The organism is Salinicoccus jeotgali, from assembly GCF_039538805.1.
Classification (GTDB): Bacteria; Bacillota; Bacilli; order Staphylococcales; family Salinicoccaceae; genus Salinicoccus; species Salinicoccus jeotgali.
Genome location: NZ_BAABCK010000023.1, coordinates 1 through 56,885 on the forward strand (window position 1 = coordinate 1; position 56,885 = coordinate 56,885).

Annotated in this window: 66 protein-coding genes and 1 riboswitch; of the genes, 51 read left to right on the forward strand and 15 right to left on the reverse strand. The window is 44.1% G+C overall.

Going from position 1 to position 56,885, the window contains the following annotated elements:
• Positions 1-144: 144 nt before the first annotated feature.
• On the reverse strand, positions 145-873 hold the full coding sequence (locus tag ABD734_RS06945; RefSeq protein ID WP_344702819.1) for an SDR family NAD(P)-dependent oxidoreductase: 729 nt from the start codon (positions 871-873) through the stop codon (positions 145-147).
• 155 nt (positions 874-1,028) lie between these two features.
• On the opposite strand from ABD734_RS06945, the gene ABD734_RS06950 reads away from it, so the two are divergent.
• Both ABD734_RS06950 and argH read left to right on the forward strand, forming a co-directional pair.
• Positions 1,029-2,234, forward strand: a complete 1,206-nt coding sequence (locus tag ABD734_RS06950; RefSeq protein WP_344703086.1) for an argininosuccinate synthase — start codon at positions 1,029-1,031, stop codon at positions 2,232-2,234.
• Positions 2,227-3,603, forward strand: coding sequence for an argininosuccinate lyase (argH, locus tag ABD734_RS06955; RefSeq protein ID WP_344702820.1), 1,377 nt, complete (start codon positions 2,227-2,229; stop codon positions 3,601-3,603). The genes ABD734_RS06950 and argH overlap by 8 nt, the downstream gene beginning before the upstream one ends.
• A gap of 53 nt (positions 3,604-3,656) precedes the next feature.
• Here the strand turns inward: argH and ABD734_RS06960 are convergent, their stop codons facing one another.
• A complete protein-coding gene (locus ABD734_RS06960; protein WP_344702821.1) occupies positions 3,657-3,896 on the reverse strand; it encodes a DUF2759 domain-containing protein in 240 nt (79 codons plus the stop codon).
• A 90-nt stretch (positions 3,897-3,986) separates the two neighbouring features.
• On the opposite strand from ABD734_RS06960, the gene ABD734_RS06965 reads away from it, so the two are divergent.
• Positions 3,987-4,610, forward strand: coding sequence for an MBL fold metallo-hydrolase (locus ABD734_RS06965; RefSeq protein WP_344702822.1), 624 nt, complete (start codon positions 3,987-3,989; stop codon positions 4,608-4,610).
• Between the two features lie 47 nt (positions 4,611-4,657).
• Here the strand turns inward: ABD734_RS06965 and ABD734_RS06970 are convergent, their stop codons facing one another.
• On the reverse strand, positions 4,658-4,897 hold the full coding sequence (locus ABD734_RS06970) for a DUF2626 family protein (RefSeq protein WP_344702823.1): 240 nt from the start codon (positions 4,895-4,897) through the stop codon (positions 4,658-4,660).
• Positions 4,898-5,112: 215 nt separating this feature from the next.
• Between ABD734_RS06970 and comGA the strand changes: the two genes are divergently transcribed.
• From comGA to gcvPB, 11 genes are all read left to right on the forward strand, one after another.
• Positions 5,113-6,105, forward strand: coding sequence for a competence type IV pilus ATPase ComGA (gene comGA / locus ABD734_RS06975; protein ID WP_344702825.1), 993 nt, complete (start codon positions 5,113-5,115; stop codon positions 6,103-6,105).
• Positions 6,071-7,123 (forward strand): competence type IV pilus assembly protein ComGB, encoded by a 1,053-nt coding sequence (gene comGB, locus ABD734_RS06980; RefSeq protein ID WP_344702826.1) that lies wholly within the window; start codon positions 6,071-6,073, stop codon positions 7,121-7,123. The genes comGA and comGB overlap by 35 nt, the downstream gene beginning before the upstream one ends.
• Positions 7,124-7,133: 10 nt before the next feature.
• Positions 7,134-7,463, forward strand: coding sequence for a competence type IV pilus major pilin ComGC (gene comGC, locus ABD734_RS06985; protein ID WP_344702828.1), 330 nt, complete (start codon positions 7,134-7,136; stop codon positions 7,461-7,463).
• Positions 7,426-7,869, forward strand: a complete 444-nt coding sequence (locus ABD734_RS06990; RefSeq protein WP_344702830.1) for a prepilin-type N-terminal cleavage/methylation domain-containing protein — start codon at positions 7,426-7,428, stop codon at positions 7,867-7,869. The genes comGC and ABD734_RS06990 overlap by 38 nt, the downstream gene beginning before the upstream one ends.
• Positions 7,859-8,131, forward strand: coding sequence for a type II secretion system protein (locus tag ABD734_RS06995; RefSeq protein ID WP_344702832.1), 273 nt, complete (start codon positions 7,859-7,861; stop codon positions 8,129-8,131). The genes ABD734_RS06990 and ABD734_RS06995 overlap by 11 nt, the downstream gene beginning before the upstream one ends.
• Positions 8,091-8,528: a competence type IV pilus minor pilin ComGF gene (locus tag ABD734_RS07000; RefSeq protein ID WP_344702834.1), complete on the forward strand. Its 438-nt coding sequence runs from the start codon at positions 8,091-8,093 to the stop codon at positions 8,526-8,528. Before ABD734_RS06995 ends, ABD734_RS07000 begins: the two co-directional genes overlap by 41 nt.
• A complete protein-coding gene (locus ABD734_RS07005) occupies positions 8,500-8,676 on the forward strand; it encodes a hypothetical protein (RefSeq protein ID WP_344702836.1) in 177 nt (58 codons plus the stop codon). Before ABD734_RS07000 ends, ABD734_RS07005 begins: the two co-directional genes overlap by 29 nt.
• A 4-nt stretch (positions 8,677-8,680) precedes the next feature.
• Positions 8,681-9,157 carry a shikimate kinase gene (locus ABD734_RS07010; RefSeq protein WP_344702838.1) on the forward strand — a complete coding sequence of 159 codons (477 nt, stop codon included), beginning with the start codon at positions 8,681-8,683 and terminating at the stop codon, positions 9,155-9,157.
• 90 nt (positions 9,158-9,247) lie between these two features.
• Positions 9,248-9,336: riboswitch (glycine riboswitch) on the forward strand.
• A gap of 74 nt (positions 9,337-9,410) precedes the next feature.
• Positions 9,411-10,496: a glycine cleavage system aminomethyltransferase GcvT gene (gene gcvT / locus ABD734_RS07015; protein WP_344703088.1), complete on the forward strand. Its 1,086-nt coding sequence runs from the start codon at positions 9,411-9,413 to the stop codon at positions 10,494-10,496.
• Positions 10,497-10,516: 20 nt separating this feature from the next.
• Positions 10,517-11,860 carry an aminomethyl-transferring glycine dehydrogenase subunit GcvPA gene (gcvPA, locus tag ABD734_RS07020; protein WP_344702840.1) on the forward strand — a complete coding sequence of 448 codons (1,344 nt, stop codon included), beginning with the start codon at positions 10,517-10,519 and terminating at the stop codon, positions 11,858-11,860.
• Positions 11,853-13,334 carry an aminomethyl-transferring glycine dehydrogenase subunit GcvPB gene (gene gcvPB, locus ABD734_RS07025; protein WP_344703090.1) on the forward strand — a complete coding sequence of 494 codons (1,482 nt, stop codon included), beginning with the start codon at positions 11,853-11,855 and terminating at the stop codon, positions 13,332-13,334. Before gcvPA ends, gcvPB begins: the two co-directional genes overlap by 8 nt.
• 40 nt (positions 13,335-13,374) lie before the next feature.
• Here the strand turns inward: gcvPB and ABD734_RS07030 are convergent, their stop codons facing one another.
• The 4 genes from ABD734_RS07030 to ABD734_RS07045 all read right to left on the reverse strand — a co-directional run bounded on the left by ABD734_RS07030 (position 13,375) and on the right by ABD734_RS07045 (position 15,671).
• The gene (locus ABD734_RS07030; protein WP_344702842.1) at positions 13,375-13,761 is read right to left on the reverse strand and encodes a rhodanese-like domain-containing protein; all 387 of its coding nucleotides are present in this window, start codon (positions 13,759-13,761) and stop codon (positions 13,375-13,377) included.
• Between the two features lie 203 nt (positions 13,762-13,964).
• Complete coding sequence (locus ABD734_RS07035) at positions 13,965-14,186, reverse strand: SA1362 family protein (protein WP_344702844.1); 222 nt, start codon at positions 14,184-14,186, stop codon at positions 13,965-13,967.
• Entirely contained in the window at positions 14,187-15,092 is a 906-nt protein-coding gene (locus ABD734_RS07040; protein WP_344702846.1) for a DUF1385 domain-containing protein, read from the reverse strand.
• An 18-nt stretch (positions 15,093-15,110) separates the two neighbouring features.
• Positions 15,111-15,671, reverse strand: coding sequence for a hypothetical protein (locus ABD734_RS07045; protein WP_344702848.1), 561 nt, complete (start codon positions 15,669-15,671; stop codon positions 15,111-15,113).
• 170 nt (positions 15,672-15,841) lie between these two features.
• On the opposite strand from ABD734_RS07045, the gene ABD734_RS07050 reads away from it, so the two are divergent.
• The 13 genes from ABD734_RS07050 (at position 15,842) to recN (ending at position 27,522) form a co-directional block, all read left to right on the forward strand.
• The gene (locus ABD734_RS07050; RefSeq protein ID WP_344702850.1) at positions 15,842-16,897 is read left to right on the forward strand and encodes a M24 family metallopeptidase; all 1,056 of its coding nucleotides are present in this window, start codon (positions 15,842-15,844) and stop codon (positions 16,895-16,897) included.
• 26 nt (positions 16,898-16,923) lie between these two features.
• Complete coding sequence (efp, locus tag ABD734_RS07055) at positions 16,924-17,481, forward strand: elongation factor P (RefSeq protein ID WP_344702852.1); 558 nt, start codon at positions 16,924-16,926, stop codon at positions 17,479-17,481.
• A 103-nt stretch (positions 17,482-17,584) separates the two neighbouring features.
• Positions 17,585-18,016, forward strand: coding sequence for an acetyl-CoA carboxylase biotin carboxyl carrier protein (gene accB, locus ABD734_RS07060; protein ID WP_344702854.1), 432 nt, complete (start codon positions 17,585-17,587; stop codon positions 18,014-18,016).
• The gene (gene accC, locus ABD734_RS07065) at positions 18,016-19,362 is read left to right on the forward strand and encodes an acetyl-CoA carboxylase biotin carboxylase subunit (protein ID WP_344703092.1); all 1,347 of its coding nucleotides are present in this window, start codon (positions 18,016-18,018) and stop codon (positions 19,360-19,362) included. Before accB ends, accC begins: the two co-directional genes overlap by 1 nt.
• 13 nt (positions 19,363-19,375) lie before the next feature.
• A complete protein-coding gene (locus tag ABD734_RS07070; protein WP_344702857.1) occupies positions 19,376-19,723 on the forward strand; it encodes an Asp23/Gls24 family envelope stress response protein in 348 nt (115 codons plus the stop codon).
• 20 nt (positions 19,724-19,743) lie between these two features.
• A complete protein-coding gene (gene nusB / locus ABD734_RS07075) occupies positions 19,744-20,145 on the forward strand; it encodes a transcription antitermination factor NusB (RefSeq protein ID WP_344702859.1) in 402 nt (133 codons plus the stop codon).
• On the forward strand, positions 20,132-21,484 hold the full coding sequence (xseA, locus tag ABD734_RS07080) for an exodeoxyribonuclease VII large subunit (protein ID WP_344702861.1): 1,353 nt from the start codon (positions 20,132-20,134) through the stop codon (positions 21,482-21,484). Before nusB ends, xseA begins: the two co-directional genes overlap by 14 nt.
• Positions 21,465-21,677: an exodeoxyribonuclease VII small subunit gene (xseB, locus tag ABD734_RS07085; protein ID WP_344703094.1), complete on the forward strand. Its 213-nt coding sequence runs from the start codon at positions 21,465-21,467 to the stop codon at positions 21,675-21,677. The genes xseA and xseB overlap by 20 nt, the downstream gene beginning before the upstream one ends.
• Positions 21,667-22,545 carry a polyprenyl synthetase family protein gene (locus ABD734_RS07090; RefSeq protein ID WP_344702863.1) on the forward strand — a complete coding sequence of 293 codons (879 nt, stop codon included), beginning with the start codon at positions 21,667-21,669 and terminating at the stop codon, positions 22,543-22,545. The genes xseB and ABD734_RS07090 overlap by 11 nt, the downstream gene beginning before the upstream one ends.
• A gap of 89 nt (positions 22,546-22,634) precedes the next feature.
• Complete coding sequence (gene dxs / locus ABD734_RS07095) at positions 22,635-24,527, forward strand: 1-deoxy-D-xylulose-5-phosphate synthase (protein WP_344702865.1); 1,893 nt, start codon at positions 22,635-22,637, stop codon at positions 24,525-24,527.
• A complete protein-coding gene (locus ABD734_RS07100; protein ID WP_344702867.1) occupies positions 24,505-25,299 on the forward strand; it encodes a TlyA family RNA methyltransferase in 795 nt (264 codons plus the stop codon). The genes dxs and ABD734_RS07100 overlap by 23 nt, the downstream gene beginning before the upstream one ends.
• Before the next feature lie 81 nt (positions 25,300-25,380).
• On the forward strand, positions 25,381-25,833 hold the full coding sequence (gene ahrC, locus ABD734_RS07105) for a transcriptional regulator AhrC/ArgR (RefSeq protein ID WP_344702868.1): 453 nt from the start codon (positions 25,381-25,383) through the stop codon (positions 25,831-25,833).
• Between the two features lie 6 nt (positions 25,834-25,839).
• Positions 25,840-27,522, forward strand: a complete 1,683-nt coding sequence (recN, locus tag ABD734_RS07110) for a DNA repair protein RecN (RefSeq protein ID WP_344702870.1) — start codon at positions 25,840-25,842, stop codon at positions 27,520-27,522.
• Positions 27,523-27,531: 9 nt separating this feature from the next.
• On the opposite strand, the gene ABD734_RS07115 is transcribed toward recN, so the two are convergent.
• Entirely contained in the window at positions 27,532-27,810 is a 279-nt protein-coding gene (locus ABD734_RS07115) for a DUF2627 domain-containing protein (RefSeq protein ID WP_344702872.1), read from the reverse strand.
• Positions 27,811-27,970: 160 nt separating this feature from the next.
• On the opposite strand from ABD734_RS07115, the gene ABD734_RS07120 reads away from it, so the two are divergent.
• The 8 genes from ABD734_RS07120 (at position 27,971) to ABD734_RS07155 (ending at position 36,268) form a co-directional block, all read left to right on the forward strand.
• Complete coding sequence (locus ABD734_RS07120) at positions 27,971-28,870, forward strand: phosphate acyltransferase (RefSeq protein WP_344702874.1); 900 nt, start codon at positions 27,971-27,973, stop codon at positions 28,868-28,870.
• Between the two features lie 18 nt (positions 28,871-28,888).
• A complete protein-coding gene (locus tag ABD734_RS07125) occupies positions 28,889-29,983 on the forward strand; it encodes a Leu/Phe/Val dehydrogenase (protein WP_344702876.1) in 1,095 nt (364 codons plus the stop codon).
• A 5-nt stretch (positions 29,984-29,988) separates the two neighbouring features.
• Positions 29,989-31,053: a butyrate kinase gene (buk, locus tag ABD734_RS07130; protein ID WP_344702878.1), complete on the forward strand. Its 1,065-nt coding sequence runs from the start codon at positions 29,989-29,991 to the stop codon at positions 31,051-31,053.
• Positions 31,054-31,064: 11 nt separating this feature from the next.
• On the forward strand, positions 31,065-32,486 hold the full coding sequence (lpdA, locus tag ABD734_RS07135; RefSeq protein ID WP_344702880.1) for a dihydrolipoyl dehydrogenase: 1,422 nt from the start codon (positions 31,065-31,067) through the stop codon (positions 32,484-32,486).
• A gap of 14 nt (positions 32,487-32,500) precedes the next feature.
• Positions 32,501-33,487: a thiamine pyrophosphate-dependent dehydrogenase E1 component subunit alpha gene (locus tag ABD734_RS07140; protein ID WP_344702882.1), complete on the forward strand. Its 987-nt coding sequence runs from the start codon at positions 32,501-32,503 to the stop codon at positions 33,485-33,487.
• Positions 33,480-34,463: an alpha-ketoacid dehydrogenase subunit beta gene (locus ABD734_RS07145; RefSeq protein WP_344702885.1), complete on the forward strand. Its 984-nt coding sequence runs from the start codon at positions 33,480-33,482 to the stop codon at positions 34,461-34,463. The genes ABD734_RS07140 and ABD734_RS07145 overlap by 8 nt, the downstream gene beginning before the upstream one ends.
• A 14-nt stretch (positions 34,464-34,477) precedes the next feature.
• A complete protein-coding gene (locus tag ABD734_RS07150) occupies positions 34,478-35,737 on the forward strand; it encodes a dihydrolipoamide acetyltransferase family protein (RefSeq protein WP_344702887.1) in 1,260 nt (419 codons plus the stop codon).
• A gap of 93 nt (positions 35,738-35,830) precedes the next feature.
• Positions 35,831-36,268, forward strand: a complete 438-nt coding sequence (locus ABD734_RS07155) for a BrxA/BrxB family bacilliredoxin (protein WP_344702889.1) — start codon at positions 35,831-35,833, stop codon at positions 36,266-36,268.
• Positions 36,269-36,307: 39 nt separating this feature from the next.
• On the opposite strand, the gene prli42 is transcribed toward ABD734_RS07155, so the two are convergent.
• Positions 36,308-36,409: a stressosome-associated protein Prli42 gene (gene prli42, locus ABD734_RS07160; protein WP_344702891.1), complete on the reverse strand. Its 102-nt coding sequence runs from the start codon at positions 36,407-36,409 to the stop codon at positions 36,308-36,310.
• Positions 36,410-36,490: 81 nt separating this feature from the next.
• On the opposite strand from prli42, the gene ABD734_RS07165 reads away from it, so the two are divergent.
• Entirely contained in the window at positions 36,491-37,609 is a 1,119-nt protein-coding gene (locus ABD734_RS07165; RefSeq protein WP_344702893.1) for a M20/M25/M40 family metallo-hydrolase, read from the forward strand.
• A 5-nt stretch (positions 37,610-37,614) separates the two neighbouring features.
• Positions 37,615-39,018 carry an NADP-dependent phosphogluconate dehydrogenase gene (gndA, locus tag ABD734_RS07170; protein ID WP_344702895.1) on the forward strand — a complete coding sequence of 468 codons (1,404 nt, stop codon included), beginning with the start codon at positions 37,615-37,617 and terminating at the stop codon, positions 39,016-39,018.
• A gap of 52 nt (positions 39,019-39,070) precedes the next feature.
• On the opposite strand, the gene ABD734_RS07175 is transcribed toward gndA, so the two are convergent.
• Both ABD734_RS07175 and zwf read right to left on the reverse strand, forming a co-directional pair.
• Positions 39,071-39,916, reverse strand: a complete 846-nt coding sequence (locus tag ABD734_RS07175; RefSeq protein WP_344702896.1) for a helix-turn-helix domain-containing protein — start codon at positions 39,914-39,916, stop codon at positions 39,071-39,073.
• An 18-nt stretch (positions 39,917-39,934) separates the two neighbouring features.
• Entirely contained in the window at positions 39,935-41,416 is a 1,482-nt protein-coding gene (zwf, locus tag ABD734_RS07180; RefSeq protein ID WP_344702898.1) for a glucose-6-phosphate dehydrogenase, read from the reverse strand.
• Positions 41,417-41,531: 115 nt separating this feature from the next.
• On the opposite strand from zwf, the gene ABD734_RS07185 reads away from it, so the two are divergent.
• Positions 41,532-42,458, forward strand: coding sequence for an MBL fold metallo-hydrolase (locus ABD734_RS07185; protein WP_344702900.1), 927 nt, complete (start codon positions 41,532-41,534; stop codon positions 42,456-42,458).
• Here the strand turns inward: ABD734_RS07185 and ABD734_RS07190 are convergent.
• Both ABD734_RS07190 and ABD734_RS07195 read right to left on the reverse strand, forming a co-directional pair.
• Positions 42,433-43,353 carry an alpha/beta hydrolase gene (locus ABD734_RS07190; protein ID WP_344702902.1) on the reverse strand — a complete coding sequence of 307 codons (921 nt, stop codon included), beginning with the start codon at positions 43,351-43,353 and terminating at the stop codon, positions 42,433-42,435. The genes ABD734_RS07185 and ABD734_RS07190 overlap by 26 nt on opposite strands.
• On the reverse strand, positions 43,350-44,264 hold the full coding sequence (locus ABD734_RS07195; protein ID WP_344702904.1) for an aldo/keto reductase: 915 nt from the start codon (positions 44,262-44,264) through the stop codon (positions 43,350-43,352). Before ABD734_RS07195 ends, ABD734_RS07190 begins: the two co-directional genes overlap by 4 nt.
• Before the next feature lie 163 nt (positions 44,265-44,427).
• On the opposite strand from ABD734_RS07195, the gene ABD734_RS07200 reads away from it, so the two are divergent.
• The 4 genes from ABD734_RS07200 to deoB all read left to right on the forward strand — a co-directional run bounded on the left by ABD734_RS07200 (position 44,428) and on the right by deoB (position 47,590).
• Positions 44,428-44,982: an NUDIX hydrolase gene (locus tag ABD734_RS07200; RefSeq protein ID WP_344702906.1), complete on the forward strand. Its 555-nt coding sequence runs from the start codon at positions 44,428-44,430 to the stop codon at positions 44,980-44,982.
• A 75-nt stretch (positions 44,983-45,057) separates the two neighbouring features.
• Positions 45,058-45,510: a ferric iron uptake transcriptional regulator gene (gene fur, locus ABD734_RS07205; protein ID WP_344702908.1), complete on the forward strand. Its 453-nt coding sequence runs from the start codon at positions 45,058-45,060 to the stop codon at positions 45,508-45,510.
• Positions 45,507-46,397, forward strand: a complete 891-nt coding sequence (gene xerD / locus ABD734_RS07210) for a site-specific tyrosine recombinase XerD (RefSeq protein WP_344702910.1) — start codon at positions 45,507-45,509, stop codon at positions 46,395-46,397. The genes fur and xerD overlap by 4 nt, the downstream gene beginning before the upstream one ends.
• Before the next feature lie 8 nt (positions 46,398-46,405).
• Positions 46,406-47,590, forward strand: a complete 1,185-nt coding sequence (gene deoB, locus ABD734_RS07215; protein ID WP_344702912.1) for a phosphopentomutase — start codon at positions 46,406-46,408, stop codon at positions 47,588-47,590.
• A 79-nt stretch (positions 47,591-47,669) separates the two neighbouring features.
• Here the strand turns inward: deoB and ABD734_RS07220 are convergent, their stop codons facing one another.
• A complete protein-coding gene (locus tag ABD734_RS07220; RefSeq protein ID WP_344702914.1) occupies positions 47,670-48,197 on the reverse strand; it encodes a DUF309 domain-containing protein in 528 nt (175 codons plus the stop codon).
• Positions 48,198-48,228: 31 nt separating this feature from the next.
• Here ABD734_RS07220 and ABD734_RS07225 point away from each other — a divergent pair, with 31 nt between their 5' ends.
• The 9 genes from ABD734_RS07225 to ABD734_RS07265 all read left to right on the forward strand — a co-directional run bounded on the left by ABD734_RS07225 (position 48,229) and on the right by ABD734_RS07265 (position 56,566).
• Positions 48,229-48,942 (forward strand): segregation and condensation protein A, encoded by a 714-nt coding sequence (locus ABD734_RS07225; protein WP_344702916.1) that lies wholly within the window; start codon positions 48,229-48,231, stop codon positions 48,940-48,942.
• A complete protein-coding gene (scpB, locus tag ABD734_RS07230) occupies positions 48,942-49,475 on the forward strand; it encodes an SMC-Scp complex subunit ScpB (RefSeq protein ID WP_344702918.1) in 534 nt (177 codons plus the stop codon). Before ABD734_RS07225 ends, scpB begins: the two co-directional genes overlap by 1 nt.
• On the forward strand, positions 49,475-50,200 hold the full coding sequence (locus ABD734_RS07235) for a pseudouridine synthase (protein WP_344702920.1): 726 nt from the start codon (positions 49,475-49,477) through the stop codon (positions 50,198-50,200). The genes scpB and ABD734_RS07235 overlap by 1 nt, the downstream gene beginning before the upstream one ends.
• An 87-nt stretch (positions 50,201-50,287) precedes the next feature.
• Positions 50,288-50,818: a redoxin domain-containing protein gene (locus ABD734_RS07240; protein WP_344702922.1), complete on the forward strand. Its 531-nt coding sequence runs from the start codon at positions 50,288-50,290 to the stop codon at positions 50,816-50,818.
• Between the two features lie 12 nt (positions 50,819-50,830).
• A complete protein-coding gene (locus tag ABD734_RS07245) occupies positions 50,831-52,462 on the forward strand; it encodes a cytochrome c biogenesis ResB family protein (protein WP_344702924.1) in 1,632 nt (543 codons plus the stop codon).
• A gap of 5 nt (positions 52,463-52,467) precedes the next feature.
• Complete coding sequence (ccsB, locus tag ABD734_RS07250; RefSeq protein WP_344702926.1) at positions 52,468-53,667, forward strand: c-type cytochrome biogenesis protein CcsB; 1,200 nt, start codon at positions 52,468-52,470, stop codon at positions 53,665-53,667.
• 18 nt (positions 53,668-53,685) lie between these two features.
• Positions 53,686-54,354, forward strand: coding sequence for a response regulator transcription factor (locus tag ABD734_RS07255; RefSeq protein ID WP_344702928.1), 669 nt, complete (start codon positions 53,686-53,688; stop codon positions 54,352-54,354).
• Positions 54,355-54,461: 107 nt separating this feature from the next.
• A complete protein-coding gene (locus tag ABD734_RS07260; RefSeq protein WP_344702930.1) occupies positions 54,462-56,012 on the forward strand; it encodes a HAMP domain-containing sensor histidine kinase in 1,551 nt (516 codons plus the stop codon).
• 5 nt (positions 56,013-56,017) lie between these two features.
• The gene (locus tag ABD734_RS07265) at positions 56,018-56,566 is read left to right on the forward strand and encodes an ECF transporter S component (protein ID WP_344702932.1); all 549 of its coding nucleotides are present in this window, start codon (positions 56,018-56,020) and stop codon (positions 56,564-56,566) included.
• A gap of 51 nt (positions 56,567-56,617) precedes the next feature.
• Here the strand turns inward: ABD734_RS07265 and ABD734_RS07270 are convergent, their stop codons facing one another.
• The gene (locus ABD734_RS07270) at positions 56,618-56,842 is read right to left on the reverse strand and encodes a 4Fe-4S domain-containing protein (protein WP_344703096.1); all 225 of its coding nucleotides are present in this window, start codon (positions 56,840-56,842) and stop codon (positions 56,618-56,620) included.
• Between the last annotated feature and the right edge of the window lie 43 nt (positions 56,843-56,885).

The following is a 56,885-nucleotide window of genomic DNA, read 5'->3' on the forward strand; positions in this document are numbered from 1 at the left end:
AATACTTAAAGTACTATAACGAAGAAAGAATACAAGAAAAATTAGGCTACCTTCCTCCAATTCATTTTGGAGGAAGGTAGCCTAATGAAGGTGTTTTATATGTGTCTCATACTGCTAGGTCAGTCTACAAGGCTGCTTTTTTTATTAGAGGAAATCGCTGATGCTGTAGCTTTCGGAAAAACCGAAATTGTCTGATGTGATGATGCGTTTTGCGACGTAGGCAGCGACTTTCGGTGGATATAGACGATTGGAAGATTTATGCTTTCTGAAGGTTTCAAGGTCCGGGAACTCTTCAGGGTCCGCAGAACGGATTTCCCCCTGCATATCCGTATCGACAACTCCGGGCCTGTAGGTGGCGGTGAATATCGGGTAGTCCAACCGATCCATCTCTTGGCGTAGAACATCACTCACCATATTTACTGCCGCTTTAGAACTGCAATATGCTGACCAACCTTCCATCGGATTTAAAGCAGCGCCACTGGAAACCGTAAGGATGCGTTTCGCAGCTTGAATGTCACTAAAGGCATTGACATAGCCTTTCATCAACAGTGCTGGGGCCAGTACATTGATTTTATAGTTTTTCATGAATCCTTGAGCATCCATGTTCGCAATGGAATGAACCGGCCCTACGATGCCTGCATTGTTGATCAAGTATATCTCGTCCCCTTTTTCCGGCGAGATGGAATTGAATATTTCAGGCAACATCTCTTCCAATTTCTGTTCATCCAGGAAATCCACATGAAATTCTTTATAAAGCTCAACATCCGTTTCGACTTTGGAACGGGAGATGCTGATAATCCGATCTTCCCTGAAGATGTCAAGCATAGCATGGCCAAGGCCACGGCTTGTTCCGGTTATAAATACATATCTCATACTAAACGCTCCTTTTATTCAGTTACTGATGATTATAGAGTCAACTGAAATATTTGTAAAATGCTGAAATGCAGATAAATGAATAAATATACTTGATTACGAATGTTTATAATGATATTATTTAAATTATTCTAAAGACGAGGGGATGTATGAAGATGAATGAAAAAGTAGTATTGGCCTATTCAGGCGGTTTGGATACAAGTGTGACAATTCAGTGGTTTATAGATAAAGGATACGATGTTGTGGCGTTGTGCCTAGATGTCGGAGAAGGAAAAGACTTAGATAAGGTCCAACAAAAAGCTCTGGATATGGGGGCGATTGAATCATATGTGATTGATACTACAAAAGAGTTTGCAGACGACTTCGTTTCTTATGCAATTTATGCAAATTCTATGTATGAAGGAAAATATCCACTAGTATCTGCATTGAGTCGCCCTTTAATCTCCAAGAAACTCGTGGAAGTTGCACACCAATCCAATGCAGACTATGTCGCCCATGGTTGCACAGGTAAGGGCAACGACCAAGTCCGCTTTGAAGTGGCCATCAAAAGCCTTGATCCTGCACTTAAGGTTCTTGCACCAGTACGTGAATGGACATGGAGTAGGGAAGAGGAGATCGATTATGCCAAAGAAAAGCAGATTCCCATCCCGGTAAACCTCGACTCGCCTTATTCGATAGACCAGAATCTGTGGGGCAGGAGCAATGAATGCGGTGTGCTTGAGGATCCTTGGGCCAAGCCACCGGAAGATGCATATGATCTGACCAGAAACATCAAGGAAACCCCTGACGAAACGGAAGAACTTGTACTGCATTTTGAAAATGGACTGCCAAAAGCCCTCAATGGTGTGTTCTACGAGTTGGATGAACTGATCATCAAATTGAATGAGATTGCCGGAGTCCACGGTATCGGGAGGATAGACCATGTCGAAAACAGGCTCGTTGGTATCAAATCACGCGAAGTGTATGAGACACCAGGTGCGAAGGTGATCCTTACAGCGAAGCACGACCTTGAAACGATCACATTGACAAAAGACATTGCGCACTTCAAACCATCCATCGAGCAGAAATTCACAGAGCAGATCTATAACGGGCTGTGGTTCTCCCCATTGTCGGAGTCCCTCAGGAAAATGCTTAAAGACATGCAGCAGCCAGTTAACGGCGAAGTACGCCTTGAACTGTACAAAGGCAATGTGACGGTCACCGGCAGGCGTTCCGACAACAGCTTGTATGATGAAAAACTTGCAACCTATACCAATGAAGATGCTTTCAATCAAGATGCTTCTGTAGGGTTCATTGAAATTTTCGGATTGCCGACCAAAGTAAAGGCGATGCTTGATAACGGTGTGAAACTTTATGACTAAAAAGGCATGGGGCGGAAGATTCCAAGGCGAGTCACTGGGTTGGGTGGAAGCATTCAATGCTTCCATCCATTTTGACAAGATACTCATCGAGAAAGATATAGAAGGTAGTATTGCACATGCAACCATGCTGGAGAAGAAGGGGATTTTAAGCGAAGACGAAGCAGAACAGATCATCTCCGGGTTAAAGGCGGTGATGGAGGATTTCAATGCGGGGCGGATGGAACTGTCCGTACAACATGAAGACATCCATATGAATGTCGAACGCGCACTGATCAATAAAATCGGGGAGGTGGGCGGCAAACTGCACACAGGGAGAAGCCGTAATGATCAGGTGGCGACAGATATGCATCTATACATCAAAGAACAAGTAGAACATATTATAGAAAGCATCAATAGTCTAAAAAAGACCATACTCGCACTTGCCGAGGAAAATATCCATGTCATCATGCCTGGCTACACTCACCTTCAAAGGGCACAGCCAGTCCTCTTTTCGCATCATATCATGGCATATTTCTGGATGCTGCAAAGGGATGGGGAGCGCTTCAGGGAGTCATTGAAGCGCATCGATCTATCACCGCTTGGAGCGGGGGCAATCAGCGGCACGACATTCGATATTGATCGCGAGATGACCGCCGACCTCCTTGGCTTTTCCGATATATACCAAAATAGTATGGATGCCGTCAGTGACCGTGACTATATCATTGAAACCCTTTCAAATATCAGCCTCGTGATGATACATCTGTCGAGGTTATCGGAAGAAATCATCTTCTGGATGAGCGAAGAAGCGAATTTCATTCAGCTGTCCGACCAATTCACTACCGGGAGCTCCATGATGCCACAGAAGAAGAATCCTGACATGGCAGAACTGATCCGCGGAAAAAGCGGACGGACGACCGGTGCCCTGATGGGCATGTTGATGTTGGTCAAAGGCCTCCCCTTGACCTATAATAAAGACCTTCAGGAAGATAAAGAAGGAATATTTGATGCAGTGACGACTGTTTTGGGGTCCCTAGAGATAATGAACGGCATGTTGGAGACTCTGTCCATAAATGAGGAAGTGCTAGAGGAGACGGTATCAGAAGATTTTTCAAATGCTACAGAACTGGCTGATTATCTGGTGCAGAAGGGAGTGCCTTTCAGAAAGGCTCATGAAGTGGTGGGGAAACTTGTTTTAAAGTGCATCCATTCCGGCAAGTACCTCAAAGATCTTAACCTAGAGGAATTCAAGCAACATCACTCTTCAATAGAGGACGACATCTATGATCAACTCTACCCCCGCACATCAGTTGACAGAAGGAACAGCCGGGGCGGCACCGGCACAGAGGCAGTAATCGCACAGATGAAACGTGCCGAAGCACTACTGAAATGACAAAAAAGGCAAATCCTCTAGAGGATTTGCCTTTTTTATATAAACGGTCCAGCCTAGTGCCCGAGGTCTGGATAACCGTATGTAAATATAGTCGCGATTGCGAAGAAACCAAAAGTGGCAACTGTTGCTAGACTGAAAAGTACCGCCAACAGATTTTTATTTTTGACTGCCGCCACCAATCCCCATATACCGACGATTGAAATCATCAGCATCAGCAGGGAAAAAGTGTTGATCCCGATATGGATCGACACGCCGCCAATTTCAAAAAGCTCACCCGTATCAATGAATGGCATGATGCTCAACCTCCCATAATCTCTTTATTCTCATATATATTGTATAATTAAAAATGTACTTTGTCGAGGAGATTTTAAGGAGGATCATTTATGGAAATAAGAACTTTACCCCTTGGGCCATTGGAAACGAATTGTTATCTGCTGCGTGAAGGAGAAGAGGTACTGATCGTCGATCCATCTGGAGAGCCTGAAAAGATCAAGGAGGCTATCGGGTTGGATCAGACCGTCAAAGGGATTTTGCTGACCCACGCCCATTTCGATCATATCGGAGCACTCGAAGATATCGCCAATCATTATGATGCTAAAACCTGGATGGGGCGCCCAGAGCTTGAGTGGCTTGCCGACCCGGCAAAGAATGGGTCGGCCAAGTATACGGACATGGGCTTGCCTATTATAACAGCCGATATACAGCCAATACCTCTAGAAGAAGGTCGTCATTCGATTGGTAAGTTTGAGTTCGAGGTCCTTTATACACCGGGCCATTCACCTGGAAGCTTAAGCTATCTTTTTAACGACTTCATCGTTTCAGGTGATGTCCTGTTCAACGGTGGGATAGGAAGGACAGATTTATATCAAGCAGACCATAGCACTTTGATCGACAGCATCCGCAGCAAGATGTATATGCTCGATGATGAGATCGTTGTATACCCAGGGCACGGCCCGGAGACCACCATCGGGTATGAAAAGAAGACAAATCCTTTTGTGAGGAAATAGAAAAAGGACCGTACAGATTTGAATCTGTACGGTCCTTTTAAACATGATCAACCAAATCTCGGCTCGAGTAAAAATGTAGTGAAGTACGTAAAACCTACAAAGAAAAGGACGAGGTATGCAGCAAAAACGTACATGTACATCCTTTCTGTCAATTTCATGTAACCGAGGAGAATGAAGAATCCGGTTTGCGCGAGAAACAGCAATGTCATCGCCATCATGTCACCGACATAGAAGAGGATTGCAAATACACCAGTCCAAAAGCCGAGTGTCTTGAATACTTTATCCATAAGAACAGTCCTTTCATCCTTACTTTACATATCATAGTCAATTATAAATAAAGAAGATATTAAAGTAAATACTAAATAAATCAAATGGTTTGGAATCCATTTCCATTATTCACTATTATACAACAAAAACTATGCCAATAAGGGGAAATTCATCAATTTATTTCAGAAAAGATCAATTCCTTCACTTTTACCCATATATAAGGTGGAGGTGAAGAATGAAAAAGCTTATAGAAACGATTTTAAAAGATGCAATGCTTGAGGAGGCCACGGATGTCCACTTGACATCTGAAGGTGAAATGGCGCATGTGAGGATCCGTTGCCTCGGAAAGATGCAGCTGCTCGAAGTGATCGACATTGAAGTCTATAGGCGAGCCATCAACTATCTGAAATTCATTGCAGATCTCGACATCAACGAACATCGTGTCCCGCAGAGTGGCCGCACCGCAATCCTGATTGATGAAGAAGTCGTCAACCTAAGGGTCAGTACACTACCAGTCTCGCTTATGGACGAAGTGGTCGTCATACGAATCCTCAACCTGATGGAAGATAAGGCATCGAATGAACTATTCAGCACCACTTCTGAATACGACTTCTTCCAGGACTACATCAACCGGCAGCAAGGTCTGATTCTGTTCACAGGTCCCACCGGTTCCGGGAAATCGACACTGATGCATCGGTTGATCAGGGAGATCGCAGCAAGAGGGGAACGGCAAATAATCAGCATTGAAGACCCGATTGAATATGAGCAGGAAGGGATTGTACAGGTTGAGATCAATGAAAAAGCACAAATCGACTACGAGCCTCTGCTAAAAGGTGTGTTGAGGTGTGACCCGGATGTCATAATGTTCGGGGAGATAAGGGATGCTAATATCGCGTCCAACCTACTTAGGGCAAGTTTATCGGGACACCTTGTATTCAGTACATTCCACAGCAAATCTGCTGTGGCCGCACTCAGTCGCCTTAAAGATTTTGGGCTCTATGATGAAGAGATGATACAAAGTATCTCATTGATCATAAACCAGCGTCTCATCCATACTCAAAAAGGATCTTATATCATTTATGAAACGCTTGGAAATACAGAGATACAAGAGTTTTTGAAGACCGGTTCCGTTGTTTATGGGACACTGCACGACCGCCTGATCCTTATGCTTGATGAAGGGGGGCTGAATGCGGATGAGTTTAGGTTTTACGAGGATAAATTCAAATAAACTCGGCAAATATGATGCCCACTTTCTGATCAAGCTCGCTGATTTGCTTGAAACTGGCTTCACTATGCAGCAGTCACTGCTTTTCCTGTTGGAACAATATGATGTGCTGAAACCAAAAGATCGACTGCAGATGATAGAGGCCGTCCGAGAAGGAAAAAGCCTTGGAAAATTACTTAAGGATATGGGATATGGCAATTCAGTCATTATCCAAATTGCATTTTCTGAAATACATGGGAAAGTATTGGAGACGTTGCGAGAATCTGCAAGGTATATCGAATACGTGAGGAATACGCGTTCGAAACTGCTTAAGGCGTTGCAGTATCCTTTGTTGCTGATAACAATTTTTGTAGGGCTTCTATTGACCCTCAATTTTACAGTCATCCCCCAATTCAAAAGCCTTTACAGTGCCATGGGCACACAATCTCAAGGGATTGTGGCACTGCTCATCAAAGCGCTTGATGCGTTGCCTATAGCACTCCTGGTGTGCTTTATAACCGGAGTTGTGGCTTGTATTGCTATATCAGCTATCTTTTCCATCAAGGACGTGGCATTGAAATCTCGTATATTTACCAAGATACCTTTAGTGAATTATTTTTTTACCGGCTATCAGACATATAGGTTTTCACGGGAGTTCGGCTATTTTCTGAATAATGGACTTGAAGTGAAGGAGATTCTTGACCTTTTCATTCATCAGGAAATAAATGGCTATCTAAGATATATGTCGGAGTCCATAAAGGATGGCTTGATGAATGGTGAAAGCCTGTCACTTGTCCTGGGCGAGGTAGAATTGCTTGATGCCAAATTGGCTGTGTTCGTCAGTCACGGCGAACAGAACAGCAGCGTCGGCAAGGAGCTTATCATGTTCAGCGAATACACGTTGGAGCGTCTTATCATGTATGTGGAAAATATAACGAAGAAGATACAACCCGTAATCTTCGCAATACTCGGAGTCCTCATCATCTGCTTATATCTGATTATAATACTACCGATATTCCAGATGATGTCTGCGATAAACTAGGAGGAAACAGATGAAAAAATATTTTAAAGGAAAAATGAAGGCAAACGGTGAAGAAGGATTTACTCTGATTGAAATGCTGTTGGTGCTACTGGTCATATCAGTGCTGATCATACTGATCATTCCGAACATAGCGGCCCAAAGTGCAAACGTCCAGGACACAGGATGTGAAGCGCAAGTAAGGATGGTCCAGAGCCAAGTGGAATCCTATACATTGAACGAGGGCGCGCCGCCTGCTTCAATCAATGCACTCGTACCTGAGTATTTGACCGACGACCAAGTTACATGTGCGAACGGAGACACCATTGCCGTCACCAATGGCAAAGCAGCACGCACGCCATGATGGTTTTATGCTTCTTGAAATGATGCTGACATTATTCATCGTCAGCATCATATTGCTTATTGGCGTAGTCAGTATACCTGACTACGAAGCAGGCGGGACAGAAGGGGACATAGAACGGATAAGCCATTTCTTCTATAACGCCCAGACGGAGGCGATGGCTTCAAAATCTTATAATATTGTCGATATCGACCGTGCCGGCAACACTTTTCATCTACGTAGCCGGGATGGCAATATACTTAATTCCTATACACCTGAGTGGTGCCAGCTCAATTCAGGCGGGCTCGAGCGCATCATCTTTAAGCCAGATGGTGATGCGAACAAGTTCGGCACCATAAGTTTAGACTGTCCAGGTTCTTCTGTAAGATTCATTTTCCAGATTGAGAGGGGGCGGTTCCGTGTCGAATGAAAAAGGGTTCATGCTGATTGATGGACTGCTTGCGATGCTGTGCCTCAGTATCATTGCCGTCACTCTGGTGCCGGCAGTCATTACAATTCAAACTACAGCCGAAGAAGCGCAGATCCAACTGGAATTACATCGGACGCTATACATTGAGTTACTCTCCTACGATGATCGGGAGACATTCATCAGTCAGACCGAGAACTGGGTTGTCGAAGGAGGCAGAATATGTGGCAAAGCGAGCGGAGAATGCATCAAAATCAAAAAATGATTCAGGATTCACTTACCTAGAAGTACTTGTCAGCTTGGGCATCGCTACTTTTATAATGGCTCTATTGCCTTCATTACTCGCGCTATTCAATTATGAAGAAGAGGAAATGGAGTTCGAACATGATTTTTTCATAATCGATATCAGCCAGTCATATAAGGATAGTACAGCCACTGATTATGAGCCGAGCCAGGAATCCATTGTTTTCATGGATAAGACAACTAAAGTACGCTATAGAAGACATGGCTCGAGAATCATTAAGACAGTGGGGGACAAAGGTTACGTTACGGTAATGTTCAATGTCACCGAATTTAAGGTTGAAGAGACGGATGAGTCCATCATCCTCTCGTTTCTCGGGAAGGGAATGGAAAATGAAGAACAGATTACATTTATCAAATGAAGGTTTCTTCAGCTTCTCGATGTATATTGTATTGATATATATGGCAGGCGTGTACTATCATTATCATAACCGCTTCATGATGATCATTGAAATACAATCCAATTTCATCGAAATCTATAATACGCGGATACAAGATATACTGGGGTGAGGATATGATCCTTATAGGCTTTATGGGGAGCGGGAAGACTACGGTCGCAAAATTGCTTGGGGCACATATGGAAAGGGAAGTCCGTGACCTTGATGAAGAAATCGTAAAATCCTCAGGGATGACCATCCCCGAAATATTTGCAGCTGAAGGTGAGACAGGTTTCAGGGTACGTGAATATGATGTCCTAAAAGCACTGCCTAAGCAGGACATTCTTGCGACAGGCGGAGGCGTGGTGACGTATGCAGCCTCAAGAAGGCTTCTTATGGAGATGGATCAGCCGATCATCTATCTTCATGCAGATTTTCCAACGCTTTATAATAGGATCCGTGAGGATATGAACAGACCTTTAGTAAAAGATAAGGCATCGGTGAAGAAACTATACGAAGAACGTCTTGATCTATACCGCAGCACTTCAGCAATTGAGATCGATGCCACTTCAACCCCAAAAACCGTCGTCGATCAGATAATGCAGACCCTTTAATGCACTTTCCTAGACAATGAATTAAAGCGCTTGCTATTTTCTAAAAATTGGGGTTATAATGTAGTCGTAAAGACAATTAAAAATTTGCGAATGAACAATGCTCGAGAGAACGAGTTATCGTCGCCGAAGGAGCAAACCGTAATGGTGAATCTCTCAGGCAAAAGAACAGCATTGGGACGCATTCCTGAAGGCATATCAACAGGGCAGCTATTGGCTGTCCTGTTTTTTTATTATCCAAAGGAGGAATAGAAATATCATGTCTGAACTTAAAAAGACGCCGCTGTATAACTATTATAAGGAAGCCGGGGCAAAAGTCATCGACTTTTCCGGTTGGGCTCTGCCGGTCCAATTCAGCAGTATAAAAGAAGAACATAAGGCAGTAAGGGAGAGTGCAGGCCTTTTCGAGGTGAGCCACATGGGCGAGATCCTTGTAGAAGGGAAGGAGTCTGAAGCATTCCTCAATTATGCACTGACGAACAATGTCGAAAAACTTACCGACACAAAAGCCCAGTACACCATGTTATGCAACGAGTCAGGTGGCGTCATAGACGACCTCGTCATCTATAAATTGGAAGATGAGAAATATCTTCTGGTAGTCAATGCCGGAAATACTGATAAAGACTATGAATGGCTGACCTCCATAAAAGGATATGATGCGACTGTCAAAAATGTCACTTCCGACTATGGACAGATCGCCATCCAGGGACCTAATGCACGTGAAATTGTGCAGAAGCATACCGATGAAGATATCAGCGAAATGAAGATGTTCCGTTTTAAAAAGGATGTTGAGATCGGTGGCTGTAATGTAATCCTTTCACAAAGTGGCTACACAGGAGAGGATGGCTTCGAGATATACTGCGACAGCTCAGATACGGAGAAACTCTGGAAACTTTTCGTCGATGAAGGCGTAACCGAATGTGGACTTGGGTCTAGGGATACCCTCAGACTGGAGGCAGGTTTGCCACTTCATGGTCAAGATCTCACTGAGGATATTTCACCGATTGAAGCTAAAGCAGGCTTTGCCGTGAAAACCGACAAAGAGGACTTCATTGGAAAAAAAGTGCTCAAGCAACAAAAAGATGAAGGGGCTCCAAGAAGACTCGCCGGTTTTGAACTGCTTGAGAGAGGAATTGCGAGAACCGACTATGAAGTGACGGATGAAGAAGGAAACAAGGTAGGATATGTAACAAGTGGCACCCAATCTCCAGTCACCAAAAAATCCATCGGCTTTGCTCTTGTGGATACTGACTTCTTTGAACTCGACAAAACGTTCAACGTCAAAGTCCGCAACAAAGATGTGCCGGCTAAATTCGTGAAACCCCCGTTCCATAAAAATTAAAAATAGAAGGAGTGTATCAATTGAGTCACCGCTATTTGCCGTTAACTGAAAAAGATAAGAATGCAATGCTTGAAACGATTGGCATAAAAGATGTTTCCGAATTGTTTGAAGACATCCCTGAGAGTGTCCGGTTCAAGGGTGAATTGGACATTAAAGAAAAGAAGAGTGAAACATCCCTTTTGAGGGAACTCACCAACATCTCCAAAAAGAACATCACTACAGAAACACATACCTCGTTTCTGGGTGCGGGCGTCTATGACCATTACATCCCGACAGTTGTGGATCATGTCATCTCGCGTTCGGAATTCTATACTGCCTATACACCTTATCAGCCAGAGATCTCCCAAGGGGAACTGCAGGCGATCTTCGAATTCCAGACCTTGATTGCAGAGCTCACAGGTATGGACGTGGCAAACTCTTCTATGTACGATGGACCGACTGCCTTTGCTGAGGCCGCAACAATGGCTGCCGGCCAGACAAAGAAAAAGAAAGTAGTCGTATCGAAGGGTGTTCACTATCAGGCGATTGAAGTGCTTAAAACTTATTGTAAAGGCCAAAACATTGAAGTAGTGGAAGTTGATCTCAATGGATCCTATACCGATCTTGAAAAACTCGCTGAAGCGTCTGATGAAGATACGGCAGCGGTGATGGTGCAATATCCGAACTTCCTCGGTTCCATTGAAGATCTGGAAGCGATGGAGGAGATTGCCCACAAGCATAAGGCATTGTTCGTCGTAAACAGTAATCCGCTTGCACTCAGCCTTCTTACACCTCCAGGTGAGTTTGGGGCGGACATCGTCACTGGTGACACACAAGTGTTCGGCATACCGGCACAATTCGGCGGCCCTCACTGTGGTTATTTTGCAGCCACTAAAAAGCTCATGCGTAAAATGCCAGGCCGCCTCATTGGGCAAACTCAGGATGACGAAGGCAACCGTGGATTCGTACTCACGCTACAAGCCCGTGAACAGCATATAAGACGGGATAAGGCAACAAGCAACATCTGTTCCAACCAGGCCCTGAACGCGCTGGCATCTTCGGTTGCGATGAGCGCCTTGGGTAAAAATGGTGCAGTAGAAATGGCTGAACAGAATATCCAAAAGACCAACTACATGAAGAATAAGCTGAAGTCTGCCGGATTTACAATCCTGGATGGTCAGTCTTTCAATGAATTTGCAGTAAAACTCTCAAAAGATGTCGACGAAATCAATGATGAACTACTTGAATACGGCTATATCGGCGGTTATAACCTAGAGAAAGTGGACGCTGATTTTGCGGGCTATATGCTTGTAGCTGTTACAGAATTGCGCACTAAGGAAGAAATAGATGGATTTATCGAAAGGTTGGGTGAATACAATGCTTAAGGGATCCAGTCCTTTGATTTTTGAAAGAAGCATAGAAGATCGCTTTGCCTATTCGCTTCCGGATCTGGAAGTGGAAAAGGCGGATATCAGTACGATTATAGACGATAAATTCGTCCGGAAGACAAAGGCCGAGTTGCCGGAAATAAGTGAACTTGACCTGATGCGTCACTATACTGAACTATCCAACAAGAACTACGGCGTCGACTCCGGATTTTATCCGCTCGGTTCCTGTACCATGAAATATAATCCGAAAATTAACGAAAAAGTTGCCAGGATGCCAGGTTTTGCACTCAGCCATCCACTCCAGAGCGACAAGACGATACAAGGTTCCCTTGAAATCGTCTACGATATGCAGGAACACCTCAAAGAGATTACTGGCATGGATGAAATCACATTGCAGCCTGCTGCTGGTGCGCAAGGCGAATGGACGGCACTGATGATGATCAAAGCCTTCCATGAAGACAATGGAGACTTCAACCGTACTAAAGTGATCGTACCGGACTCGGCTCACGGAACAAACCCGGCAAGTGCGGTAGTAGCAGGGTTTGAAGCCGTGACTGTAAAATCCAATGACAAAGGGCTCGTTGACATCGAGCACCTGAAGAGCCTGGTAGGCGATGATACAGCTGCAATAATGCTCACGAACCCGAATACCCTTGGACTGTTTGAAGAAGATATTCTGGAAATGCGTGACATCGTCCATGAAGCGGGCGGTAAACTTTACTATGATGGCGCCAACTTGAATGCCATCATGGCTAAAGTACGCCCTGGAGATATGGGCTTCGATGCGGTCCACTTGAACTTGCACAAAACATTTACAGGTCCGCATGGCGGTGGTGGCCCTGGCTCAGGGCCAATCGGAGTCAAATCAGAATTGGCGAAGTATCTTCCTAAACCGATCGTCGTCAAGAATGAAGACGATTCCTACAAAGTCGAGCATGATGTGCCTAAGAGCATCGGACGCGTAAAACCATTCTTCGGTAACTTCGGCATATTCCTGCGGGCATATACGTATATTCGCACCATGGGGCCGGACGGTCTCAAGGAAGTATCGGAAATTGCGGTCCTTAATGCCAACTACATGATGAGAAGGCTTGAAGGTACATTCGAACTTCCTTACAAGCAACATTGTAAACATGAATTTGTCATCAGCGGTTCCAGGCAGAAGAAAATGGGAGTGCGTACACTCGATATGGCAAAACGTCTGCTTGATTTTGGATATCATCCGCCGACGATCTACTTCCCACTCAACGTTGAAGAGTGCATGATGATAGAACCGACGGAGACGGAGTCCAAGGAGACACTGGATGGATTTGTAGACACCTTGATCGGTATCTCCAAAGAAGCTGAGGAAGATCCAGATATCGTCCTTGAAGCCCCTCATACTACTGTGGTCGGTCGCTTGGATGAGACTCAGGCTGCCAGAAAACCAGTGCTGAGGTTCCAACGTGATGACATTGTAGAAGAGAAATAAAATAATGGCCCCGGCTCATCGAGCCGGGGCCATTATTTTATTATTTGTTTTTGGACTTGATTTTGCCAGTCCATTTGCTGATGCCGTTTTTCAGCATGTAGACATCTTTAAATCCTGCTTTCTTCAACATCTTCCCAGCCCTGTAAGGCAACCTCCCGGTCTGATCATACAGATAGACAGGCATGTCCTTCCTAAGGGAATTCATCTTCATGGAGAAATTCATCATGGGAATATTCCTTGCACCCATAATATGTCCATATTCATATTTCTCTTTATCCCTCAAGTCTATGAGCTGAACTTTCCTCAAATCTTTTTTAAATTCTTCCTCTGTAAGAGGTTTGACGCTCTTCATATTCCTGTAGCCGTTCACTACCAGAAGAAGGATGATGACGATTGACGCCAATAGAATAATCAACCAAGTATCCAATTTGTATCTCTCCTTAAAAATTTCACATAAGCTTATTATAAAGATGTTCGACACAATTTAAAAGAGAAAATGATGAGGAACATCTAGTGGGGATAATCACTGAAGCGGGGTGGAGGGGACGATGTACGAACTTAGGCTGGTCGGTTGATTGGCAGACAATGTTTAAAGATGATAAAAAAACTGCCCAATTCCGGGCAGTTTCATTATTTGCGATTCCTATATCTGCGTTTTGATTTTCTGAGTGCGCGCTTATATTTTCTTTGGCTCGGTGTCAATATAAAGAAATAATATATTCCATAGAGGATAAGGCCGATGATCAGCAGGGTCACCAGCGAATTGAGTATCATTCCCATGAAATAATCCAGGTTGGTTACAAGGCCGATTGCAGCTATGGCAAGCACCAGGTACATCAAAAATCGTTTCATCTATTTCACACTCCTTGATAATCTGTTGAATGAGGCGATGGCCACTTCAACTTGCTTATGATCGGGTTGTTTAGTAGTCAGCAGCTGCAGCAGTAGTCCAGGTAGGCCGAACCATTTAAGGACCGGCACATGCCTTACCTTATTTGTGAACTGAAGGAACTCGAAGGACAATCCGATGACTACCGGTATCAATGCCAATCTGTTGAGGATTCTGACATAGAAGGGATCTACCGGCACGAACATATAGACGACAAATCCTACAAGTACGGTGAATAGTATGAAGGAACTGCCGCATCTATAGTGCAGCCTTGAATGGTGCTGGACGTTCTCCACCGTCAACAGTTCATTATCCTCGAAAGTATTGATGACTTTATGCTCGGCGCCATGGTATTGAAACAGGCGCTTGATCATGGGAGTCATCGAAATGGCGTAAATATAGAGAAGCAGCAGAATAAGCTTGAAGAAGGACTCCAAGGCGACTTGCCCAGCATGGGAAGTAACAACCCCTGAGAAGAATTCGGCTATGAAGACTGGTATGAGGGTGAAAAGGGTTTTTCCGACCAGAAAAGAAAGTATGCCTATCAGAATGGTGGACAAGACGATTTTGGACTTATTCGCTTCCTGCTTCTCCGCTTCAATGTTCATGTCATCTGATGGATGCCTTTCATACCTTTCAGAGGCGAAATCCATATGTTTCATCCCATATATACTTGATTCAATAATGGCCACATTCCCCCGCAAGATAGGAATTTTCTTTAGTTTCTGAACCCAGTCCTTTTGCGGACGGTCCATTTCGAAATAATCTATGGAATCGTCATTGCGGCGGATGGCGGTCACCATCTTCCTGGACGACTGGAACATTACCCCTTCGATGACGGCTTGACCGCCATATTTCGTATTGGTCATCAGTCCACGCTTCCTTCATCAATAGTATTCATTTACTTGCTTAAGCTGATCGAGGCCTTCCTTGAACAGATCAGGATCATCATTCTCTATACCCCTGTTCAAAATATCGATTGCTGCAAGGATTTCGTCGTTGGCCAGTAGAATGGATTCATGCCGGCGTTTCAGGTAATCATCCAACTCAACATCAGTGGTTTCATCATTATAGTCTTCTATCGTACGTGATATCTGTTTTTCGACTTCTTTGAAATTGGACTGGAGGTTTTGGGGCGATTCTTCGTTTTCCCTTATCATTTTGTCCAGCTCATCAAAAGAAGATTCCATTTCCGAAGCATACGATTCGATATCCTGTACATACTTGCTTATGTCGGGATTACCCCTTATTTCTTTCATTTTGGAAATTTCCTGCTCCAGATTCTCAAGGCGCTGTGTATTCTTCTGGAGCGAGACTTCCTCAGTCTGCAGAAGCCGCTTCAACTCCTCGTTACGCTCATTCGCCTTTTTTAAATCCTGTTCTACCGGGTTCCCGCTACAGGCGCTCAGGAACATCACCGACAGTATGATCGACATCATTCGTTTCATAATCTGATTCTCCTAATTTTCATTGTATAATGATATCATGTTACACCAAAAGATGATATTGTTTTGCAAATTACAAAAAAGTCGGGATATAAGCGATATTGCATGATTCTATTACTGAAATAAAGGTTGTTTTGATGTAGAATGTAATCTGAAAGGTGGAGTATAAGCATATGATCAAATTTGATAAAGTGAACACCCTTTTAGAAGAGAACAACTTGGATGCACTGCTCATCATGAGCGACTACAACAGAAGATACTTGAGTAACTTCACAGGGTCAAGCGGTGCTTTAGTCATCACGAAGGAGAACCGATACCTGATTTCTGATTTCAGGTACGATGCGCAGGCCAGGGCACAAGCTGAAGGGTTTGAATTCATCCTTCAGGATAAAGGTCTCCTTGATTTCACAGTGGAATTCATCAAAGGGAAAAACCTTCGTACCCTTGGTTTTGAGGGCCATCATATCAATTACAATACTTCTGAAAAGCTGGCTGAAAACTTTGAAATTGTGCCTTTGACGAATGAGATTGAAAAAATCCGCATGTTCAAGACACAAGAAGAGGTTTCCATAATCAAAAAAGCGTGCGAAATAGCCGATGAAACCTACGATCACATATTGAAGTACATTAAGCCAGGGATGAGTGAACTCAACGTGCGCAACGAAGTTGAGAATCACATGCGCAAACTTGGAGCGGAAGGTTCAAGTTTTGATATCATTGTAGCCAGCGGCTACAGGGGTGCACTCCCGCATGGTGTGGCTTCTGATAAAATCATAGAGGCCGGCGAGATGATCACACTTGATTTTGGAGCATATTATAATGGGTATGCATCTGATATAACCCGCTCGTTTGGCGTCGGGCACGTATCAGAAGAAATGGAGAAGGTACACAACATCGTCCTGGAGTCCCAACTGGCTGCACTTGATGAAATCAAAACAGGGATGACCGGTCGGGAAGCGGATTCGGTTGCGCGTGATATCATCACGAAACACGGCTATGGAGATAACTTCGGTCATTCGCTTGGACATGGGTTCGGTTTGGAAGTGCATGAAATGCCGAGCTTGGCGAAGTCCAGCGAAACCGTTCTCGAGAAAGACATGTGTGTTACAGTAGAACCGGGCATCTACATTGAAGACGTAGGCGGCGTAAGGATTGAAGACGACTGCCTCGTTACAGATCAAGGTCTTGAGAAACTTTCACACAGCAGTAAAGAGCTGTTCATCATCTAAATCAATGAGAATACAGGAGGAATACTATGATTTCAGTCAACGATTTTAAAACAGGACTCACAGTAGAAATAGAAGGGGGCTTGTGGCGTGTGGTCGATTTCCAGCATGTCAAGCCAGGTAAAGGCGCCGCCTTCGTCAGAAGCAAACTCAGGAACTTGAGGACAGGGGCCATCCAGGAAAAAACGTTCCGCGCAGGTGAGAAGGTGGGTAAAGCCCATATCGATAACTTGAAGATGCAGTATCTGTATGCAGATGGAGACAACCACGTCTTCATGGATAACAATACATTCGAGCAGGTGGAGTTGGATGCTTCGGCACTTACTGATGAGCTCCAGTACCTGAAGGAGAACATGAATGTTTCCCTGATTATGTACGAAGGGGAGACACTCGGTGTCGAACTGCCTAAAAACGTAGAACTCAAAGTAGTTGAAACGGAACCGGGAATCAAAGGTGATACAGCAAGCGGCGCGTCTAAATCCGCGACTCTTGAAACAGGACTTCAGCTCCAGGTGCCACTCTTTGTAAATGAAGGGGACACACTTGTCATCAGTACTGATGACGGCCATTATGTTTCAAGAGCCTAGAAAGTGAAAGCAGAGTAGCCTCTGCTTTCATTTTTTACTTGAATTGGTATGACCACTTGCGTAAAATACAAGACAGAAATTTTGAAAGTTAAGGAGCCTGAACATGAAACATGAATATATTGACTCACTGATAAGTAAAATGGAAAAAGCTTCACTCACCGAATTGACATATAAGGATGAGGAAGTTGAAATCAAACTTAAGCGCGGAGGAGAACCGGAGCAGTCTGCAAGACCGGCTGCTGTGCCTTCAACACCGGCTGCAGCAGAAGCACAGCCGCAGCAGCCATCACCTGAAGAAGAGGGCAAGGTGATCAAGGCTCCAATGGTCGGAACATTCTATAAAGCAGCTTCTCCAGAGGCGGACCCATATGTGAAAGTAGGGGATAAAGTCGATAATTCCTCAGTAGTGTGCATCCTTGAAGCAATGAAGCTGTTCAATGAAATACAGGCGGAAATTTCCGGTGAAATCACAGAGATACTTGTCGAAGATGGAGACATGGTTGAATACGATCAGCCATTGTTCAGAGTACGATGATCAAAAAGATACTGGTTGCAAACCGCGGAGAGATTGCTGTAAGAATCATCAGAGCGTGCACTGAGTTGGGGATAGAATCCGTCAGCATCTATTCTGAAGCAGATAAGGACAGCCTACACCGGAAAATCGCCACTGAATCCTACTGCGTCGGTCCAAAGCTTTCAAAAGACAGTTACCTCGATATGATCAGCATCATCACGATAGCCAAAAAAAGTGGATGTGACGCCATTCACCCGGGCTATGGGTTTTTGGCTGAAAACAGCGATTTTGCAGAAATGTGTGAAGTATCCAACCTTATTTTCATCGGTCCTATGCATGAAACGATTTCATTGATGGGTGTTAAGGATGTTGCTAAAGATACGATGAAGAAAGCGGGCGTACCTACCGTACCCGGCAGTGAAGGCGTGGTGGCTTCTGTAGAAGATGCAAAGAAAATCGCTGAAGAAATCGGTTATCCGGTCATTATTAAAGCAAGCCATGGCGGCGGGGGTAAAGGTATCCGGGTGGCGAGGGATGAAGCTTCCCTTGTCCAAAATTATAAGATGACTGAACAGGAAGCAGAAAGTTCCTTCGGCAATAAAAGCCTCTATATCGAAAAGTACATTGAGAATTTCAGACATATAGAAATTCAGGTGCTCGGAGATTATCATGGCAACGTCGTACATCTTGGTGAACGCGATTGCACCATCCAAAGGCGGATGCAGAAATTGGTGGAGGAAGCGCCGAGTCCGGTACTTTCTGAAGCAAGGCGTGAAGAGATAGGGCAGACGGCTGTGACAGCTGCAAAAAGCATCGATTACATTGGAGCCGGTACCATCGAGTTCATCTATGACTTGAATGACGACAGCTTTTACTTTATGGAGATGAATACGCGCATCCAAGTGGAACATCCAATTACGGAAATGATCACTGGTGTAGACCTTGTCAAAATGCAGATTAAGATTGCAAGAAGAGAACCCATGCCGTTTAAACAGGAAGAAATTGAATTTAAAGGGCATGCGATTGAGCTGCGCGTCAATGCGGAAAATCCATACAAAAATTTCATGCCTTCCGCCGGCAAGATTACCGACTTCATGGTGCCAGGCGGCTTCGGCGTAAGACTGGATAGTGCCTGCTACGCTGGATATGTCATTCCTCCCTACTATGACTCCATGATTGCGAAACTGATCACTTTTGCGCCATCAAGGGAAGAAGCCATCAATACCGCACTGCGTGCACTTGGAGAATTCAAGATTGGCGGAGTCGATACGACAATTCCGTTCCATATGAACTTGTTGAATCACGAATCATTCAAGAACAATGACTATAATACAAACTTCCTGTCAAACCATGATATAATGAATTGACGAGGTGATTAATATGATTATTGAAGAAGATAAAGCAAATCTTGGACGCATCGAGATTTCACCCGAAGTACTTGAAGTGATTGCAAGTATTGCCGTAACTGAAACAGAAGGCGTGCATGCATTGCATAACAACTTTGCCAGCGGCAACTTCGAGAAAATCGGCAAAAAATATCGTGGTCGCGGGGTCAAAGTAGACAGTAAGGATAAGGAAGTGCGACTTTCAATCTACGTGACGCTTGACCAGAGCCACAATGTGCATGGAACTGCCGAGAACATACAAAAGAACGTCACCCAGACCATTATGAACATGACGGATAATATTGTAAAAGAAGTCAATGTCCATATCGTAAATATCAAATAGATGATTAGATGGTGTTATTAATGAACCGACATGAACAACGAAAGAAAATATTTCAAATACTGTTCCAATTGGATCATGGACTTGTGAGCCTAAAGGATGTATCATTCCACGATCTGTACCAAGAATACCCGTACATCAAGTCAATCGTGGATTATCATTCAGAACATAAGTCTAGGATAGATGACGAAATTAAAAATCATCTGACCAGTTACACTTTGGAACGGATCCCGAAAGTTGAAAGGAATATTTTGAGGACAGCCATTTCTGAAATACTTCATGGTGATTCTCCCAAAAAAGTAGTAATCAATGAAGCGATCATCCTTGCGAAACAATACGGGGAGAAGGATGGCTACCGCTTTGTCAACGGTGTCCTCAAAAACTTTATTTTTGAAACGGATGAAAATACGGATGGAGCACAGTAAATATCTTTCCGTAGGTGCATTGACAAAGTACCTAAAATATAAGTTCGACCAAGATCCGTATTTAACGCGTGTCTATTTAAAAGGTGAGCTCTCGAATGTCAAACATCATTCGAGTGGCCATCTATTTTTTGCATTAAAGGACAAAGATGCCGTACTTCGCGGAGTGATGTTTTCGCGTAATGTCCACGCATTGAAGTTTCAGCCGGAGGAAGGGCAGAGCGTACTCATCGAAGGCAGGGTCAGCATTTTTGAAAGTAGTGGCCAATACCAGATCTATGCAGACAGCATCGAAATGGATGGCATCGGCCTGCTTTTTGAAAAGCTTGAAAAGGATAAAACCGATTTACGAAATCAAGGGTATTTTGATGACAAACATAAAAAAAAGATTCCGGAGTACCCCAAGAAGATTGCCATAATCAGTTCCAAAACTGGTGCAGCACTGCAGGATATGGTCACTACGCTTAAACGACGCTATCCTCTTGTTACAGTGACGATCTACAATACGTTGATGCAGGGCAGTAAAAGTAGGACGACGGTCATTCGAAGCCTTGAAGAAGCGGATGAATCGGGAGCGGATACCATAATTCTAGCAAGAGGGGGCGGATCCATAGAAGATTTATGGACTTTCAATGAGAAAGACGTCGCACTGGCTGTATTCAACATGAAGACCCCCATCATCACAGGCATCGGGCACGAAACAGATACAACCCTTGTCGACTTCGTTTCTGATTTGAGAGCGCCTACACCAACAGCAGCTGCAGAAATATCCGTCCCTGACCGTGTCGATATTTTCGAAAAGCTTAGTCAGACGGAAAAATTCCTGGCCCGCAGCATCAATCAAAAAATCACATCCGATAAAAATCGGTTGTCGACGCTTTCTTCCTACTATAAACTTAAAAACCCAGACCTTCTGTACGATCAGCAGACGGAAAAACTGGTCGCACTAAAAGATAGCCTTGATTCAAGAGTTACATCAAAGATTCGTGAAAGCGGCTACCGTCTGTCGAATGCAAAAGAGGGCGTAAGATATAATACGCCGACCTTTAAAATCAGAAGAGGCGCCGAAATATTGGATGCCTACACTGCAAGCCTTGATAGGACACTCAAGGTGAAGATTGAATCATCACGGCAAACATTGGGGGCATCACTAGATCGCCTCAATTCGCTGAGTCCGTCAAATGTGTTGAAGCGTGGATATTCCTACACCACCAACGAAGGTCAGGTCGTCAAAACAGTGGATGCGGTAGGTGATGGGGACATCATAGAAACGACATTAAGGGATGGTACTGTCCTATCCAAAGTAACAGAGGTGAGAAATGATGCCGGAAAAGAAAAATGAAACATTCGAAGAAAAGATGAACCAGCTGGAAACAATCGTAAAAAAATTGGATGAAGAAGAGGTCTCACTAGAAGAATCGCTTGAACTCTACCAAAAAGGAGTAGAACTTACTACAGAGTGCGACAAGATACTCAAAAATGCAGAACTGAAGGTTGAAACACTTAACAAGAAAGGGGCAGAAGATGAAGAATGATATGAATGAATACCTCATAAAAGCTGAGTCTAGAATCCTTGCCCACCTTCAGACGAATCGTGTCTCTAAAACAATCGAAGAAGCCAGCAGCTATTCCATTAAGGCTGGCGGCAAAAGATTTCGACCCTATCTGCTTTTTGCCGCACTCGAGTCATTGGGTGCTGACCTGGAGAAGGGTGTCGGCGCAGCAGCGGCGGTGGAAATGGTACATACATATTCCCTTATACATGATGACCTTCCAGCCATGGATGACGACGACTACCGGCGTGGCGAGCCCACAAACCATAAAGTATATGGTGAAGCTGCAGCGATACTCGCAGGAGACACCCTACTGACCGAAAGCTTTCACCTCATAACTTTGGATACCCGATTGGATCCAAAACAGAAAGTGGAGATCATCTCTCAATTGTCGGAAAAAGCAGGGCAGAATGGCATGATAGGTGGACAGATGCTCGATATAGAAGCGGAAGGCAAAAACATCACCTTTAACGAGCTTGAGGATATTCATCATTACAAAACAGGACAGTTGATCGTCCTTCCCATAAAAATTGCATGCATAATTGCTGAGGCCAGTGATTCTGTTATGGAACCGCTCCTTGAATTCGGCGATAAACTGGGCATCCTCTTCCAAATACGGGATGACATTTTGGATGTGGAGGGCAACCTTGAAACTACCGGCAAAGAAACAGGTAGTGATGCACGGAAAAATAAGATGACCTATGTGAGGACGTATGGTCTGGAAGGCGCGAAGAAAGAATTAGATAAATTAACTGGAGAAGCGGAAACGATACTCCATTCACTTGCAGATGAAATAGATATTTCCCATCTGGATAGGGTGTTGCAACGCTTTGCAGTAAGAGATAAATGATAATTCATCAGTATGAATTATCATTTTTATTTTGACCTTTACATAAAAGTGGTATAATTGGCATTAGTAAATTTAAAGGTGGTTGCTATATGAATCTATATAGTATAAAAGAACCCTCATTCCTGAAAGAGATGGATGAAGGGGAACTTAAAATACTAGCACAAGACATCAGGGATTTTCTAATCGAGTCATGTTCTAGGACAGGCGGCCATATCGGAGCGAACTTAGGGGTCGTAGAATTGACCCTTGCACTTCATAAGCACTTCAATTCTCCGGAGGACCGGCTGATCTTCGATGTAGGCCATCAAGCCTATATCCACAAGATATTGACTGGACGCATAAACGATTTTGATTCCTTAAGGCAATATAAAGGCTTATGCGGATTCCCAAAATTACGTGAATCTGAACATGATGTCTGGGAAGCAGGACACTCTTCAACGAGTCTCTCTGCTGCGATGGGCATCGCCAAAGCGCGTGATATAAAAGGTGAAAGTAACCATGTCGTTCCTATCATTGGAGACGGTGCATTGACGGGCGGCATGGCTCTGGAAGCATTAAACCACATTGGTTCCGACCGTACCAATATGACCATAATACTAAACGATAATGAAATGAGCATTGCCCCGAATGTAGGGGCAGTCCACAATATGCTTGGCAGAATGCGTACCAATACCCAATACAACAGGGTCAAGCATGACATTGAAGATTTCTTAAACCGTCTTCCACAAGTAGGCGTCAAGCTAAGGGATATGGCCGATAGGATCAAAGACAGCATGAAATACCTTATAGTGAATGGTATCTTCTTCGAAGAACTTGGCATCAAATATCTCGGTCCTGTAGATGGTCATGACTTCGAAGAGTTGTCGAATGCAATCCAGATATCCAAAGATTACAATGGCCCCGCCGTAATCCACGTCATCACTAAAAAAGGCAAAGGATATCATCCAGCAGAAGATGACAAGATGGGCAAGTGGCATGGATTGGGACCTTACAAGATCGATACGGGAGAAGTCCTTGGCAGTAAATCGACCCCATCTTGGAGTGAATTCATGTCAAACACTGTTCTTGAACATGCCAAAAACGATGATAGGATTGTTGCTTTAACTCCTGCAATGCCTGTCGGCAGTAAGTTGACGAAGTTCCAAAACGAACTGCCGGAGCGTTTCTTTGACGTCGGCATTGCAGAGCAACATGCTGTTACAATGTCAGCTGGCCTTGCTGCAAGCGGTATGCGACCATATCTGGCCATATATTCAACATTCCTTCAGCGCGGCTTCGATCAATTGTTGCACGATGTCGATAGACAAAACCTGAACGTCTTCATAGGCATTGACCGAAGCGGTCTCGTGGGTGCTGACGGTGAGACCCACCAGGGTGTCTTCGACATCAGCTTCATTACCCCGTTGCCGAATATGACCTTGATGATGCCAAAAGATGAGATCGAAGCATCACAGATGATCGACTTGGCATTCAGCCATGATGGACCTATTGCACTGAGGTATCCAAGGGGCAATGTAAAAGGTTTGAAGCAGGGAGGTAATTCCGAAATCCTCGAGTACGGCAAATGGGAGTTGATGTCTGAAGGTGACGATATGACCATTATCTCCTTCGGACCTACGCTTGACCTTGCACTAGAAGCTTCAGATACTTTGAAAGGTGCAGGGATTAAAGCCGGTGTAGTCAATGCCCGATTCCTTAAGCCAATGGATCATCAGATGCTAAACACACTGGGCAGCAATGGGAAACCTATCCTTACAGTCGAAGAATCAATGTTGACTGGTGGGCTGGGCAGCATGATCGCAAGTTATCTTGCGGATAATGATTACAATAACGCCCTCCACAGAATTGGTATCGATAATGAATATATCGAGCATGGGGATGTAGGGAAGCTTCTTGAAGACATCGGTATTACAGCCGAAAATATAGTCCTTCAGTCGAAGCTGCTGATGGAGCAGGCAAATGCCAAGCAAATCAAGAATTGATCAGCATGTGCATCAGCACTTCAACTTAGGCACTCTTGAAGAAGTCAGACGTATAATAATGGCTGGAAAGGTTTTAAACAACAATGCCCCCATATATAAACCTTCAGAAATGATTGACCCAAGTAAAGCTGATATTCGCTTCAGGAACATAAAGCCTTATGTTTCCCGTGGAGGAATAAAGCTCAATCATGCAGTACAATATTTTGACATTAGCTTAAATGATAAAGTAATGATAGATGTGGGCAGTTCAACAGGCGGTTTCACTGATTGCGCCCTGCAAAAAGGTATAAAACATGTATATGCAGTCGATGTAGGTACCAATCAACTTGATTATAGATTGCGCGTCGATGACCGGACTACCGTGATGGAACAGACTAATTTCAAAGATACATCCGCAGGCGACTTTGCAAGTTTGCCGGATGTCATCTCAATAGATGTCTCCTTCACTTCTGTAGTACCAATAATCAGGCATATCACACATCTGTTCGCTCATGACTACGAAATCATCGCCCTCATCAAACCGCAGTTTGAATCCTATATGGAAGAGAGGGAAACCGATGGTATCATTACTTCCAAGGCGACCCATCAAAATGTGGTCACCCGTGTAATGGATGAGTGTCTTTCCCTCTCTCTTTCAATAACAGGATTGGAACGTTCTCCGATTACGGGAACGAAAGGCAATATTGAATATCTACTTCATCTTAAGCACAGAAAAGACAGTGTTGAAAACTCAGTCGAAGAAAAGGACATCCAGCGCACCATCTGGGGCTGATGTCCTTTTTTTATATTATAATCATTCATTTTATGATATTATGTGTATAAATATACATGAATGGTATAAGGAGGCTTACTGATGTCCAATAAGTCCATCAGACAAATCAAGATACGGGAAATTATAACCAACAATAAAGTAGAGACCCAAGAAGAGCTTGTCGAAAAGCTGAATGCTTATAGTTTTAATGTGACACAGGCCACTGTCTCAAGGGATATAAAGGAATTACAGCTGATTAAAGTACCGGCCCCAGACGGTTCATATGTCTATAGTATGCCCAAGGACCGCAAGTTCCATCCACTTGAAAAGCTGGGCAGATATCTTATGGATAGTTTCGTCAAGCTCGATTATACCGGTAATATGCTTGTTCTAAAGACATTACCGGGTAATGCCCATTCCATCGGTGCGATAATCGATCAGCTTGACTGGGAAGAAGTCGTTGGAACCATCTGTGGAGATGATACATGCCTGCTTATATGCAGAGATCAAACTGCACAGGAAGAAATCAGGGATAGAATCTTCAATCTGATCTAAACTGGAGTGTTTATTTTGCTCATAAGACTTAAAATTAAAAACCTTGCGGTACTGGAAGACATTGAATTGGACTTCGACAGTGGACTCACCATCATTTCCGGTGAGTCGGGGTCGGGAAAATCAATGATTATAGAAGCTATCAGATATCTCTACGGTAAGCGTGCGTCCATAGAAGATATCCGTTATGAAACAAAGGGAGCGGTTATTGAAGGTGTCTTTGACCTGCCTTCAACCGAGGCGGTACAGCATCTCCTCAAAGAAAATGACATTCCTGAAGATGAACTCTACATCATCCGCAGGGAAATCATGCAGAACAGGAAAAGTATCATAAAAATAAATTCACGCATGGTCACTTTAGGCGCATTGAAAGAAATAATGTCTGAAGTCATTAGCATCCATTCCCAATCTTCTCAATCAGAAGCTCTAGAGTACGGCCAGCACATCCTTTATTTGGATCGCTACATCGATCTGGAAAACAGACCTTCCTTTAAGGAATACAGGCAGAATCATCAAAAATACAAAGCTTTGGAAGCGAAAATAAAAGAACTGGAGTATAAGGATAAGAACCGGGTACAACAGTTGCAGATGTATAGGCATCAATTCGATGAATTGGAAGAAATGGGACTTGAAGAGGGCGAGGAGGACAAGCTGATAGAGGATATAGGTTACCTTGACAACTATGAGAAGATAAACGGCAGCCTATCCCTGATCAGCAATCAATTAAGCGCAGAATATGCACCGCAGACCATACTTTATGACATCACCAATCATATCGAGACATTATCCAATTTTGATGAGAGCTATAAAGAATTCAATGATATATTGGTCGAGTCATATCATTTGTTGAATGAACTGGACAGCAAAGTCTCAAGTGACCTCTCAACCTTGGACTATGATGAAGAAACACTTAACCTCAAGCAATCCAGACTATCAAGCATCAATTCCCTAAAACGCAAGTACAATATGACGGTTGATGAACTTATGGACTACCAGAGCAAGCTGGAGCGCGATATTGCAGAGCTTGAGAACATTGCCCAATCCTTTGAAGCACTACAGGAGGATAGGGAGAAAGCATTGAAGGAAATGGAGCATCATGCTAAAGATCTCCATGATTATAGAGCCGAGCAGAAGCACTTTTTGGAAACGCGCATAAAAAAAGAACTGCATGACCTTGATATGCCAGCGGCTGATTTTGAAATCGGCATATCAGAATCGAATTTTGATGAAAGAGGCTATACCGCTGTAGAGTTCCTGATTTCAACAAATGCCGGCGAACCTTTGAAATCAATGAACCGCATCGCTTCAGGCGGAGAGATAGCCCGGGTGATGCTCGCGCTTAGGACCATCTTTACTGAATTCGATGCACAGACCCTACTCATACTTGATGAAATCGATACAGGAGTAAGCGGACAAGTGGCAACCCGAATGGCCCAAAAGATGGCGCGTCTTTCCAAGACGAGGCAAGTCATCTCCATATCACATCTACCGCAAGCAGCTGCAATGGCAGATCACCATCTCTATATAACTAAGGAGACATCTGATCACCGCACATCCAGCCATGCAGAATATCTCAATCAGGATGAGCATGCATATGAAATTGCGAGGATGCTCAGTGGTTCAGATATATCACCTGCCGCTTTAGAAAACGCCAAAACCTTAATAAAAGCAAAAAATGAAGAGACGCTTTAATGCGCCTCTTCATTTTTTTCGTTTCCTTTCCTCCCAGGCGGGAGGCTTGTCGACCATTTTCATATATTTTTCCTTGGCACGGTTCTGTCGCTGTTCACGATGCAGGATATATCCTCCAATGAACCATATGCCAAAGATCGCAATCAGCAGCCCAACGATGAACTGGACTACTGTAAGGGTAAATGGATCATTGACGATGCCGAATACACTATCCCTCATATATTTGATGCCAAGTCCTGCCATTATGACCGGAATGACAAGGATAAGGAGCGCAATGATTTTTTTCATTAAACCACCTGTCTAAAATTTATTAAGTCCATTATAACTCAAGTCAGTCACATATAAAAATGATCAATATTTTTAAATGTTTAGAGTATTTCAAGTTTAAGTAATGCCGTGTAATTTGATTTTCGTATCTGTATAATAATAGCTGAGGGGAGGGAATATAGTGGACTTCGATGAAATATTCAAAAAAGAATCAAGTAAAATGATAACGCTTTCAATATGTAGAGCTGGGGATATCACAGTATTGGAACCTGTCATCAAACTTATTGAAAGCCATAATATCAGATGCCATCTCATTGATGACCGTCCGAAATTAGAACGTCTACTCGATTCTATGGGGCAGGCGGAACTGCTTGAAAGCAATCTCTTCATCCATCATGTCACGGATGATGAAGAAGCGGCCCATAGTGCCTTACGCCTCATCGCCCAGGGTAAAGCCGATATATTGGTAAAAGGCATGGTGCCGACCGCGACACTTCTTAGGGAAGTGCTGAAAAAAGAGCATGGGGTAGTCGAATCGACCATGCTGAGCCATGTCGCCCTGTTCGATCCGCCGAATTACCATAAAGCTTTATTGCTCAGTGATGCGGCAATGAATATTGCCCCTGACCTGGAACAGAAGAAACAAATAATCAACAATACGTCTGAAGCAGCCCAAATGCTTGGCATCAGCAAACCTAAAGTCGCGCTGTTGTCGGCTGTCGAGAAAGTGACAGATAAGATGCCATCGACCGTAGATGCACACGCGTTAGTTGAAATGGGAACTCAGGACTTCAAATATGATATTATAATGGAAGGGCCACTTCAATATGATCTGGCAATTTCTAAAAAAGCTGCAGCTCAAAAAGGGGTGCAATCCGAGGTAGCGGGCGACGCCGACATTCTGATAGCCCCTAATATAGAAGCTGGAAACATTCTCTATAAGTCACTGGTGTATTCAGCTGAAGCCAGGGTCGCTTCCGTGTTGACCGGGGCCCGGGTCCCAATCGTCCTTACATCACGTGCCGATAGCTCTGAAGATAGATTCAATTCCATCAATCTGGCAATGGCACTATCAAAATAATTAAATGGAGTGGTAAAAATGATATTCGAAAAAATGGAACAATATGATTATGAACAACTGGTCTTCTGTCACGACGAAACAAGCGGTTTGAAAGCAATCATCTGCATTCACGACACAACACTTGGTCCAGCACTGGGCGGGTGCCGTATGTGGAACTACGAGACCGAAGAAGAAGCAATAGAAGATGTACTCCGTCTGGCTAGGGGCATGACGTATAAAAATGCAGCAGCCGGCCTGGATCTCGGGGGCGGTAAGACAGCTATCATAGGAGATGCTTCCAAAGACAAGTCAGAAGCTTTCTTCAGAGCATTGGGCCGTTACATACAGAGCCTCGGTGGCAGATACATCACAGCGGAAGACGTCGGCACAACTGTAAGCGATATGGACCTCATCTATCAGGAGACCCCTTATGTCTGCGGAGTGAGCGAATCATACGGCTCAAGCGGTAACCCTAGCCCGATGACTGCTCTCGGCGTCTATATGGCGATGAAGCGTACAGCGAAAGAAGCTTTTGGAGACGACTCCCTGAGCGGAAAAACTGTAGCTGTACAAGGCGTGGGCAACGTTTCCTATGGCCTCTGCAAATACCTTCATGAGGAAGGTGCCAAACTTATCGTCACAGATATCAATGAGGATGCTGTGAATCGTGCCGTCACTGATTTCGGCGCAGAAGCAGTAGGAATAGACGACATCTACTCTGTTGATGCAGACATCTTCGCACCTTGTGCGCTGGGTGGCATCCTAAATGACGACACAATTCCTGAACTGAAAGTGGCGGCCGTTTGCGGCAGTGCCAATAACCAGCTTCTCGATGATGATAAGCATGGCCGTATGCTGGAAGAGAGAGGCATCATATATGCGCCTGACTATGTCACAAACTGTGGTGGCGTGATTACAGTAGCGGATGAACTTCAGGGCTATAATGCAGAACGTGCCGAAAGTAAAGTGCGGGGCATATACGATCAGATGGATAAAATCTTCTCCATTGCAAAGCGTGACAACGTGACTCCGGCAGTTGCTGCAGATCGGTTGGCAGAAGAAAGAATCAAGAGCATGATGCACGTCAAAAGTACTTTCTCCCTAAATGAAATGACACCTCTCAGCAGGAGGTAACCCATTTGACATATAAAATCCTGGTGCTCAACCTTGGGAGTACATCGACAAAAGTGGCCATCTATGAAGACGACAGGCCACTTGCTTTCGATACATTGAAGCACCCAACTGAAGAAACCGTCAAGCCTTTAACCGATCAGACCGAATTTCGACTTGAAGCGGTTCGCACCTTCCTTAAAACACAACGTGTACCACCAGAAGAAATTGATATCGTCAGCGCCAGAGGTGGGCTTCTCAAACCGATTTCAGGCGGAACCTATAACATTTCACAGGAAATGATCGATGATTTGAGGTCAAACAGATATGGTAGGCATGCTTCTAACCTGAGTGCATTGATTGCCGATCGGTTTAGGGAAAAATACGGATGCAAAGCCGTGATTACAGACCCTGTGGTAGTGGATGAGCTCGTTGAGGAAGTACGCATGACCGGCCTTAAGGAAATCAGGCGCAAGTCGATTTTCCATGCATTGAATCAAAAGGCTGTAGCGCGCAAGTATGCGTATTCCATAGGCCGGAATTACGAGGATATCAACGTCATCGTATGTCATATGGGAGGCGGTATTACAGTGGGTGCCCACGCCCATGGACGGGTAATTGATGTGAATGATGGACTGGCAGGGGAAGGACCGATGAGTCCAACACGAACTGGCACTCTGCCGAATGGCAGTCTGGCTAAATTTATGGAGGATAACGCCATGGACTATGATGCGGTCGTGGAAACATTGACCAAATCGGGTGGTTTCGTCTCATTGGCCGGAACACAGGACGCGCTGGAGCTTGAGAAAATGGCAATAGCTGGTGATGAAAAGGCAATCGCTATATACCAGGCGTTAGCTGTTCAAATCGCTAAAGAAATCGGCTCACGGGCTTCTATACTGAAGGGCGAAGTCGAACAGATCATATTTACCGGCGGTTTGGCACACAGCACTTATCTCATTGATCTCGTACGGCCGTATATTGCATTCATCGCGCCGGATACCATCTATCCTGGCGAGGAAGAAATGCAGGCGCTTGCAGAAGGCGGCTATCGGGTGTTGAGCGGAGAAGAGGAAATGAAGAGATATGAATAGGAGGAAAACGAATGGCGCATGAATATGACCTAGTTATACTTGGTGGCGGTACTGCAGGCTATGTTGCAGCGATCAAAGCCAGCCAACTGGGTTTCAAGACTGCACTTGTTGAAAAGGAAAAATTGGGTGGCACCTGCCTCCATAAAGGCTGCATACCTACTAAAAGCCTCCTGCAGTCAGCGGGCACCGCAAATGCCATGAAAAATGCAGACACCTTTGGCATAGAGTCGGTAACACCTGTAGTTAATATGGCTAAAGTGCAGGAACGCAAAATCGCTGTCGTCGACCAAATGTATAATGGTGTAAAACACCTTATGAAAAAGCATGCCATTGACGTCTATAATGGTTATGGACGTATATTGGGACCTTCCATCTTCTCACCGATGGCGGGGACAATTGCAGTGGAATATCCTGAAGATGAAGAGCGGGAAAGCGATATACTGGTAAATCAACATGTATTAATCGCAACAGGCTCATATCCACGCCCATTGCCAGTCCTTCCCTTTGATGGCAAAGTTGTACTCTCAAGTGATGATATGATGACCCTAGAAAGCATCCCTGCTAAAATGGCAATCATCGGTGGCGGCGTGATTGGCCTTGAATTTGCAAGTCTGATGAATGATCTCGGTAGTGCTGTAACGGTAATTGAAGCGGGGGATCAGATCATCCCCCTGGAAGATGGGGATATCGCCAAACAGCTGAAGCAATCATTAGAGTCTAGAGGCATCACATTCAAGACCGGCCATGCGCTGGATGAATCAGACATAGAAGTAGGGGAGGACACCGTCAGCCTTGCAATCGATGACGACGAACCAAGCGTCTTCGATAAAGTGCTTGTGGCGATTGGTAGAGCTCCTAATTCTGCTGATATCGGGTTAAACAATACTAAAATCAAACTCGATGGCGGTTACTTGACCGTTAACGAGAACTACCAGACTGAAGATAAGCACATTTATGCAGTCGGTGATGCCATCGGCAACCTTCAACTGGCGCACGTAGCAACTAAAGAGGCAATCAATGCCGTCTTGCATATGGCAGATAATAAACCTCATCCAGTGGATTACAACGCTGTACCAAGGTGTATCTATACCTCGCCTGAGGTTGCCTCTATCGGCATGACTGAAGCTACATTAAAATCAGAAGGCATTTCCTACAATGTCCATAAAGTTCCGTTCGCCGCCATCGGTAAGGCAGTCATCAGTAATGGCTCAAAAGGGTTTGGCAAGATTCTCACGGATCCGGATACAAAGGACATTTTAGGGATTTCATTAATCGGACCGGAAGCAACTGAGCTTATAAACGAAGTGGCACTCGCCAAATTCCTGGACGCTTCTGCGCTCGAACTTGGTTCAGCCATCCATGCACATCCATCCATCGGCGAAGTTCTGATGGAATTGGGACTCAGCGCCGAAGGTCAGGCCATCCATGTATAAGGAGGAGATTTATCGTGTTGGATTATAGAGAAGCGGGGCTCACTCCCGATGATTTAAAGGAAATGTATAGGACTATGCACCTTGCAAGAAGATTGGATGAGAGGATGTGGCTTTTGAACCGTGCCGGGAAACTGCCTTTCGTCATTTCGTGCCAAGGTCAGGAAGCGACTCAAGTAGGGGCAGGGTATGCGCTCGATACAGCGGTTGATGTAATCAGCCCCTATTACAGGGACCTCGCCCTAGTGACGCATTTCGGCATGACGGCTGAAGAGACCATGCTTTTTGCTTTTGCCAAAAAAGGTGATATTTCAAGTGGCGGCAAACAGATGCCTTCACACTTCAGTAAGAAAAGTAATAACATCATGACCCAAGGTTCCTGTGTTGCGACCCAGGTCCTTCATGCAGTCGGTGCCAGCTTCAAGTTCAAGATGGATGACGAAAAGCGCGTTGCTCTGACGACACTCGGCGAAGGATCATCGAACCAGGGCGACTTCCACGAAGGGTTGAACTTTGTAGGCGTACATAAACTGCCGTTTATATGCATCATAGAAAATAATAAATACGCCATAAGTGTACCGGTGGAGCTTCAATATGGTGCAGACAAGCTGTCCGATCGTGCAATTGGATATGGAATCCACGGAGAGCACATTGACGGCAACGACCCGATAGCCGTCTATAAAGCTGTCAAAGAGGCTAGGGAGCGTGCAATGAATGGTGAAGGCGGCACTATTATAGAAGCAATGTCGACAAGGCTGACCGCTCATTCGTCGGACGATGACGACAGCTACAGGGAAAAAGGTGAGCTGAAAGAAGAGGATTGCCTCATGCGGTTTAAAGCCTACATCAAAGAGTATGAAGTTGCCGATGACGAATGGTTCGAAACTCTCGAAGCCGAAGCGAAAAAGATCGTCACCGATGCGACCAAGGCAGCAGAAAAAGCGCCTTATCCGGATGCTAGAGAAGCGCTGACGCATGTATATGAGGAGGTAAACAATGGCTAAGACATCCTATCTGCAAGCAATACATCAAGCACTGGATTATGAGATGGGAAGAGATGATAGTGTATTTGTACTGGGGGAGGATGTCGGCAAAAAGGGCGGCGTCTTCAAAGTGACTGAAGGTCTCCAGGAGAAATACGGAGAAATGCGCTGTCTGGACACACCTCTTGCAGAATCGAACATTGTCGGGACCAGCATCGGCGCTGCGATGATGGGCAAAAGACCTGTTGCCGAAATACAATTCGCAGAATATATTCTACCTGCGACAAATCAGATTTTAAACGAAGCGGCGAAAATCAGATACCGTTCCAACAATGACTGGAATTGTCCGATGGTGATCCGTTCTCCTTTCGGCGGCGGCATCCATGGTGCTCTTTACCATTCGCAGTCGATAGAAACGATATTCACTTCAACTCCCGGGTTGAAGGTGGTCATACCATCCACTCCTTCCGACGCTAAGGGGCTGCTCATTTCCGCAATACGTGATAATGACCCGGTGCTCTTCTTCGAGCATAAGAAGGCATACCGTCTCCTTAAAGAAGATGTTCCTGAAGGCGAATATACTGTCCCGATCGGCAAAGCTGACGTCAAGCGTGAAGGCGATGACATTACAGTCATAACTTACGGGCTTTGCGTCAATTATGCCATGCAGGCTGCCGAGAGACTTTCCAAGAAGGGGTATGAAACAGAGATCCTCGACTTGCGCACCATCTATCCTCTGGATAAGGAAAGCATCATAGAAGCGGCATCCAAAACAGGTAAAGTACTTCTGGTGACTGAGGACAATCTCGAGGGCAGCGTGATGAGCGAAGTGTCAGCTATTGTAGGAGAGAACTGCCTATATGATCTCGATGCTCCGATAATGCGTCTGGCAGGACCAGATGTCCCGGCAATGCCATATTCTCCGCCGATGGAAGATTTCTTCATGATCAATCCGGACAAGATAGAAGCCAAAATGATGGAACTTGCCGAACACTAAGGAGGAAAAGAGTAATGGAAAAGGTGCTTATGCCAAAGCTTGGTGAGAGTGTCACTGAAGGAACGATAGAAAAGTGGCTGGTGAAGCAAGGCGATAAAATAGAAGAATATGAACCTTTATGTGAAGTCATAACCGACAAAGTCACCGCCGAGGTCCCCTCTGTATTTGACGGTACAATCAAAGATTTGCTCGTTGACGAGGGGGATACTGTTGAGGTAGGTACGCCCATCTGCATGATGGAGACGGAAGGGGGTTCAAATACAGAGCCCGTGTCAGACCCTGAGGAGTCAAGCGTAGGGACGGCAGATGAGAATCCTGAAGAAGAAAAATCCACAAAGACTAAAGGGCAGAAGACGCGGATTTCTCCTGTAGTCATGCGCTTAGCCGAAGAAAACGATATCGATCTTAAAACGGTTGAAGGTAGCGGATTTGAAGGTCGGATTACGAAGAAAGATATTATAGCTGCGATAGAATCCGGCAACACCGGTCAGGTGGAGCCTAAACAAGAAGAACATAAAGAGGCCGATTCTCCAAGCCGCACTGAACCTGTGGCTCCTATAGAAACTCCTACGACCCCGGGTGAAGAGATTCCGGTAACAGGAGTACGCAAAGCAATCGCCAATAAGATGGTTCAATCCAGTCAGGAGATTCCACATGCTTGGCTGATGATGGAAGTCGACGCGACCAATCTAGTCAATGTCAGAAACAAGCATAAGAATGCTTTTAAAGAAAGTGAAGGATATAATCTGACGTTCTTCAGCTTCTTTGTAAAAGCTGTGGCTGAAACCTTGAAAGAGTATCCTATGCTGAACAGTTCATGGCAAGGTGATAAGATTGTCGTCAATAAGGATATCAATATCTCCATTGCTGTCGCAGGAGATGATAAGTTGTATGTCCCTGTAATCAAGAATGCGGACGATCTGTCGATTAAAGGGATAGCAAAGCAGGTGAGCGAACTTGCCTCTCTCGGTCGTAGGCATGCACTGACTCAAGACCATATGAAAAACGGCACCTTTACTGTCAACAACACGGGTGCATTCGGATCGGTTCAATCAATGGGAATCATCAACCATCCCCAAGCTGCCATACTGCAAGTGGAATCAATCGTTAAGAAGCCTGTGATCATAGACGATATGATCGCAGTAAGGGACATGGTCAACCTCTGCTTATCCATTGATCACCGCATATTGGATGGTCTCGTGGCGGGACAATTCCTGAAAGCAGTCAAACAGCGTATTGAAGCCTATTCCATCGAACATACTTCAATCTATTAAGCTTTACAAAAAGAGTGATTGAATATAGAATTGAGTCATCAAATCCTTTGCATATGCTTTGGATCATAAGGACTGGAAGAAGGGATTTTTGCAATGAATATGGATTTCAACATGTACATGAATGATATTGTCACTACTGCAAGAAGCGAAATGAGGGAAGCGGGCTATACTGAAATGACGACGCCTGAAGAAGTGGATGAGCACCTCCTGAAGGAAGGGACGGCTTTGGTGATGGTCAATTCAGTCTGTGGTTGTGCCGGCGGAATTGCACGTCCGGCAGCAAAGCATGCACTCAACTATGATAAGCTTCCTGACCAACTGCTTACGGTCTTTGCCGGACAGGATAAGGAAGCCACTGAGCATGTCAGGGAAAAGGCACCAGATTTCCTGCCTTCTTCGCCATCATTCGCACTCTTCAAAGACGGTAAGATTGTAGATATGATAGAACGCCATAACATTGAAGGCCATGAAACCATGAGTGTAATCATGGATCTGCAGGCTTGGTTTGAGGAGCACGGCAAAGATATCTGATATAATAAAAAGAGGTCCCGAGGGACCTCTTTAATTTGATTAAATCGCAGTGAGCATGCTGATGCCGAAAAGCACACCAGAAATCACTATCAGAAAGATCATAAACCAGATTACTACTCTCTGCATTTTCTTATTTTGCATGGAATCATCCTCAATTTTTTACTCTTTACATTATAATACACTGAACATCCACAATCAACTCAGTAACAGGAGGAACACACAATGAATCAAGAAAGATTGACTTCGCAATTCATGGAAATGGTCCAAATCGATTCCGAAACTGGAGAAGAGAGGGAAATTGCAGATTATCTGCTGAAGACCTTCAGGGAAATGGGTGTCGAAGCAGAAGAAGACGATACCCAAAAGGACACGGGATACGGTGCAGGCAACATCCTTGTGAGGATGGCCGGCAACACTGAAGCTGAACCACTTTATTTTACGGTTCATATGGATACGGTGGCACCCGGAAAAAATGTTAAACCAGCCATCGAAGATGGTTATATCGTAAGTGATGGGACTACTATACTTGGTGCAGATGACAAGGCCGGAATTGCAGCCATCATAGAGTCCATCCGCACAATCAAGGAATCTGAAATCCCACATGGCGATATTGAATTTGTAATTACCGTTGGAGAAGAATCTGGCTTGGTCGGAGCCAAGGCATTCGACGCATCACGTTTGAAGAGTCGTTTCGGATATGCCATAGACTCTACAGGTAAAGTCGGCACCGTAGTGACTACGGCACCGACCCAAAGTAAGATTGAAGTGAACATCCATGGTAAGAAAGCACATGCAGGTGTAGCACCTGAAGAAGGCGTCAGCGCCATAAACATTGCAGCCAAGGCAATCAGCCAGATGAAGCTCGGTCGGATAGATTCAGAAACTACAGCAAATATCGGCCGATTTGAAGGTGGTGGCGCAACCAATGTCGTGACGGACCATGTATACCTGCTTGCAGAGGCACGTAGCCTTGATGGCGATAAGATGGAAAAACAAGTGGCGCATATGAAAGATGTATTTGAAACCACTGCCTCTGAGATGGGCGGACATGCAGAAATCAAGTCCGAGGTCATGTATGCTGCATTGGATGCTGGGAAAGAGTCTGAAGTAGTGACTACAGCTGTCAAAGCCATCGAAAAAATTGGCAGGACACCGGACTTAATCAGCCTCGGGGGCGGCAGTGATGGCAACATCTTCGTAGGACACGGAATAGACACAGTAATACTCGGAGTCGGATATGAAAACATCCACACTACCGAAGAACGCATCCCGGTCGAAGAGCTCGTCAAGGTCGCTGAACTCGTTACAGGCATCATCAAAGTCCAAAGTGATAAGGAGTAGCATATATGCTGTATGATATCGGAGTGGTCGGCTTGGGGGTTATGGGCACAAATATCTCCAAGAACATGGCCCGGAATGAATTTGATGTTACTACATTTGACTTTTACGAAGATGTGAGAAAAAACAGGACTTTGGAACTGAAGGAAGAAGGAGTATCGGTTTCTTCTTCTTTAGAATCATTCGTAAAGAGCCTTAAAAAACCTCGCAACATATTGCTTCTCGTTAAAGCAGGAGAAGTGACTGATAATACCATCTCACAAATAGCCCCCTTGTTGGAGGAGGGGGATACACTGATAGATGGCGGTAATGAACAGTATGAGAATACACAGCGTCGCAACGGACAGTTGACAGCAATGGGCATCAACTTCATTGGCATGGGAGTCAGTGGAGGAGAAGAAGGTGCATTGAATGGTCCTTCTTTAATGCCCGGCGGTCAAAAGTCTGCCTATGATAATGTTAAGGATATACTGGAAAAAATTTCAGCCAAGGCAGATGATGGTAAACCATGCGTCACCTATATCGGCAATAATGGTAGCGGCCATTATGTCAAGATGATCCATAACGGTATAGAATATGCAGACATGGAACTCATTGCAGAGAGCTACTATTTCATGAAGCATGGCCTCCGCATGAGTAATAAAGAGATGAGTGAAGTGTTCGATGAATGGAATCAGGGCGACCTAAACAGTTATCTGATTGAAATCACTGCACGCATCCTTGAATTCAAAAATGAAGACGGTGAATATATCATTGACCTCATCTTGGATAAGGCCGGGCAAAAAGGCACAGGCAAATGGACTGGTATAGAAGGTCTGAAACTCGGCATTCCACTTTCCATCATTACAGACAGTGTGTTCTCAAGATGCCTCTCAAGTCTGATTGATGAGCGTGCGCAGATCAATCAGGCGTATGATGCCGAAATGGGAGCCCTCCCGCAAGAAGACAAGAATGAAATTCTTGAAGATCTAAAAAATGCCTTATATATAAGTAAACTGATGAGCTATTCACAAGGTTTCCGCCTATTGAAAGAAGCAAGTGACATCTATGAATGGAATCTGCAGTTGGGGGAGATTTCCATGATCTGGAGGGCCGGATGCATCATCCGGGCGCACTTCCTTGAAGAGATCAATAGAGCATATGAAAAGGACCCTAAACTCGACAATCTGCTTCTTGATGACTATTTCAAATCTGTGGTAAAGGAAGCACATCCGAGTCTAAGGAGCATTGCCATCAAGGCGATTGAAAATGAAATTCCAGTGCCTGGTTTCTTGAGTGCCCTCTCTTATTTTGACAGCATGAAACAAAAACGTGTGTCCAGCAATATGATTCAGGCCCAACGTGATTACTTTGGTGCACACACCTATGAAAGAATCGATCAGCCAGGCGTCTTCCACACCGACTGGCAATAGTAAAAAAACGCAGTGTGATGTTGATTGAAGTCAACTTCACACTGCGTTTTTATTAATCAGATAAACGTTGCCATACTTGTACTTTACTATCCTCAGAGAAAAACAATCCTCTACTTTTGATCAGCTCCATGGAATAGGAACAATTCAACTCGCGATCTTCCTTGAATCGCCATCTACGGAATATATAACGGTAGATGTCTTCGCTGACGATCTCCGGATCCCCTTCAGACTCGAAGATGACATAATCTCCAGATTCCGTATAAGTCTCTTCAAATGGTGCAGGGGAGAGGGAGGAAACACCGATCATCAATTCCATCTTACCTCCTATATATCTTTCAAGAAGTATGATGCCTTTTATATGACCGTCATTATACTTGAGTAGCTCCTCCAACACATGGTTATCTTCAAGATATGATAAAAAGTCATACTTCATCAATGTACTATAATGGTCTACTGAGAAACGGCGGACGGCACCTATGATTCTGAACCCTTCAACATGCTGCTCAGTGGAACGGTATTTTGGTCGTTCAACCGGAACCACTTCAAAAGATATGCGTTCTGTAAGATCCAAAGTTTGAAAATACTTCTCAGTTTCGTAGGGCGATATCCCAAACGCTTCACGATATGTTTTCTTAAACTGTTCTATATCGTGAAAGCCATACTGCTTGGAGATATCAATCAATCGTCTGTGCCCCGCCTCTAATTCATATGCAATCTCTGTCATTTTACGCCTCATCTGATACTCGTAAGGGCTGAACCCGACCAATGAAGAAAAAATTGTGATGAATGATTTAGGTTCTACGGACATATCAAGAAGTACCTCATCATAATCTATATTCTCCCTGATATGATCTTCTATATATATAATGAACCTCTCTACAAAATTTACTGTTTGCATATTAACCTCACTTCATTTCTATACATTCCACCATTTGAACCCATCTTTCGAGAGGAGCAGATTGCTTTTTACAGGACCATCAGAGCCTGCCCTGTAGTTTGGGAACGGAGCGATGTCAGACTCCCATACCTGGTTAATCGAATCTACAAATTGCCAGGCATTCATCAACTCTTCATAGTGGGTAAAGTTTGCTGCGTCCCCGTTCAGACAGTCATATATCAGATTCTCATACGCATCTACTGTACGCGCAAGGTCTTTATTGTCGATTGCATAGGAGAGTTTAATCTCCTTTGTATCCTTTTCACTGCCATGGTCTTTGACGTTAAGTTGCAAAGAGATGCTTTCGTCAGGCTGGATGCGTAAAATGAGAAGGTTTTTAGAGAGTACATCGTCCTGCTCGTTTTGATAATACAGGTTTTTTGGCACCTCTTTAAATTCCACAACGATTTTCGTCTCCTTATTCCTCATCCTCTTGCCGGTACGGATATAGAAAGGGACGCCTGCCCATCTGAAGTTATCTATGAAGAGACGGGCGGCAATGAAGGTCGGAGTGTTGGAGGTTTCGCTGACATCTTCTTCATCCCTGTATTTGCATACATACTCACCATCTACTCTTCCTTCATCATATTGACCGCGTACAAAATGATTCTTTACATCCTTTTTATCTATTTTCCTAATGCTCTTCAAAACTTTTATCTTTTCGTCCCGTATATCATCACTGCTTAAACTGATCGGGGGTTCCATGCCAAGAAGTGAGACGATCTGCATCATATGGTTTTGGAACATATCCCGGACTGCGCCACTTCTTTCGTAATATTCACCACGACCAAGTACACCTAAGGATTCGGATGAGGTGATTTGGATATTTGAGATGTAGTGGTTGTTCCACAGTGGTTCGAACAAACTATTGCTGAACCGGATGACTTCAATGTTTTGCACCATCTCTTTCCCCAAATAGTGATCTATTCTGTATATTTCATGTTCTTCAAATGTTTTGGAGATGTCCTCGTTCAGTCTATAGGCACTTTCATAATCCCTGCCGAATGGCTTTTCGATTATCAGTCTCTTATAACCTTTGGTCTCTGTGACACCTGAACGTCGTAGATTATCCGTAATGACCGTAAAGAATTGAGGAGGCATCGCCAAATAGAACAATCTGTTCCCCTCTGTGTCGATGGACGCCTCTACACTCTCAAATTTATCCTTCAATGTCGAATAGCTATCGACATCGGTAATATCTACCTGCACATAATGAATGCAGCTCAAAAAGGAGTCCAGCCCTTCGAGACTTTCCAGCTTTTCGTTGTCCTGCAGGGAAATGCGTACCACTTCCCTGAAGTCTTCATCATTCATATCTTTACGTCCTATCGCCAATATGGCGAAATCATGTGTCAATGAACCTTCCTGGAACAGATGGAACATGGATGGCAGAAGTTTTCTTCTGGAAAGATCCCCCGTAGCGCCAAACAATGCGATGGATGCTTTAAATGATTGGGTCATATGCAAACAAGTCCTTTTATCAAAAATTTTCTTATATTATTATTCCACTGTATTCTGAAAAACACAACTCCATAACTATGATATAATGAACCAACATTTAATGATAGGTGATTGCATGAAATTTAAAATACTCGGCTCCGGTGCGGGCATACCTTCGAAATCAAGAAATACCCAAAGTTATATATTGGATGTGGTCGAGGAACTCAACCAATATTTCCTCATTGATGCTTCTGAAGCACTACAGCATCGCATCATGAGCACAACGATACGACCGGCTAAAATCAAACACATCTTCATCACCCACCTCCATGGAGATCATATCTTCGGCCTGCCGGGGTTTCTCTCTTCTCGTGCCCACCAGGGCGGGGAAGGGGTGCCTTTATATATTTATGCACCTGCCGGCTTGAAGGAGTGGGTGGAGCTGACCTTAAGGACAAGCGCTTCACATTTGAACTATCCGATTCACTATATAGAGGTTGCACATAATATGGAGTTTGACGCAGATGGTTTCAAAGTGAAATCCTATCTGCTGGACCACGCCATTGAGAGCTACCTTTATGTATTCATTGAACCAGACAAGCCAGGCGCCCTAAAAGATGAACAATTGAAGCGACTTGGCATACAGCCTGGCCCGTTCTATAAAGAGATAAAACAGTCGGACACTTTTGAATTTGATGGACAGATATACAATACGTCAGAATTCATGAATCCCCCGACAGAAGGCAGAAAAGTGGCAGTCCATGGTGATACAAGGGTGATTCAGCATCCGGATTACTTGGATTTGGTTGATGGATCAGACCTTATCGTCCATGAGGCAACATATCTCGATGGAGAGGGCGAAAAAGCACATCTTTACTACCATTCCGAAATGTCAGAAGTACAAAAAAACTTTTCATCCATTTCATATGGAAAGCTCATATTCAGTCATATCAGCAATCGATATGATCAGGAGCAGATCAACAGCATCAGTAGCACGCTACCTGAAAACATGCTGCTAGCCTATGACTTCATGGAAATCACCATCCCACGTGATTCGCAATGAAGCTAGTGATTACCTGCCGATATTTTTCAGGGTTTCGGTTGAAGCTTTCAACGTGACCACCCCGATCGGGATACCAGGCTGCCTTAGGCGCCTTTTTTCTTTTATACAGTTCTTTTGTGTGCGTATATGGGATGAATTTATCAGGTTTTGAATGGATGAAGAGTATCGGTTGCCTGATGTTGTCCACCACCCGGTGTGGGGAAACTTTAAAGAGTGAGAATCGGCTTCTCAGGCGGAAGAATATATTTGTGAATATGAGTACTAGAGGGGATCCAATTTTTGTATATTGGCTGAAGATGTGGGTGAGTTCATCTCCAAAAGTGGAAAATGAAGCATCCGATATATAGAATTCAGCGCGATTCGATAATTCACCTGCATAGAGCAGCATGGTGGCCGCTCCCATGGATTCTCCGTGCACACCCACCTGTATATCAGGTCCGTAGTGGTCAAAAAGGTATTCTATCACTGTCTCTAGATCATATTTTTCGTAGAAGCCGTAAGTCGAATGGAGTCCACCTGTGTTCCCATGTCGCCTCGCATCGTAGATTACGCAATTGTAGCCCATATCTGTGAACATATTGAGGTATTTTATGGAACTTATTTTATTCTCCGTCACGCCATGGCACAAGACCACCCATTTGTTTGTTTCGTTAGGGTGGGTGAAGATGGCATTGATGCTGTAGTCGAATTTAGAAGATATGAGGATATCATCTTGCGGAAGCTTTTTGAATTCGTTCATATCGAGCCTCTTAGCACGCGTTTCCCTGCGTTTGATGATCTCGACATCCCGCAGTTTAAAGAAAAGGATTTGGCTTGAAGCGTAATAGCCAAGTGAGATAAGTAATACGAGAAGGGAGCCTGATAGTCCGACTCCCCATTTTATGAAACTCCTCATGCACGATGCTCCTCATATTTGATTATTTTCACCGCATCGAGAACTGCCTTATATTCTTCCTGTGACAGGTCTGGCATTTTATTGTAGCTTTCGATATTCGACTCCAGCTGTTTCAGACTGCTCACCCCATTGACTATGGCAGCTTCATTATATCTCAGGAACGCATAGGACAAAGCGGTTAAATCATCTTCCACTTCACTCAGACGTTCCAGGCTCCCTTTCAGATCTTCGCAGGAATAATCGAGGAACCCATCAGGGAATTTTTCTTCAATGACACTTCTCCAGCTACTGCTGAGGGCGCCCTTCATGACTGGTCCGCGTGCCAGGATCGCAACATCTTCTTTAAGGGAATTTGAAACTTCCAATGGGCGGTTATCCAATGGGTTGAACTGCATCATGATTGTCGACATGTCGCTGTGGCGCAAGTAATAGTCGATGACGTTCAGCCGTATCGATGATATGCCGTAGCTTGTGATCAACCCTTCCTGCTTCAGATCGTCAAATGCACTGATGGTCTCGTCTTTATTATCTTCAATGGTGCCACCATGAAGTTGGTATAGATCAATGTGATCTACTCCAAGACGGTGCATCGAGTCTTTTATGGCTGATTTGATATGCTTTGGGGTAGGGTTCCATCCTATTTTCTCCTGGGTCTTCTGATCGAATTCATTTCCTCCCTTTGTCGCGATGGTGAAATCATAGGTAGAGCGGAAAACATTCAGTATTTTGCCCAATTCCTGTTCGTTTTTCCCGAACTGATAGAGATCGGCAGTGTCAAAATGGGTGATCCCCGACTCCAATGCAAATTGAATGATTTTCTCCATCTCATTTTTATCGTCGAGTGGCAGATTCATACATCCCAAGGAAAACTCGGAAATGTTCAATCCATCTTTTAAATTTAGTTGTCGCATATGGTTCTCCCTCCATTGAATATGTGATTTGATTATACCAATTCAGACGCCCAAGTTGCACATATTTGCCTTTATTCATACGTCTGAAAACTATATGGCAGGCCATACGTGTGTTAATATAAACATATGGTTTTAAAAGAACTCAATAATGGAGCGTAATGAAATGGATAATGACCAACAATATGATCACCTTAAAGAAAAACTGATTTCAAGCGAACGAATTTTTGACGGCAAAGTAATTAAAGTGGACCACAGTCGGGTGAAATTGCCGAACGGCGCCGAAGCTGATAGGGAGATCGTCTATCATAAGGGTGCGGTATGTCTGATTGCGGTACAGGACAACCAGATGCTGTTTGTCAGACAATACAGGGTCTCAACGGAAGAATTCCTGCTCGAAATCCCGGCAGGCAAAATCGAGGAAGGCGAAGCACCTATTGAAACGGCTAGAAAAGAGCTGAGGGAGGAAGTTGGCGGGACCGCCGGGGAACTGAAAAAAATTCAGTCTTTCTATGTGTCTCCTGGATTTTCCAATGAATATGTCCATCTTTATGAAGCGGCAGATGTATCCTTCAAGCCGCAGAAACTGGACGATGATGAATTCCTCGACATTGTGAAGATCGATCTCGATCAACTGAGGGTGGAACTCGAAAGTGGGGCATTCAAAGATGCCAAAACAATCGTCGCAGTTCAACATGTGTTGGCCACCCACAATTTATAATCATTTTAAACACCTTTAAAATTTTATACAAATCCGTTATAATGTCTGTGATTATATTACAAAGTGGGTGAACCCGTGGAAAATAGGATTCAAAGAATCAAAGAGACACTGCAGGGTGCCCAATACAAACTGACCCCTCAGAGGGAAGTCACGGTGCGGGTCCTGCTCGAAAATGAAAGGGATCATCTGAGTGCAGAGGATGTCTTTCTTAAAGTGAAAGATAAATACCCGGAAATCGGCTTGGCGACCGTCTATCGTACATTGGAACTTCTAAGTGAGCTGAAAGTGCTCGATAAGATCAATTTCGGGGACGGGGTCAGCCGTTATGACCTCCGCAAAGAAGGGGCTGAACACTTCCATCACCATCTTGTCTGCATGGAATGTGGCGCAGTTGAGGAAATTGAAGAAGACCTGCTTGGCGACGTGGAGAAGATAGTTGAGAATGATTATAACTTTAAAGTTCTGGACCATCGCTTGACCTTCCACGGCGTATGCCGGGATTGTCAGGAAAGAAGCCGAAAAAAATGAATTTCGACGCATACATCGATGAATATCTCCTCTTTCTGAGAGTGGAAAAAGGTCTGAGCCAATCTTCAATCGAATCTTACCATCAAGATCTTAAAAAATATCAGACTTATTTGAATGACTCCGCCATAGATGACTTGAATCGGCTCGACACCGAATTCCTGATTCAATTCCTCAAGATGTTGGATGGTCAAGGTAAAAGCGCCAAAACTTTATCGCGCATGCAGTCTACACTGAAAAACTTCCATCAGTTCCTGGTGAATGATGATATCACCGCACATAATCCGGCACTACGCCTCCAATCCATAAGGAAAGGCAAGACCTTACCTGTCTACTTGACTGTTGAAGAGATGGAAACACTACTATCCACTCCCGACGACTCGATTGCGGGCAGAAGGGACCGTGCCATGATGGAACTACTCTATGCTTCAGGGCTCCGGGTCAGTGAATTGATCGACATCAAGACAAATGATATCAATACGAATCTTGGCTTCATCCGCGTAAAAGGAAAAGGCGACAAGGAGCGTATCGTACCGATTACAGACTATGTAGGCGATCTTCTTGACTCACATATTTCATCAGGACGATTGTCATTACTTAAGGATAAGAATACCGATATACTTTTTTTGACGAATAGGGGAAAGGGCTTCACCCGCCAAGGACTATGGAAGACGATAAAGAAATATGAAGTGCTGAGCGGCATTGGAAAGAACATCACGCCGCATACCTTCAGGCATTCTTTCGCCACCCACCTTGTTGAGAATGGTGCTGACTTAAGAGCCGTGCAAGAGATGTTGGGGCATTCCGATATCAGCACCACTCAAATCTACGCACAAATTTCGACCGTAAAGATCAGGGAAATGTACAAACAATTCCATCCAAGAAAGTAGGAGATAGCATGTTTAAAAGAATACACCTGGTAGTACTTGATTCTGTTGGAATCGGAGCTCAGCATGATGCCAAAGATTTTGGGGATGAAGGGTCGCATACACTAAAACATACACTCGAGCAATATCCTGTAGAACTCCCAAACTTGGAAAAGTTCGGTCTGGGATGCATAGACGCATTGCCAGACATCGATTGCCCGGAGGATACTGAAGCATTCCACAGTAAAATGGATGAAGTATCACAAGGCAAGGACACTATGACAGGCCACTGGGAAATCGCCGGTCTTGATATCAAAAAACCCTTTAAAGTATACCCAGATGGTTTCCCTGAAGCTCTGCTGGATAGAATCCGGGAAGCAACAGGCCGTGACATTTTAGGGAACAAACCGGCAAGTGGTACGGATATCATAAAGGAATATGGCGAGCATCAATTGAAAACAGGCGACTTGATCATCTACACATCCAATGACCCCGTCCTTCAGATTGCGGCTCACGAAGATGTTGTGCCTCTTGAAGAACTCTACGAGATTTGTGAAAAGGTCAGGGCGATGACACTTGACCCGGATTTCCTGGTGGGCCGCATCATTGCAAGGCCATTTATCGGGGAGTCGAAACACGACTTCAAACGTACTGAAAACAGACACGACTACGCGCTTGAACCTTTCGGCAGAACTGTGCTGAACGCGCTTGATGATAATGGTAATGATGTAATCGCCATAGGCAAAATCAACGATATCTTCACAGGCTCCGGTGTGACAGATGCTGTCAGAACAAAGAATAATGAAGATGGCATCGATAAGCTGCTCGAAGTCATGGATCGTGATTTCACAGGTCTTTCTTTCCTCAATCTGGTTGATTTTGATGCACTCTATGGCCATAGGAGAGACTCAGAAGGCTACAGCAAAGCGTTGAAAGCTTTTGATGATAGGCTACCGGAAATCGTTTCCAGATTGGCGGCTGACGATCTGCTCATCATTACAGCTGACCACGGAAATGACCCTACGTTCAAAGGTACCGACCACACAAGGGAGTCAGTGCCTCTCCTGATTAAATCTGGAAAAGATATGAACTATAAAGCACTGCGCAATTCCGAGACTTTCAGCGACTTGGCAGCCACCATCGCCGAAAACTTCAACATTGAGTATAAAACGCATGGCAAAAGCCTGTTTGAAGAGATTGTCTCACATGCGAAATAAAAAGTTCACCTTCATTCTGATTGTCTTGGCGGCACTCGCATGGGGGATTGGATATTGGGTCATGGTGCTATAGAAAACATCACTTTTGATGTTTTCTTTTTTTAATGGCAGCGTTCCGGTCTGAAATTACATCCGAACGATCCCTGAGCCTATGCTTAAACACGATTCCTTCTTCCTGTACGAATCTATTTATGGCCATCTCCCTGAATGTCCCGATAGGAGTCGATGGATCCTGCATGGCGTGCAGGTGCGACCATGTCTCATCGGTGAGGGGGAATTGCAAGGGGGTGAAGGGTATGGTTTTAATATGCTTCTTTCTTTCGTGAATCATTGTGATAAGAATTTCAGTCATGCCTAAAGAAAAAAGGTCATATTCATGCGCATCATAAAGTGCGATGGCTCGGCTATAGGAACGTTCGGCCCCTGCTGTATTTCCTTGCCTGTAATGGTATTCTGCAACTGCTACCAAAATAAGAAAGACTTCCGGATCATGTTTAGTCAAGACAGGCTTCGATTTCCAGTGACTCTCCATGATTTCATGGCATTCGAAGTAATCTTGCTTTATAATGAGTTCGTTATAGAAATCTAAGAGTTGTGTACGTTCCATTGTGCCAGCTCCTAACAATTGAGGTTATTTTATGGATGGTTATAAAGTGCGCCTCGATGTATTCGAAGGGCCTCTCGATCTCCTTCTTCATCTGATCAAAGAATTGGAAATTGATATCTATGATATACCGATGAAGGTGCTCACCCGCCAGTATATGGAATACATTGAAGAAATGAAAGAACTTGAGATCAACGTCGCAAGCGAATATTTGCTTATGGCCAGTGAACTGCTGAAAATCAAGAGTCACACACTTCTTCCCGAACCCATATACGCTGAGGAACCGTTCGAAGATCCAAGAGAATCATTGATGGAGCAACTGATTGAATATCAAAATTTCAAACAATATGCAGAACAGCTTTCCATGATGAAGCAAGAGAGTGAACGCTTGTATATCAAGCCGCCAGAAGAGTATGAAGAAGTGGATGTGTCAGAAGACGAGATGGATGTTTCGATATCTGAACTCCTTGTCGCCTATCAAAAAGTACGGTCGAGGGTTGCATTAGATCAGCCAAAGAACATTGTCATCAACCATGAACGATACACACGTAAAATGGCCGAGTCGTTCATTGGCGCGCATTTCACAGATCGCGACTCACTTGCGTTTCATGAACTCTTCAACTTTGATGAATCAAGATCCAAAGTTGTAGCTGTATTCATAGTACTGTTGGACTACGTCAAGGAAGGCCAAATGAGGATATATAGGGTGCAGGGAGGAGATTATAAAATTGAGAGGCTGTTGGAGTAATGGAAAAAATTGAAATTATAGAAGGGCTGTTGTACATTGCAGGTGATATAGGCTTGGAAGAAGAACAACTGATCATGCATGTTCCCATTACTAAGGAACAATTGGAGAGAGTGACGGATAATTACGATAAACCGAATTTCATCATTCAAAAGCATGGGTACAAATACTTTCTAAAGACATCCCAAGCGATGGAGAAGTATGTAGAACGCGTACTCAGCGACCGCCCAAAACAGAAACTGTCACAAGCTGCGCTTGAAGTCCTATCCATAATTGCCTATAACCAACCCCTTTCAAGAGGGGATATTGAAGTGATGAGAGGAATCAATTCTGATGGGCCTGTCAGCACCTTGCTGAGTAAGGGGTTGATTGCCAAAAAGAACATACAAGATGCGCGGGCGGCCCATTTCATAACGACAGATTATTTTCTACAGCTTTTCGGATTGACCGATTTGGAAGAACTCCCTACACAAGCGGATATCTCAGAACAAGAAGAAATCGACTTATTTTTTGATAACATGAAGGAGGAAGAATAATGGAAGAAATGCGTCTACAAAAAGCAATTGCAAACAGTGGTTATACATCTAGGAGAAAGGCTGAGGACCTGATAAAGGAAGGGCGTGTCAAAGTCAATGGCAAGACAGTATCGGAACTCGGCAGTAAAGTGGTTGATTCCGATAAGATAGAGGTGGATGGCGTGCCACTTGAAACTGAGGAGAAAGTCTATATCCTCTATTACAAACCAGGTGGCGAAATTTCTGCCGTCGAAGATGACAGGCAGCGCAGAACAGTTACAGATGCCTTCCAGCAAATGGATGTCCGCCTATATCCTGTAGGGCGGCTCGATTATGATACTTCCGGTATCCTTCTGTTGACGAATGATGGAGAATTCACGCAGTACATGACGCATCCGAAATATGAAATGAGCAAAATATACAGGGTCAAAGTCGATGGCATCCTAAAGAGGGAACAGCAAAAAATGATGAGGGAAGGAATCAGACTCGATGATGGGCTGACAGCTCCTGCAAAACTTAAAGTCATTAGGGACAAGAATAATAAGAACATGATCCTTGAGCTCACCATACACGAAGGGCGTAACCGTCAAGTTAGACGGATGTTTGAACATTTCGGTCTCAACGTTGTGAAATTGACACGCATCAACTATGACTTTTTGACTTTGGATGGCCTGAGCGAAGGGGAGTATCGTTTCCTCAAGCCGCATGAAGTCAAAAAATTGATCGCCAATGCCAAATCCAGATAGAACAGAATTGTCATAATACTGTCATGTAGGCTTAAATTATATGATGCTATAATGGACATTATGTATAGGGATAGGTAGGTGAAATAAATGAAGAAGAGTACCAGGAACGTGCTCAGGGTCAGCATCATAATACTGATTACGCTACTTATCGGTATCACGCTGTGGTTCAATCTGACCTCAGGCACAAAAACTGTGAATGTCGGCGACGAAGCTACAGATTTCAAACTGTCGACACTGGAAGGTGAAACCATCCAACTTTCTGAATTAACTGCTGAAAAAGGTGTGATCCTGAACTTCTGGGGCACATGGTGCAAGCCGTGCCGTGAAGAAATGCCTGATATGAATGATTTTTACATAGATGGGCATGAAGATTATGAAATCATCGCAGTCAATGTCGGTGAGAATCAACAACAGATCAGACAATTCATTTCCGGTTTGGATGCAGAGCTGCAATTCCCTATAGCACTGGACAGCGAAAAAAGTGTAACCGATGCATATAACATCGGACCACTCCCTACAACCATCGCCGTCAATAAGGATGGAGTAGTGGTTAAAAAACAAGAATACCAATTGAATCATGAGGATATCGCCTCCTTCATAGAGGCTTCCATAGAATAGGATGGATTTAAAATGAAGCTCAAGGACATACGATGTGAATCATGTGGGCATGTCAATCCGCCCGGAACCCAACTTTGCCAGTCCTGCGGTAAAATGATCGACAATGATTATGACAAAGACAAAATCAAAGACTTGATGCGTTATGATGGCAGTGCCGTAAGGTCAAAAACCCGCTCTAAGAGTATATTTGATAAAATATGGATATTTTTCACCTCAATCAAAGTGGGTGTCAGCATCATACTCGCAATCGCGGTTGCAGCAGCGATCGGCACAATCTTCCCTCAGGAATATTTCATCCCAATGGGTGTAGATCCAGCGGAACATTATCAGGAAAACTACGGCTCTTTAGGGTATCTTTACTACTCTCTCGGCTTCCATAACCTCTATTCATCCTGGTGGTTCCTTATCCTAAATGGCATGCTTGCATTATCCATCATAGCTGCAAGCATAGACAGGGGAATACCGCTGTTTAAGTCGCTTAGGAATCAGAGAGTTAAAAAACACAGTACTTTCTTCAGAAGACAAAGGCTTTCTGCAACGGATGAAGATGCTGGTAAAGTGAAGAAATTGGTCGATGGTCTTGCCAAAAAAAGATATAAGGTGAGGGAAGAGGACGGAAATTATCTGCTTGAAAAGGGCAGACTCTCAAGATACGGCCCTTACATCAACCACACAGGCCTGATTCTGCTTCTTCTCGGTAGCATGCTAAGATTCTTCCCAGGGATGTATGTGGATGAAATTCTCTATATCAATGAGGGGGAGACCGAAGAAATCCCGACCACCGAAGGGCAGTATTATATTAAAAATGAAAAATTTACCATCGACACTTATGAGAAAGATGATGGTGAAGTCTTCCAAAAAGCATTGGCTGAAGGCTCGAGTGTCATTAGCAATTTCCAGACTGACATCACTTTTTATGAAAATAAAAGTGCCGACATAGTGGGTTCGGCACCGGATTTGGAAGCGATTGACGAGTCTAGCATCCAAGTGAACCATCCGTACCGCTTCGACTCTTATGACGTGTATCAGTCAAGTTATGATAATTCACAGATGAAATCGATGACTTTCAGACTCGAAGATGCTTCAGGTAATACTATCGGAGATAACTTTACAGTGAACCTCGAAAATCCGGAGTCGACTTTCCCGATCACGGAAGACATCAATGTAAATATGCGGGCTTACTCGCCTGATTTTCTCGAAGTCGCTGAGAATGGTACACTCATATCAGAGACTCCGGTCCCAAGAAACCCAGCATTTGTGTTTGAAGTTGCAGATGGAGATGACAGTGAGCTGAGCTTACTGCAAATAATGAACAGTACAGATATCACCGAAAATAACGAATACAGCGTTCGGTTCGTCGGTGCAGAAGAGCATATCGCGACTGTGCTCACGGTTAAAAAAGACCACACCATCCCATTGATTGCCACTGGATTCGTCATTTTCCTGATTGGACTCGCAATTGGCTCTTACATCAACCATAGGCGCATATGGATAAGGACTGATGATGGGCTGTTGATGGCTGCACATACCAATAAAAATTACTTCGGTATGAAAAAAGAATTGAACGAAGTGCTTGCATCCACCGGTATGGAACCCGTTTCCGATAAGTTGGATGTTGCGCAAACTGATAAAGACGAGGAGTAATATTTATGGCATCTCAATTAGTTACATTAAGCAGCACATTGCTATATGCGGCATTTCTGCTTTATCTGGTGGCACTGTTGCCCCTGGCAGCAAGCATCAAGTCAAAATCTAAAAAGCCAGAAAAAATCGCTCTTATAATGATCATTATAGGGTTTGCCATGCAACTATCCTATTTCATATTAAGATGGATTGCACAGGGTCACGCCCCAGTATCGAATATGTATGAATTCATTACAATGTTTGCAATCATGCTCATTGCAGGATATTTAATCACCTACTACTATTTCAGAAGTGCCTTATTCGGTCTTTTCGCATTACCGGTTTCCTTACTTCTGATGGCCTACGGCAGTATGTTCTCAAGAGATGTGGAGCCGCTTATACCTGCACTTCAGAGTAGTTGGCTTGCAATCCACGTCATCACGGTCACCTTGGCCTATGGTATACTATCGATGAGTGCAGTAGCTGGGTTGATTTATCTCTTAAAAGCAGTTCCGGCAACTGAAAAGTCATGGCAGGCAAGATTCCTTGAAGCTATTATGGCAGGTATTGTCATCGTCGTCACTTTCATCGCAACTACAATAATCATGCAGAACGTGATTGGTTACCAAGATGACTTCATCTATCAAGATAAGCAAGGCCAGACTCAAGTGGCCGAATATCATCTTCCGAGCCTGGTGAATTTTGAAGGTGCCGTGGCGGTTGAAAATGTTGGTGATAATAATTATGAAGAAGCAGAACACTTCCATAGTGGCCTAAACTTGCCACCGATCATTGATTCACAGAAACTCAATACAGTAATCTGGTCAGTGATTCTAGGTACGATCGTCTACGGTATCGTACGCCTGATTTTAAGAAAACGCATAATTGCAGCATTGAAGCCATGGTCCAATAAAGCAGATCTGAATTTGATGGATGAAATTGGTTATCGTTCAGTAATCATCGGTTTCCCAGTCTTCGCCCTCGGTGGCATATTCTTCGCCGCAATCTGGGCCCAGATTGCATGGAGCAGATTCTGGGGTTGGGATCCTAAGGAAACATGGGCTTTCATCACCTTTATGTTCTATACGATTTTCCTACACCTCAGGTTGAATAGGGGATATGAAGGGGAAAAATCCGCTTGGCTTGCGATCATCGGTTTCCTGTTGATACTCTTCAACTTGATTGCAATCAACTTACTTGTAGCAGGACTACACTCTTATGCATAAAATGGAAAGAGGGGTTGTATGACTGAAAGAATTCTCGTAGTAGATGATGAGGAGCGTATCAGAAAGCTCCTCAATATGTACCTTGTGCGCGAGGGATATGAAATTGTAGAAGCCGAAGACGGCGAAGCAGCTCTTGAAATTGCAATGGAGCAGGACTTTCACTGCATCCTTTTGGACCTTATGATGCCTAAAATGGATGGCATAGAAGTTGCTAAACGTCTTAGGGCCCAAAAATCTACACCTATCATCATGTTGACCGCCAAAGGTGAGGAAAATAACCGGGTTGAAGGGTTCGAGGTTGGAGCAGATGATTATATCGTCAAACCTTTTTCTCCACGTGAGGTCGTCTTACGTGTTAAGGCACTTCTCCGCCGCTCATCTGAGACAGCTTTCATAGAAGCTGATGCCACCGCTAAGGATGTCATCATCTATAATCATCTTGTGATTGATAATGACGCCCACAGGGTGCTCGCTGACGATGAAAAAGTAAACTTGACGCCCAAAGAGTATGAATTGCTGCTGTTCCTGGCACGCAGCCCCGATAAAGTCTTCGATAGGGAAGAATTGCTGAGGGAAGTGTGGCATTACGATTTCTATGGTGACTTAAGGACTGTTGATACCCATGTCAAGAGGTTACGCGAGAAACTCAACAAAGTTTCACCGGAAGCGAGNCAAAACTGTGGTTGACTATCATTCTGATAGTAACGACAGTTTTAATTTTATTATCCATCATACTGAGTCTCTATTTCCGTAATTATGTATTGAATTCCACCGAAACACTTCTTCAGGAGGAAGTGTCACGAGTCGAAGAAATGGTGCTTACTGAACATTATGTCGATAATCCAGATGAAATACTATTTAGGGAAGATAACCTCATCATCTATATGGATGGGACTGTCCTATCAGAGGAATCTGCCACTGATGAATTGATCTTTAAGGAAACGATTGCCAAAGAGGATGGGGGAAGCACAGTCATCCTAAACGATATATACGGCCATGACTATATGGTGAAAGTCTCCAATCTCAGTGATTATTTCGACAAGGACACAGCTATTCTGAAATACCGTGATCTGGAGGATATCAATGAATCGATGCGTGCAGTGACAACCATAATCATTGCAAGTGCTTTTGTATTGTTCATCATCACCACCTTATTCGCCTTCTTTCTGATAAACCGATTGACGAGGCCTCTTATAAACCTTAAGAATGCAGCATTCAGAACAGCAAAAGGAGACTATAATACACTTCAAGTCAAAAGCCGCGATGAATTGGGTGAGCTTACCCTTGCATTCAACAAAATGAATGACGACATCAGACATAATGTATCGGAAATCACCCATGAGAAAAATTTACGTGAACAAATATTCACCTATATGAATGAAGGTGTATTATACTTCAATCGTACTGCCGAACTGATCTACAGCAACCATAAAGGGAATGAAATGCATCATATATTCCAGAGTACGGAAGCGGGCAGTATACGCTTCAACGATGCCATCAAGGAAGTGGCAGATAAGCGTGAATCCACCATCGAAAGGGTAGAGCTGCAGCATCGTCATTTCCAACTGTCGTACACCCCGGTGAAAGAGGGTGAGACAGTTTACGGAGTGATACTTCTCATACGGGATATAACTGAAGAAGTGGGTGCTGAGAAAATGCGCTCTGAATTCATTGCCAACGTATCACATGAACTCAAAACCCCAATGGTCATGCTAAGCGGCTATTCCGAGGCACTCCTCGACGACATTGTGACAGAGCCGCATGAGATCAAAGAAATGATCGGTATCATCAAAGATGAATCAGATCGCATGAATACAATGGTCAATGAATTGATTACAATTGCCCGCATGGACAGTCGTTCCGACTTCTTCGACATCGTGGATAATGACTTTAATCTGTTGCTTGAAAAACTAAAAAGCCGCTTCAGACATGAGATGAATGAAAATGGCATAAAATTCTCGTTGAATTCAATGGACGGACCTCTGGTTTTCCAATTTGATTACGACAAATTGAGCCAAGTGATGACCAATCTCCTGGACAATGCCATCCGCTATACTTCAATGGGAGATGAGATCAACGTGGATGTATCATCATCACCACATTCAGTGACGATCGAGATCCAGGACACGGGTACAGGAATCAAACCGGAGCATCAGGCTAGAATCTTCGAACGTTTCTATAAGGTTGATGAATCACGGACCAGGGGTCAGCACGGTACTGGATTAGGCCTCTATATCGTCAAAAGTATCATTGAAAGGCATAAAGGCACCATTGAACTGGAAAGTAGATTCGGGTCAGGCACTACATTCCGCATTACACTGCCAAAAATTACTGGAGAGGATTGATAAAAGTGAGAAGGTCACGTCTGGAGAAGCTGATCATCATAAGTATCTTGGCAGCCTTATCCTTCATACTCATGCTTGTACAGTTTCCGATACCCCTTATACCGCCTTTTTTGACTGTAGATTTTTCTGATATTCCCGCCTTCATAGGCTTCATGCTTTTTGGAGGTGTTGCAGGGTCTCTTGTGATTTTGATGAAGATTATATTGTATGGACTGCTCATGGCCAGTGAACCGATTGGACCTTTAGCAAATCTTCTCGCCTCATTTTCGCTTTTGCTCCCCGTATACTTCGTCTACAGTAAATATAAGACCAGAAAATCATTGATTTTAGGGTTCGTTTTAGGGATCACTACATTGACAGTGGCCATGGCTGTGTTGAATTATTTCGTCCTGCTGCCCATGTACGGCCTGATTATCGATCAGCGTGATCTTATAGAGAATATACGTGCAATAATTACTGCCGGAATCATTCCCTTCAATATCATAAAAGGCATATTGGTTGGTCTTGTAGCCTATCTGGTGTATACGAAAGTGATTCCAAAACTGAGGAACTGAGGAAATGAAGAAATCACCTTGATCTGTCAGATCAAGGTGATTTAAATATCATTACTCATATTTCAAAGGATCACCATCAAATGGTTCATCTTCAACTTTTATGGAATCCGTCGGGCATCCATCAAAGGCATCTTCCATATCTTCGAGCAACTCTTCCGGAACCGCTGCTGTTCCTTTATTGTCATCCAAGATGACATAGGCGATGCCGTCATCATCATAGTCATATATATCAGGTGCTGCCGCGCCACATGCACCACATGCAATACAAGTATCCATATCTACAATAGTATATTTTTTTCCGCTCAACACTTTCACCTCT

Excerpts from the sequence above, each read along its gene's own strand:
- ABD734_RS06945 (WP_344702819.1), bottom strand. The coding sequence starts at position 873 with ATGAGATATGTATTTATAACCGGAACAAGCCGTGGCCTTGGCCATGCT.
- ABD734_RS06950 (WP_344703086.1), top strand. The coding sequence starts at position 1,029 with ATGAATGAAAAAGTAGTATTGGCCTATTCAGGCGGTTTGGATACAAGT.
- argH (WP_344702820.1), top strand. The coding sequence starts at position 2,227 with ATGACTAAAAAGGCATGGGGCGGAAGATTCCAAGGCGAGTCACTGGGT.
- ABD734_RS06960 (WP_344702821.1), bottom strand. The coding sequence starts at position 3,896 with ATGCCATTCATTGATACGGGTGAGCTTTTTGAAATTGGCGGCGTGTCG.
- ABD734_RS06965 (WP_344702822.1), top strand. The coding sequence starts at position 3,987 with ATGGAAATAAGAACTTTACCCCTTGGGCCATTGGAAACGAATTGTTAT.
- ABD734_RS06970 (WP_344702823.1), bottom strand. The coding sequence starts at position 4,897 with ATGGATAAAGTATTCAAGACACTCGGCTTTTGGACTGGTGTATTTGCA.
- comGA (WP_344702825.1), top strand. The coding sequence starts at position 5,113 with ATGAAAAAGCTTATAGAAACGATTTTAAAAGATGCAATGCTTGAGGAG.
- comGB (WP_344702826.1), top strand. The coding sequence starts at position 6,071 with ATGAGTTTAGGTTTTACGAGGATAAATTCAAATAAACTCGGCAAATAT.
- comGC (WP_344702828.1), top strand. The coding sequence starts at position 7,134 with ATGAAAAAATATTTTAAAGGAAAAATGAAGGCAAACGGTGAAGAAGGA.
- ABD734_RS07005 (WP_344702836.1), top strand. The coding sequence starts at position 8,500 with ATGAAGAACAGATTACATTTATCAAATGAAGGTTTCTTCAGCTTCTCG.
- ABD734_RS07010 (WP_344702838.1), top strand. The coding sequence starts at position 8,681 with ATGATCCTTATAGGCTTTATGGGGAGCGGGAAGACTACGGTCGCAAAA.
- gcvPB (WP_344703090.1), top strand. The coding sequence starts at position 11,853 with ATGCTTAAGGGATCCAGTCCTTTGATTTTTGAAAGAAGCATAGAAGAT.
- ABD734_RS07035 (WP_344702844.1), bottom strand. The coding sequence starts at position 14,186 with ATGAAACGATTTTTGATGTACCTGGTGCTTGCCATAGCTGCAATCGGC.
- ABD734_RS07040 (WP_344702846.1), bottom strand. The coding sequence starts at position 15,092 with ATGACCAATACGAAATATGGCGGTCAAGCCGTCATCGAAGGGGTAATG.
- ABD734_RS07045 (WP_344702848.1), bottom strand. The coding sequence starts at position 15,671 with ATGAAACGAATGATGTCGATCATACTGTCGGTGATGTTCCTGAGCGCC.
- ABD734_RS07050 (WP_344702850.1), top strand. The coding sequence starts at position 15,842 with ATGATCAAATTTGATAAAGTGAACACCCTTTTAGAAGAGAACAACTTG.
- efp (WP_344702852.1), top strand. The coding sequence starts at position 16,924 with ATGATTTCAGTCAACGATTTTAAAACAGGACTCACAGTAGAAATAGAA.
- accB (WP_344702854.1), top strand. The coding sequence starts at position 17,585 with ATGAAACATGAATATATTGACTCACTGATAAGTAAAATGGAAAAAGCT.
- ABD734_RS07070 (WP_344702857.1), top strand. The coding sequence starts at position 19,376 with ATGATTATTGAAGAAGATAAAGCAAATCTTGGACGCATCGAGATTTCA.
- nusB (WP_344702859.1), top strand. The coding sequence starts at position 19,744 with ATGAACCGACATGAACAACGAAAGAAAATATTTCAAATACTGTTCCAA.
- xseA (WP_344702861.1), top strand. The coding sequence starts at position 20,132 with ATGGAGCACAGTAAATATCTTTCCGTAGGTGCATTGACAAAGTACCTA.
- xseB (WP_344703094.1), top strand. The coding sequence starts at position 21,465 with ATGCCGGAAAAGAAAAATGAAACATTCGAAGAAAAGATGAACCAGCTG.
- ABD734_RS07090 (WP_344702863.1), top strand. The coding sequence starts at position 21,667 with ATGAAGAATGATATGAATGAATACCTCATAAAAGCTGAGTCTAGAATC.
- dxs (WP_344702865.1), top strand. The coding sequence starts at position 22,635 with ATGAATCTATATAGTATAAAAGAACCCTCATTCCTGAAAGAGATGGAT.
- ABD734_RS07100 (WP_344702867.1), top strand. The coding sequence starts at position 24,505 with ATGCCAAGCAAATCAAGAATTGATCAGCATGTGCATCAGCACTTCAAC.
- ahrC (WP_344702868.1), top strand. The coding sequence starts at position 25,381 with ATGTCCAATAAGTCCATCAGACAAATCAAGATACGGGAAATTATAACC.
- ABD734_RS07115 (WP_344702872.1), bottom strand. The coding sequence starts at position 27,810 with ATGAAAAAAATCATTGCGCTCCTTATCCTTGTCATTCCGGTCATAATG.
- ABD734_RS07125 (WP_344702876.1), top strand. The coding sequence starts at position 28,889 with ATGATATTCGAAAAAATGGAACAATATGATTATGAACAACTGGTCTTC.
- lpdA (WP_344702880.1), top strand. The coding sequence starts at position 31,065 with ATGGCGCATGAATATGACCTAGTTATACTTGGTGGCGGTACTGCAGGC.
- ABD734_RS07145 (WP_344702885.1), top strand. The coding sequence starts at position 33,480 with ATGGCTAAGACATCCTATCTGCAAGCAATACATCAAGCACTGGATTAT.
- ABD734_RS07150 (WP_344702887.1), top strand. The coding sequence starts at position 34,478 with ATGGAAAAGGTGCTTATGCCAAAGCTTGGTGAGAGTGTCACTGAAGGA.
- ABD734_RS07155 (WP_344702889.1), top strand. The coding sequence starts at position 35,831 with ATGAATATGGATTTCAACATGTACATGAATGATATTGTCACTACTGCA.
- prli42 (WP_344702891.1), bottom strand. The coding sequence starts at position 36,409 with ATGCAAAATAAGAAAATGCAGAGAGTAGTAATCTGGTTTATGATCTTT.
- ABD734_RS07165 (WP_344702893.1), top strand. The coding sequence starts at position 36,491 with ATGAATCAAGAAAGATTGACTTCGCAATTCATGGAAATGGTCCAAATC.
- gndA (WP_344702895.1), top strand. The coding sequence starts at position 37,615 with ATGCTGTATGATATCGGAGTGGTCGGCTTGGGGGTTATGGGCACAAAT.
- ABD734_RS07175 (WP_344702896.1), bottom strand. The coding sequence starts at position 39,916 with ATGCAAACAGTAAATTTTGTAGAGAGGTTCATTATATATATAGAAGAT.
- zwf (WP_344702898.1), bottom strand. The coding sequence starts at position 41,416 with ATGACCCAATCATTTAAAGCATCCATCGCATTGTTTGGCGCTACGGGG.
- ABD734_RS07185 (WP_344702900.1), top strand. The coding sequence starts at position 41,532 with ATGAAATTTAAAATACTCGGCTCCGGTGCGGGCATACCTTCGAAATCA.
- ABD734_RS07190 (WP_344702902.1), bottom strand. The coding sequence starts at position 43,353 with ATGAGGAGTTTCATAAAATGGGGAGTCGGACTATCAGGCTCCCTTCTC.
- ABD734_RS07195 (WP_344702904.1), bottom strand. The coding sequence starts at position 44,264 with ATGCGACAACTAAATTTAAAAGATGGATTGAACATTTCCGAGTTTTCC.
- ABD734_RS07200 (WP_344702906.1), top strand. The coding sequence starts at position 44,428 with ATGGATAATGACCAACAATATGATCACCTTAAAGAAAAACTGATTTCA.
- xerD (WP_344702910.1), top strand. The coding sequence starts at position 45,507 with ATGAATTTCGACGCATACATCGATGAATATCTCCTCTTTCTGAGAGTG.
- deoB (WP_344702912.1), top strand. The coding sequence starts at position 46,406 with ATGTTTAAAAGAATACACCTGGTAGTACTTGATTCTGTTGGAATCGGA.
- ABD734_RS07220 (WP_344702914.1), bottom strand. The coding sequence starts at position 48,197 with ATGGAACGTACACAACTCTTAGATTTCTATAACGAACTCATTATAAAG.
- ABD734_RS07225 (WP_344702916.1), top strand. The coding sequence starts at position 48,229 with ATGGATGGTTATAAAGTGCGCCTCGATGTATTCGAAGGGCCTCTCGAT.
- scpB (WP_344702918.1), top strand. The coding sequence starts at position 48,942 with ATGGAAAAAATTGAAATTATAGAAGGGCTGTTGTACATTGCAGGTGAT.
- ABD734_RS07235 (WP_344702920.1), top strand. The coding sequence starts at position 49,475 with ATGGAAGAAATGCGTCTACAAAAAGCAATTGCAAACAGTGGTTATACA.
- ABD734_RS07240 (WP_344702922.1), top strand. The coding sequence starts at position 50,288 with ATGAAGAAGAGTACCAGGAACGTGCTCAGGGTCAGCATCATAATACTG.
- ABD734_RS07245 (WP_344702924.1), top strand. The coding sequence starts at position 50,831 with ATGAAGCTCAAGGACATACGATGTGAATCATGTGGGCATGTCAATCCG.
- ccsB (WP_344702926.1), top strand. The coding sequence starts at position 52,468 with ATGGCATCTCAATTAGTTACATTAAGCAGCACATTGCTATATGCGGCA.
- ABD734_RS07270 (WP_344703096.1), bottom strand. The coding sequence starts at position 56,842 with ATGGATACTTGTATTGCATGTGGTGCATGTGGCGCGGCAGCACCTGAT.